Annotated in this window: 53 protein-coding genes and 1 tRNA gene (1 of these 54 running past the window's edge); 23 read left to right on the plus strand and 31 right to left on the minus strand. The window is 52.5% G+C overall.

Annotated features, from left to right (window positions below; all coding sequences use genetic code 11):
• Window positions 1-160: 160 nt before the first annotated feature.
• From RDM26_RS01200 to RDM26_RS01230, 7 genes are all read right to left on the minus strand, one after another.
• A complete protein-coding gene (locus RDM26_RS01200; protein ID WP_307737245.1) occupies window positions 161-610 on the minus strand; it encodes a ribose-5-phosphate isomerase in 450 nt (149 codons plus the stop codon).
• Window positions 611-622: 12 nt separating this feature from the next.
• Window positions 623-1363 (minus strand): glycerophosphodiester phosphodiesterase family protein, encoded by a 741-nt coding sequence (locus RDM26_RS01205; RefSeq protein ID WP_307737246.1) that lies wholly within the window; start codon window positions 1361-1363, stop codon window positions 623-625.
• Window positions 1354-2175, minus strand: coding sequence for a peptidoglycan DD-metalloendopeptidase family protein (locus RDM26_RS01210; RefSeq protein ID WP_307737247.1), 822 nt, complete (start codon window positions 2173-2175; stop codon window positions 1354-1356). The genes RDM26_RS01205 and RDM26_RS01210 overlap by 10 nt, the downstream gene beginning before the upstream one ends.
• A gap of 219 nt (window positions 2176-2394) precedes the next feature.
• Window positions 2395-2715, minus strand: coding sequence for a hypothetical protein (locus tag RDM26_RS01215; protein ID WP_307737248.1), 321 nt, complete (start codon window positions 2713-2715; stop codon window positions 2395-2397).
• A gap of 25 nt (window positions 2716-2740) precedes the next feature.
• Window positions 2741-2863, minus strand: a complete 123-nt coding sequence (locus RDM26_RS01220) for a hypothetical protein (RefSeq protein ID WP_307737249.1) — start codon at window positions 2861-2863, stop codon at window positions 2741-2743.
• Between the two features lie 37 nt (window positions 2864-2900).
• Window positions 2901-3944 (minus strand): CNNM domain-containing protein, encoded by a 1044-nt coding sequence (locus RDM26_RS01225; protein ID WP_307737250.1) that lies wholly within the window; start codon window positions 3942-3944, stop codon window positions 2901-2903.
• Window positions 3937-5295, minus strand: a complete 1359-nt coding sequence (locus RDM26_RS01230) for a CNNM domain-containing protein (RefSeq protein WP_307737311.1) — start codon at window positions 5293-5295, stop codon at window positions 3937-3939. Before RDM26_RS01230 ends, RDM26_RS01225 begins: the two co-directional genes overlap by 8 nt.
• 233 nt (window positions 5296-5528) lie before the next feature.
• Here RDM26_RS01230 and RDM26_RS01235 point away from each other — a divergent pair, with 233 nt between their 5' ends.
• On the plus strand, window positions 5529-9254 hold the full coding sequence (locus RDM26_RS01235) for a multifunctional oxoglutarate decarboxylase/oxoglutarate dehydrogenase thiamine pyrophosphate-binding subunit/dihydrolipoyllysine-residue succinyltransferase subunit (RefSeq protein WP_307737251.1): 3726 nt from the start codon (window positions 5529-5531) through the stop codon (window positions 9252-9254).
• Window positions 9255-9342: 88 nt separating this feature from the next.
• Here the strand turns inward: RDM26_RS01235 and RDM26_RS08400 are convergent, their stop codons facing one another.
• The 3 genes from RDM26_RS08400 to RDM26_RS01245 all read right to left on the minus strand — a co-directional run bounded on the left by RDM26_RS08400 (window position 9343) and on the right by RDM26_RS01245 (window position 10524).
• Entirely contained in the window at window positions 9343-9417 is a 75-nt protein-coding gene (locus tag RDM26_RS08400) for a 50S ribosomal protein bL37 (protein ID WP_373277209.1), read from the minus strand.
• Between the two features lie 127 nt (window positions 9418-9544).
• Window positions 9545-9826 (minus strand): hypothetical protein, encoded by a 282-nt coding sequence (locus RDM26_RS01240; protein WP_307737252.1) that lies wholly within the window; start codon window positions 9824-9826, stop codon window positions 9545-9547.
• Window positions 9826-10524, minus strand: a complete 699-nt coding sequence (locus RDM26_RS01245) for a sigma-70 family RNA polymerase sigma factor (RefSeq protein ID WP_307737253.1) — start codon at window positions 10522-10524, stop codon at window positions 9826-9828. The genes RDM26_RS01240 and RDM26_RS01245 overlap by 1 nt, the downstream gene beginning before the upstream one ends.
• Before the next feature lie 94 nt (window positions 10525-10618).
• Between RDM26_RS01245 and RDM26_RS01250 the strand changes: the two genes are divergently transcribed.
• From RDM26_RS01250 to rsgA, 3 genes are read left to right on the plus strand one after another with little or no spacing between them, the layout of a single operon-like run.
• Window positions 10619-11005: a hypothetical protein gene (locus tag RDM26_RS01250; protein WP_307737254.1), complete on the plus strand. Its 387-nt coding sequence runs from the start codon at window positions 10619-10621 to the stop codon at window positions 11003-11005.
• A gap of 3 nt (window positions 11006-11008) precedes the next feature.
• The gene (gene aroA / locus RDM26_RS01255; RefSeq protein WP_307737255.1) at window positions 11009-12337 is read left to right on the plus strand and encodes a 3-phosphoshikimate 1-carboxyvinyltransferase; all 1329 of its coding nucleotides are present in this window, start codon (window positions 11009-11011) and stop codon (window positions 12335-12337) included.
• The gene (gene rsgA / locus RDM26_RS01260; RefSeq protein WP_307737256.1) at window positions 12324-13325 is read left to right on the plus strand and encodes a ribosome small subunit-dependent GTPase A; all 1002 of its coding nucleotides are present in this window, start codon (window positions 12324-12326) and stop codon (window positions 13323-13325) included. Before aroA ends, rsgA begins: the two co-directional genes overlap by 14 nt.
• On the opposite strand, the gene RDM26_RS01265 is transcribed toward rsgA, so the two are convergent.
• Both RDM26_RS01265 and RDM26_RS01270 read right to left on the minus strand, forming a co-directional pair.
• On the minus strand, window positions 13287-14078 hold the full coding sequence (locus tag RDM26_RS01265; protein ID WP_307737257.1) for an inositol monophosphatase family protein: 792 nt from the start codon (window positions 14076-14078) through the stop codon (window positions 13287-13289). The genes rsgA and RDM26_RS01265 overlap by 39 nt on opposite strands.
• Before the next feature lies 1 nt (window position 14079).
• Entirely contained in the window at window positions 14080-14838 is a 759-nt protein-coding gene (locus tag RDM26_RS01270; RefSeq protein ID WP_307737258.1) for a type I 3-dehydroquinate dehydratase, read from the minus strand.
• Window positions 14839-14927: 89 nt separating this feature from the next.
• Between RDM26_RS01270 and RDM26_RS01275 the strand changes: the two genes are divergently transcribed.
• Together RDM26_RS01275 and RDM26_RS01280 are read left to right on the plus strand one after the other, a co-directional pair.
• Entirely contained in the window at window positions 14928-16178 is a 1251-nt protein-coding gene (locus RDM26_RS01275) for an exonuclease SbcCD subunit D C-terminal domain-containing protein (protein ID WP_307737259.1), read from the plus strand.
• On the plus strand, window positions 16179-19253 hold the full coding sequence (locus tag RDM26_RS01280; RefSeq protein ID WP_307737260.1) for an AAA family ATPase: 3075 nt from the start codon (window positions 16179-16181) through the stop codon (window positions 19251-19253).
• A 34-nt stretch (window positions 19254-19287) separates the two neighbouring features.
• Here the strand turns inward: RDM26_RS01280 and RDM26_RS01285 are convergent, their stop codons facing one another.
• The 5 genes from RDM26_RS01285 to fdxA all read right to left on the minus strand — a co-directional run bounded on the left by RDM26_RS01285 (window position 19288) and on the right by fdxA (window position 23797).
• Window positions 19288-19983, minus strand: coding sequence for an iron dependent repressor, metal binding and dimerization domain protein (locus RDM26_RS01285; protein ID WP_307737261.1), 696 nt, complete (start codon window positions 19981-19983; stop codon window positions 19288-19290).
• Between the two features lie 16 nt (window positions 19984-19999).
• On the minus strand, window positions 20000-20668 hold the full coding sequence (locus RDM26_RS01290; RefSeq protein WP_307737262.1) for a vitamin K epoxide reductase family protein: 669 nt from the start codon (window positions 20666-20668) through the stop codon (window positions 20000-20002).
• Between the two features lie 107 nt (window positions 20669-20775).
• On the minus strand, window positions 20776-22116 hold the full coding sequence (locus tag RDM26_RS01295) for a citrate synthase (RefSeq protein WP_307737263.1): 1341 nt from the start codon (window positions 22114-22116) through the stop codon (window positions 20776-20778).
• A 103-nt stretch (window positions 22117-22219) separates the two neighbouring features.
• Entirely contained in the window at window positions 22220-23386 is a 1167-nt protein-coding gene (gene dapC / locus RDM26_RS01300) for a succinyldiaminopimelate transaminase (RefSeq protein ID WP_307737264.1), read from the minus strand.
• 84 nt (window positions 23387-23470) lie between these two features.
• Window positions 23471-23797 carry a ferredoxin gene (gene fdxA, locus RDM26_RS01305; protein ID WP_024058741.1) on the minus strand — a complete coding sequence of 109 codons (327 nt, stop codon included), beginning with the start codon at window positions 23795-23797 and terminating at the stop codon, window positions 23471-23473.
• Window positions 23798-23844: 47 nt separating this feature from the next.
• Here fdxA and RDM26_RS01310 point away from each other — a divergent pair, with 47 nt between their 5' ends.
• On the plus strand, window positions 23845-24069 hold the full coding sequence (locus RDM26_RS01310; protein WP_307737265.1) for a hypothetical protein: 225 nt from the start codon (window positions 23845-23847) through the stop codon (window positions 24067-24069).
• Between the two features lie 25 nt (window positions 24070-24094).
• Here the strand turns inward: RDM26_RS01310 and typA are convergent, their stop codons facing one another.
• Together typA and RDM26_RS01320 are read right to left on the minus strand one after the other, a co-directional pair.
• Window positions 24095-26020, minus strand: coding sequence for a translational GTPase TypA (typA, locus tag RDM26_RS01315; protein ID WP_307737266.1), 1926 nt, complete (start codon window positions 26018-26020; stop codon window positions 24095-24097).
• A 111-nt stretch (window positions 26021-26131) separates the two neighbouring features.
• Window positions 26132-26905: a general stress protein gene (locus RDM26_RS01320; protein WP_307737267.1), complete on the minus strand. Its 774-nt coding sequence runs from the start codon at window positions 26903-26905 to the stop codon at window positions 26132-26134.
• A gap of 183 nt (window positions 26906-27088) precedes the next feature.
• On the opposite strand from RDM26_RS01320, the gene RDM26_RS01325 reads away from it, so the two are divergent.
• From RDM26_RS01325 to RDM26_RS01350, 6 genes are all read left to right on the plus strand, one after another.
• Entirely contained in the window at window positions 27089-28402 is a 1314-nt protein-coding gene (locus RDM26_RS01325) for a magnesium transporter MgtE N-terminal domain-containing protein (protein ID WP_307737268.1), read from the plus strand.
• Window positions 28386-28895, plus strand: a complete 510-nt coding sequence (locus RDM26_RS01330) for a DUF1003 domain-containing protein (protein ID WP_307737269.1) — start codon at window positions 28386-28388, stop codon at window positions 28893-28895. Before RDM26_RS01325 ends, RDM26_RS01330 begins: the two co-directional genes overlap by 17 nt.
• 151 nt (window positions 28896-29046) lie before the next feature.
• On the plus strand, window positions 29047-30168 hold the full coding sequence (locus RDM26_RS01335) for a P-loop NTPase (protein ID WP_307737270.1): 1122 nt from the start codon (window positions 29047-29049) through the stop codon (window positions 30166-30168).
• Window positions 30169-30228: 60 nt separating this feature from the next.
• The gene (locus tag RDM26_RS01340) at window positions 30229-30870 is read left to right on the plus strand and encodes a class I SAM-dependent methyltransferase (RefSeq protein WP_307737271.1); all 642 of its coding nucleotides are present in this window, start codon (window positions 30229-30231) and stop codon (window positions 30868-30870) included.
• Window positions 30871-31068: 198 nt separating this feature from the next.
• The gene (locus RDM26_RS01345; RefSeq protein WP_307737312.1) at window positions 31069-31764 is read left to right on the plus strand and encodes a TIGR00730 family Rossman fold protein; all 696 of its coding nucleotides are present in this window, start codon (window positions 31069-31071) and stop codon (window positions 31762-31764) included.
• 164 nt (window positions 31765-31928) lie between these two features.
• Window positions 31929-32123 (plus strand): DUF3117 domain-containing protein, encoded by a 195-nt coding sequence (locus RDM26_RS01350; protein ID WP_022865121.1) that lies wholly within the window; start codon window positions 31929-31931, stop codon window positions 32121-32123.
• An 85-nt stretch (window positions 32124-32208) separates the two neighbouring features.
• Here the strand turns inward: RDM26_RS01350 and RDM26_RS01355 are convergent, their stop codons facing one another.
• The 3 genes from RDM26_RS01355 to RDM26_RS01365 are packed head-to-tail and all read right to left on the minus strand — an operon-like array spanning window position 32209 to window position 35365.
• Window positions 32209-33435 carry a BMP family ABC transporter substrate-binding protein gene (locus RDM26_RS01355; protein WP_307737272.1) on the minus strand — a complete coding sequence of 409 codons (1227 nt, stop codon included), beginning with the start codon at window positions 33433-33435 and terminating at the stop codon, window positions 32209-32211.
• Complete coding sequence (locus tag RDM26_RS01360) at window positions 33432-34529, minus strand: sugar phosphate nucleotidyltransferase (protein WP_307737273.1); 1098 nt, start codon at window positions 34527-34529, stop codon at window positions 33432-33434. Before RDM26_RS01360 ends, RDM26_RS01355 begins: the two co-directional genes overlap by 4 nt.
• A gap of 44 nt (window positions 34530-34573) precedes the next feature.
• On the minus strand, window positions 34574-35365 hold the full coding sequence (locus tag RDM26_RS01365; protein ID WP_307737274.1) for a DeoR family transcriptional regulator: 792 nt from the start codon (window positions 35363-35365) through the stop codon (window positions 34574-34576).
• 131 nt (window positions 35366-35496) lie between these two features.
• On the opposite strand from RDM26_RS01365, the gene RDM26_RS01370 reads away from it, so the two are divergent.
• Complete coding sequence (locus tag RDM26_RS01370) at window positions 35497-36765, plus strand: YhjD/YihY/BrkB family envelope integrity protein (RefSeq protein ID WP_307737275.1); 1269 nt, start codon at window positions 35497-35499, stop codon at window positions 36763-36765.
• Window positions 36766-36848: 83 nt separating this feature from the next.
• On the opposite strand, the gene RDM26_RS01375 is transcribed toward RDM26_RS01370, so the two are convergent.
• Window positions 36849-38078 carry a hypothetical protein gene (locus RDM26_RS01375; protein ID WP_307737276.1) on the minus strand — a complete coding sequence of 410 codons (1230 nt, stop codon included), beginning with the start codon at window positions 38076-38078 and terminating at the stop codon, window positions 36849-36851.
• Between the two features lie 354 nt (window positions 38079-38432).
• Here RDM26_RS01375 and RDM26_RS01380 point away from each other — a divergent pair, with 354 nt between their 5' ends.
• From RDM26_RS01380 to lipA, 4 genes are read left to right on the plus strand one after another with little or no spacing between them, the layout of a single operon-like run.
• Window positions 38433-39725, plus strand: coding sequence for a PLP-dependent transferase (locus tag RDM26_RS01380; RefSeq protein ID WP_307737277.1), 1293 nt, complete (start codon window positions 38433-38435; stop codon window positions 39723-39725).
• 60 nt (window positions 39726-39785) lie between these two features.
• Window positions 39786-40985, plus strand: coding sequence for a homoserine O-acetyltransferase (locus RDM26_RS01385; RefSeq protein WP_307737278.1), 1200 nt, complete (start codon window positions 39786-39788; stop codon window positions 40983-40985).
• A 59-nt stretch (window positions 40986-41044) separates the two neighbouring features.
• Window positions 41045-41719, plus strand: coding sequence for a lipoyl(octanoyl) transferase LipB (gene lipB / locus RDM26_RS01390; protein ID WP_307737279.1), 675 nt, complete (start codon window positions 41045-41047; stop codon window positions 41717-41719).
• Window positions 41703-42719 (plus strand): lipoyl synthase, encoded by a 1017-nt coding sequence (lipA, locus tag RDM26_RS01395; protein ID WP_307737280.1) that lies wholly within the window; start codon window positions 41703-41705, stop codon window positions 42717-42719. The genes lipB and lipA overlap by 17 nt, the downstream gene beginning before the upstream one ends.
• Before the next feature lie 531 nt (window positions 42720-43250).
• Here lipA and RDM26_RS01400 read toward each other — a convergent pair.
• Window positions 43251-44807, minus strand: a complete 1557-nt coding sequence (locus RDM26_RS01400; RefSeq protein WP_307737281.1) for an AMP-binding protein — start codon at window positions 44805-44807, stop codon at window positions 43251-43253.
• Window positions 44808-44944: 137 nt separating this feature from the next.
• On the opposite strand from RDM26_RS01400, the gene RDM26_RS01405 reads away from it, so the two are divergent.
• A complete protein-coding gene (locus RDM26_RS01405; RefSeq protein WP_307737282.1) occupies window positions 44945-45706 on the plus strand; it encodes a nitroreductase family protein in 762 nt (253 codons plus the stop codon).
• A gap of 673 nt (window positions 45707-46379) precedes the next feature.
• Here the strand turns inward: RDM26_RS01405 and RDM26_RS01410 are convergent.
• Window positions 46380-46979 (minus strand): methylated-DNA--[protein]-cysteine S-methyltransferase, encoded by a 600-nt coding sequence (locus tag RDM26_RS01410; RefSeq protein ID WP_307737283.1) that lies wholly within the window; start codon window positions 46977-46979, stop codon window positions 46380-46382.
• A 45-nt stretch (window positions 46980-47024) separates the two neighbouring features.
• Window positions 47025-48329, minus strand: a complete 1305-nt coding sequence (locus tag RDM26_RS01415; RefSeq protein ID WP_307737284.1) for a DUF4143 domain-containing protein — start codon at window positions 48327-48329, stop codon at window positions 47025-47027.
• 333 nt (window positions 48330-48662) lie between these two features.
• Here RDM26_RS01415 and RDM26_RS01420 point away from each other — a divergent pair, with 333 nt between their 5' ends.
• Together RDM26_RS01420 and RDM26_RS01425 are read left to right on the plus strand one after the other, a co-directional pair.
• A complete protein-coding gene (locus RDM26_RS01420; protein ID WP_307737285.1) occupies window positions 48663-48893 on the plus strand; it encodes a PTS transporter subunit EIIB in 231 nt (76 codons plus the stop codon).
• A gap of 13 nt (window positions 48894-48906) precedes the next feature.
• Window positions 48907-49647, plus strand: a complete 741-nt coding sequence (locus RDM26_RS01425; RefSeq protein WP_307737286.1) for an HAD-IA family hydrolase — start codon at window positions 48907-48909, stop codon at window positions 49645-49647.
• A 27-nt stretch (window positions 49648-49674) separates the two neighbouring features.
• Here the strand turns inward: RDM26_RS01425 and malQ are convergent, their stop codons facing one another.
• The 3 genes from malQ to RDM26_RS01440 all read right to left on the minus strand — a co-directional run bounded on the left by malQ (window position 49675) and on the right by RDM26_RS01440 (window position 54378).
• Window positions 49675-51852 carry a 4-alpha-glucanotransferase gene (gene malQ / locus RDM26_RS01430; RefSeq protein WP_307737287.1) on the minus strand — a complete coding sequence of 726 codons (2178 nt, stop codon included), beginning with the start codon at window positions 51850-51852 and terminating at the stop codon, window positions 49675-49677.
• A gap of 47 nt (window positions 51853-51899) precedes the next feature.
• On the minus strand, window positions 51900-53582 hold the full coding sequence (gene ettA / locus RDM26_RS01435; protein WP_307737288.1) for an energy-dependent translational throttle protein EttA: 1683 nt from the start codon (window positions 53580-53582) through the stop codon (window positions 51900-51902).
• A gap of 91 nt (window positions 53583-53673) precedes the next feature.
• Window positions 53674-54378 carry a single-stranded DNA-binding protein gene (locus RDM26_RS01440; protein WP_307737289.1) on the minus strand — a complete coding sequence of 235 codons (705 nt, stop codon included), beginning with the start codon at window positions 54376-54378 and terminating at the stop codon, window positions 53674-53676.
• Between the two features lie 155 nt (window positions 54379-54533).
• Here RDM26_RS01440 and RDM26_RS01445 point away from each other — a divergent pair.
• A tRNA-Arg gene (locus tag RDM26_RS01445) sits at window positions 54534-54609 on the plus strand.
• Window positions 54610-54715: 106 nt separating this feature from the next.
• Here RDM26_RS01445 and orn read toward each other — a convergent pair.
• Window positions 54716-55342, minus strand: a complete 627-nt coding sequence (orn, locus tag RDM26_RS01450) for an oligoribonuclease (protein ID WP_307737290.1) — start codon at window positions 55340-55342, stop codon at window positions 54716-54718.
• Window positions 55343-55447: 105 nt separating this feature from the next.
• Here orn and ilvA point away from each other — a divergent pair, with 105 nt between their 5' ends.
• Window positions 55448-56695 carry a threonine ammonia-lyase IlvA gene (gene ilvA / locus RDM26_RS01455; protein WP_307737291.1) on the plus strand — a complete coding sequence of 416 codons (1248 nt, stop codon included), beginning with the start codon at window positions 55448-55450 and terminating at the stop codon, window positions 56693-56695.
• 136 nt (window positions 56696-56831) lie between these two features.
• Here the strand turns inward: ilvA and RDM26_RS01460 are convergent, their stop codons facing one another.
• Window positions 56832-57494 carry the 3' end of a UPF0182 family protein gene (locus RDM26_RS01460; protein ID WP_307737292.1) on the minus strand. It continues 2448 nt past the right edge of the window, so 663 of the gene's 3111 nt are visible here — the last part of the coding sequence; its start codon lies off the right edge, out of view — the gene reads right to left on this strand; its stop codon occupies window positions 56832-56834.

Raw genomic sequence — 57494 nt, forward strand, 5'->3', positions numbered from 1 at the left:
TTTAATTTATATATAGAAAGATAGGGGTTGGGGGGGGGGGGGGGGGGGGGGGGGGGGGGACCGCCCGCCCCCCCCCCTCCCGCCCGCCCCCTATTATTCGTACTCACAGTTTTTCCCGCCGTCCATTGACGGCAGGAAATCTACCTGGTTGGCACGGCGTCTAGTTTTCTTGCTCGTATTTGGCCATTAAATCGATACGTCGCTGGTGCCGCTGCTCCCCCGTGAAAGGCTCCGCAATAAACGCATCGATTATTGCTAAGGCCTCTGGTATCTCATGCATGCGCGCACCTACCGCCACGATTTGGGCATTATTGTGCATCCGGGCAAGTTTGGCAGTCTCCAAGCTCCAAGCCAAGGCTGCTCGAATCCCTTTAACGCAGTTAGCGGCCATCTGTTCACCGTTACCGGAGCCCCCTAAAACTACCCCTAAAGATCCTTTATCTGCCAGGACTGCTTCGGCACAAGGAATACAGGTATTGGGATAGTCGTCCTCAGCATCGTATTTCTTAGATCCGTGATCAATTACGTCTAAGCCTTTTTCCTGAAGGTGACTGACTAGAGCTTCTTTTAATTCAAATGCGGCGTGATCGCATGCAACATGTATTTTCATGCCTTAAGCGTATCAGGGTAGGTAAGCTGAGCGGGCAGTAATTGTAGCTTTGGCAAGCGCGGGATAATCAGTCATGATCGCGTCTACACCCAGGTCTGCTAGCTGTAACATCTCAGTTTCCTGATTAATTGTCCAAGGTTCTACTTTAATTCCTTGGCTATGACACCAGGAGACAAAAACGCGGTCTACCACGGTGATGCCTTTCCATTTGAGGGGCACCTGAGCGAAAGCACCGGTGGAATCAAAGTGCCGCTTACTGGCGCTGTGGGAAGCGACAAGCGCCTGCACAACTTCAACTGGAGATAAACAGGTTTGCACCCCCGGGTGACGTTTTCGTAGCTTCGTCAGAGTGCGGGAGGAAAAAGAAGAAAACACTATTCGCTCCCAGGCATCTGTATCGCTAACTGCCCGTAAAGCTCCCTCCAGGGCTCCCGGCTCTTTGATATCAACGTTATAGGTTAAGGTAGGGAAATCTTCAAGGGCGGCTTTTAGCGAAATCGGGCGCTGTCCTGCCGGTCCGCGAAGCGCAAAGAATTCTTGGGAAGTAAGCTCTCCGACTGTACGGGAATCACCCCAAGGACTTGTTAACTGGGTATCGTGTTGCAACACCACAGTGCCATCTTTAAGAGCACGTACATCGGTTTCGTAGCGACTTACCTTTTGAGAAAGTGCGTAGCCGATGGATTCGCGAGTGTTCTCTAGGGTTTCTCCGCCTCCCCCTCTATGGGCAATAATTTGGGGCGTTATTCGCATTTTTGTCCCAGGTAGCGGAAATGATGGGATTCAAGCCAGGGAACTGGATCAACATAGTTGCTTTCATTGCCGGGCATGATCTCAAAATGCAGGTGATTGCCGGTAGAGTTCCCGGTAGAGCCCACTGCCCCCAACTGATCTCCAGCCTTAACCTCTTGTCCCACTGTCACCGCAAAAGAGCCCGGAAGCATGTGTTTGTATTGGGAGTAAACAGTTTCCCCCTCGATAATATGTTTAACCCGCACTGTATTGCCTCCCCCACCCATGGAGCCGACAAAATCTACTTCCCCATCGGTTAGGGAATGGATCGGCGTACCCGCGGGAGCTGCAAAATCCGTTCCCGAATGTAGTTTCAATATGCCAGATATCGGGTGTATACGCTCCCCGAAGGGAGAAGATTGGTGAAAGACTCCCCGCTGCAAGGGAAATAGAATCGCGCCCTCATTAGACATAGTTTGAGCAGCCCGGTTACCCGATCCCACATTTGAGAATTGACATTGCGGATCCGCACTTAAGATCCGAGCCCGAGTTCCGGCTGCCGGTACTGGAACCAGCCCTTCTTCGGAATCTACCGCTTCCAGAGAGTGGACACTGCCCGCCCAGCTTTCGCCGTCAGTGTGCACAGATAAGACTTGAGCCATCATAGAGCCAGGTTTATTAGCCTGCACGAATCCGGTTAACGGCGCAATGATAGTAACTGCTGCTAAAGCTAGAATCACGAGGGTACGGGGAACCGCAGCGTAGCGCCGAAAACGTCGTATTCTCCTCCGTTCGGCGCCTCGAGAGCGCCGCCGGGTAACCGACTCGGCCATCTGCTGTTCCTCCGGAAAATAACTAACTCTGAAATAATAACGAATTTATAACGATTTATCCAGAGCAACTCCTTTCAGCTGTAACATTGAGGAAAGATGATCGCAGTCGCGACCTGTCGCATTACCAGCGTGCCTAACATTACCCTCTGGAAGTAGAGCTATTCTTGCAATAAGTCCCCTCGCGTACCGCTTAGGCCTATCCCTCTAGTCATCTTTAAACTACTGGGCACTTTCAGATTCGTTAGGAAGCGCCCCGGTAGTTAGCACTACTCCAGCATCTGAGCTATTCTCGCTGGGGTTCCAGGCGATCCAATTCAGCTTAGTGGTATCGGTTGCCAGAGAAACTATGTCAGGCACTTCCTCTAGGGTTTTCACGCTTTTCCCGGTCAAATCCATCGTCAATATTTCAACGGTAGTCTGCACATAAAACTGATTATTCAGGTAATTGGCAAGTCCGAAATGGCTACCATCGCTGTGTAACAGCCGCTCCCATTGAGCACTATCTAATACCTGGCTAACCTTCCCATCGCCAGTCGCCACCAGCTGGCAGCTCCACTCTCGTAACCTAGGGAGTGGGAGTCTCGGAGGCGGTAGCTTGGGTGCTGTGAATAGAAGCAGCGGCAGTAGGTTTCGGCTTTGGTCTAGCGCTGAGCGCATAGGCAACCCCGGATATTAGCGCAATAGCCACTACTAATCCGGCATTTGCGGCCCCACCCGGAACAGAGTTAGTTTTCGCTTCGCTGCATAGTGTCGCGGACTTCTCCCACTAATTCTTCCAAAATGTCTTCTAAGAAAATAGCCCCAATGGTTTGCCCGTTTTCATTGACTTTAGCCAGGTGAACCCCGGTTTTTTGCATAACTCTTAATGCGTCCTCTACTTCTTCATCAGGGGAAACCTCCGGGAGAACCCGAACTCGCCAAGATTCCAGAGGCGCCTGACGAGCAGCGCTAGAATCAGCGAAAATAACATCTTTAAGATGCAAATACCCTTGCAAGTCACCAGATTCATCACTAATCGGGAAACGAGAAAACCCGGTTTTTGCCACTTCAGCTTCAAAATCGGCAGCAGTTAGCGGCCAATCCAAAGTAACCAGTTGCGCGCGCGGAACCATCGCTGAACGTACATCCTCTTTAGAAAACTCCAGGGTTCCCGACAATAATCCCAAATCATCGTGCAGGGTTCCGGCGGCGGTGGATTTTGCGACAATCGCCGCCACTTCTTCAATGGTGAACGACTGAGAAACTTCCGAACGAGGAGTTATCCCCAGTATTTTCACTAACCAGTTAGCGCTCTCATCGAGGGCACGCACAATAGGACGTACTGCCCGGGCAATCCGTACCAAATGTGGAGAAATGACCAGACAGACCCGCACCGATGTGGCTACCGTGAGATTCTTGGGAATCATTTCTCCCAGAACAATATGTAAAAATACCACGATTATCAGTGCTAACACGAAGGCGATGGGGTGGGTAAGAGAGGGCGATACTCCGAAGAAATCTAGCGGACGCGCGATTAAATGCGCTAATGCTGGCTCGGCTACGGCACCTAACCCGGTAGAAGCTAAGGTAATCCCCAATTGGCTTACGGCTAAAACCAGGGAAACATGCTCTACCGCCCATAGCGCAGCTTTCGTCCCCCGTTTACCTTGCGCGGCCAAAGGCTCAATTTGTGAGCGCCGGGTGGAGGTGACGGCAAACTCTCCGGCCACGAAAAACGCGTTTGCAGCCAGTAACGCCACCGCGATTATCAGTGCCAACCAATCAGACATTTCCTTCGCCCCCTTTACGGGGATCCTGCCCGGTAAGTTTCGTGGTAGGTCGAGTTCCCGAAGCGGAATTGGAGCTATTGATCAGCACTTTCTCAATCCGACGCCCCTCCATTTTTGCCACCGTCAAGATATGACCACGCACCTTATAGCTCTCCCCCACCTGGGGAATCTTACCGGCAACGACCAAGATCAAACCGGCAATAGTTTCATAAGGACCATCATCTGGCAGCAACACCTCAATCCGGTCAGCTATTTCATCGGGACGTAACGTGCCATCTACCAACCACTTATTATCACCCTCGAGGCGGATACCGCGCCGGCGTAAGTCGTGTTCGTCAGCCACTTCTCCCACGATTTCTTCCACTACATCCTCTAAAGTAACGATTCCGCAAGTACCCCCATATTCGTCCACCACAATCGCCATTTGCAGATCAGCTTCCCGCAATTGCACTAACAGCGGTGCTAGCCTGACGGTTTCGGGAACACGTAGTGCCTTTACCAGGAGAGACTGGGCAGTAATTGGCACGTTTTTTCTTTTAACAAAAGGCACCGCCACCGTGCGCCGTAGATGCACCAAACCGAGAACATCATCGGCGTCCTCGCCTATAACTGGGAATCGAGAGTGCCCGGTGCGCCGTGATAGCTCCACCACGTCCTCGGCGCTTTGCCAAGCCTCTAAAGACTCCATCCGTCTCCGGTCAGTCATCACGTCGCGAGCACACAACCTACCTAGGCCTACGGAGCGGGTAAAAATCGTGGCAGTGGATAAATCTAAGGTACCGGCTTCGGCGCTGTGGCGAACCATCGCCGTTAGTTCCGAAGCTGAACGCGCGGAGGATAACTGTTCTAAAGGTTCTACCCCCAAAGCGCGAACCACTTGGTTAGACAGCCCGTTAAGAAGCATAATTATCGGCTTAAATAGGACGGTAAAACCGCGTTGGAGGGGAGTTACCACCCGTGCAACTTCGAAAGATTTAGCTAACGCCAGGTTCTTGGGGAACAGCTCCCCGAACACCATAGAAAAGGCGTTGACCAATATCAGAGCTACCGCCACCGCAATGGCCGTGGCCAGAGAGGCCGCCAGTTTTATGTCCTGTAATAACTGCGTAAACAAAGAGGTAAGCGCCGTCTGCGTGGTATACCCCAATAGGATGGTAGTAAGAGTGATTCCCACTTGCGCCCCTGAAAGTTGGGTAGACAAATGCTGCAAAGCTTTTAGAACTCCGGCGGCTCCCTTTTCTTTACGTTTCACCCTCTCCTCGACTTGGGTGGGGTCGAGAGCCAGCATGGAGAATTCGGCCGCCACAAACAGGGCGGTACCGACAGTCAGTAAGACCCCCAAAAGCACCATTAACAGGTAATAAACGCTATCAGGCAACTACACCACCATCATCAGACCCGGGGAGGACATATCAAAAACACCTCTTCAAGTAGGCAATTCGTAAGCTATTTTAATAGCAATGCACCAACATTAGTAAAGTCTACATAAACTCTCTCAATATCGAGAGAAATGCTAGGACTTTCGAACTAAATAGGCTTAGTATCTTATTGGACACTCCGTCACCATCCAGAAAAGGAAGCGCCATGCCCAATTCGGAAGATCAAATGGATCATTCGGTAAGCCCGATCAACCAGGAGATCATCGATGATCTTTATGACAAATATTGCGCCGACCCCCTGTCGGTTCCCGAAGACTGGAGAGAATACTTCTCCGCTTTGGAAGCACGCAATGAGCAGATAAAAGAGCCAGAACCCCAAGAACAGCAGCCTCACAAGGTGAAGGGAACCGGCTCAGCGGTAAGTGCCCGGGACGTAACTCGTTCCGATTTGCCTCCCGCTCCCCCGGTGGCCGCCTCAGAACCGACCTCTCCCTACGTCGCCCGGAAAACCGCTCTGGATCTAGGACCGGCAGGTGACAGTGACGAGGAAGATACGGTAGAGCGCCTCCGCGGGGTAGCTAAAGCGGTAGTTAAGAATATGGATGAATCGCTCCAGATTCCCACCGCTACTTCTGCCCGCGAGATTCCCGCCAAACTGTTAATCGAAAATCGCAAAGTAATAAATACCCATTTGGCGGCCACTACCGGCGGTAAGGTATCTTTCACCCACCTAATCGGATACGCGATTATTGAAGCGCTAGTCGAAATGCCATCCATGAACGTCCGCTTTGAAAAGGACGAGGATGGCCATGGTTGCATCCGCAAGTTTACGCATGTCGGTTTCGGACTAGCGATCGATCTTCCCAAGGAAGATGGTTCCCGCTCGCTAATGGTTCCAGTAGTTCACAAGGCCGATACTTTAAATTTCCGGCAATTCATTGACGCGTACGAGGATCTAGTTAAAAGGGCGCGTGCCGGTTCCCTAAAACCTGCGGATTTTGCGGGAGGAACCGTTACCTTAACCAACCCCGGAACCTTGGGTACCAAACAATCAGTTCCCCGGTTAATGACTGGTCAAGGAGCCATCATTGGAGTGGGCGCTACCTCGTTCCCTGCAGAATGGGCCGGAGCCTCGCCTTCGCAACTGGCCAACGCCGGCATCGGTCAAATCATGACCATGACTTCCACCTACGATCACCGCGTGATTCAAGGTGCCGGCTCCGGAGAGTTCCTGCGGATTATTGAACAGAAACTTACCGGCCATGACGGCTTCTTTGAGCGCGTGTTCTCCACTTTAGGGGTAGCTCATGCGCCTTATCAGTGGGAACGAGATTTCAACTACGATCAGGTAACAGAAAAAGGTAAACCTGCCCGGATAGCGGAATTGATCCATGCTTACCGCTCCCGCGGACACCTCGCCGCCAATACCGATCCGCTGCAGCAAATCCTGCGCCGCCACCCGGATCTGTCTATCGGATCTTATGGACTTAGCGTTTGGGATTTGGATCGTGTCTTCCCTACTGGTGGTTTCGCTGGCCGCGACACTATGAACTTGCGGGATCTGTTAGAGCAACTACGCGCCACCTACACGCAGGCTATCGGGATCGAATATATGCATATTCAAGACCCGGTTCAGCGCCGCTGGGTACAAAGCCGCATTGAAAAACCCTCGAAGAAGCTTTCGAAAGATGAGCAGATGCATGTGCTCAGTATGCTCAATCATGCCGAAGCTTTCGAGACATTCCTGCAAACCAAATACGTGGGGCAAAAACGCTTCTCGCTAGAAGGCGCAGAATCCCTGATTCCGCTGCTAGACAAGATGCTATCTAGTGCTTCACGGACTGGTGTAAAAGAAATCACTATCGGGATGGCTCACCGTGGCCGGTTGAATGTGCTGTCTAATGTGGCCGGTAAATCTTATGGCCAGATTTTCTCCGAATTTGAAGGCTATCTGGATCCGAACTCGACCCAGGGGTCTGGGGATGTGAAGTACCACCTGGGAACCGAGGGGATTTATTCTGCTGGCGAGGGCGAAGGCGTGCTGGTGTCCCTGACCGCGAATCCCTCCCACCTGGAGGCGGCCAATGGGGTTACCGAAGGCATCACTCGCGCTAAACAAGATCGTTTAGGGGGCGGAAAAGATGCAGAAAGCCAGGTAATGCCGATTCTTATCCACGGTGATGCCGCCTTTATCGGCGAGGGCGTAGTCCAAGAAACCCTAAACATGTCCCAGTTGCGCGGTTACCGTACTGGCGGCACCGTGCACATTATTGTAAATAACCAGATTGGATTTACTACCGGGCCGACTTCGGGGCGTTCTACCCGTTACTGCACCGATTTAGCTAAAGGTTTGCAGGTTCCGATCTTCCACGTTAATGGGGATTTCCCACAGGACGTGGTGAAGGCAGCCCAACTAGCCTTCGACTTTAGGCAAGAGTTCCATAAAGACGTAATCATCGATATGGTCTGTTACCGTCGGCGCGGACACAACGAGGGCGATGACCCCTCCATGACCCAACCGGTGCTTTATTCCTTAATCGATAGCCTGCCCACCACGCGTGAGGTTTATACCCGCAACTTGATTGGGCGCGGAGATTTAAGCGAAGAAAAAGCCCAAGAGGCTTTGCAGGAATACCACGATGATCTGAACAAGATTTTCCAAGAAACTCGGGAAAAGAAAGAATTCGACGCCGAAGGGCATGATGACACTACCAACCCTGGCGGGGATACCCGCTGGGTGATGCCGACCTCGCAACAGCCCGGTCAAGGGATGATGATCGGCTGGACTTCGGCAATCACTCGCGAAGAGGTTGAGCGGATCGGCCAATCCCAGGTACGGGTGCCGGAGAACTTCACCCCCCACCCCAAGATTATGAAGGTATTGCAAAAGCGGGAAGTCATGTCGCGCGAAGGCAAGATCGACTGGGGAATGGGCGAAATGTTGGCCTATGGTTCGCTAGTAATGGAAGGCACCAATGTTCGTCTCGGCGGGCAAGATTCACGTCGCGGTACTTTCTCCCATCGTCACGCGGTAATTCACGACTATGAAAATGGGCGTGAATGGACACCGTTGAATTTCTTAACTGAGGAGCAAGCAACTTTCCAGGCATTCAACTCTCCACTATCCGAATACGCACCGCTAGCTTTCGAGTACGGCTATTCAGTGGAATCTCCGGAAACCTTGGTGCTGTGGGAAGCTCAGTTTGGGGACTTTGCTAACTGTGGTCAGGCAGTTACCGACGAGTTCGTTTCTTCCTCTTTCCAAAAGTGGAATGAACGTTCGGGAGTAGTAATGCTATTGCCGCATGGTTATGAGGGTCAAGGCCCGGATCATTCTTCGGCACGCATTGAGCGTTACCTGCAACTGTGCGCCCAAGAAAATATGTGGGTATGTCAGCCCTCAAATCCGGCGAATAACTTCCATATGCTACGCGCGCAAGCCTATAAGCGCCCGCGTAAGCCCTTGATTGCCTTCGAGCCGAAACAATTGCTGCGTTTAGCAGCGGCAGCTTCCCCGGTAGAAGATTTCATTTCCGGGGAGTTCAAACCGGTTATTGGCGAAGTAGACGAGCAGGTAAGTCAGCCTTCCCGCGTACTGCTGTGTAGCGGGCGCGTCTACTATGACTTGGTGAAAGAGCGGGCAAAGCGCGAACGTTTCGATACCGCGATCGTTCGCCTAGAGCAGCTGTATCCGCTCCCGGTAGCCGAGCTGCAGGAAGTTCTAAACACCTGGGGAGATTTGCCGCTCACCTGGGTACAGGATGAACCAGAAAACCAAGGCTCCTGGCCTTTTATGTCCTTACACCTTCCCGGAGCTATCGGCAAGAGTCTGCGAGTAGCTTCCCGACCGGAAGCGGCCTCTCCGGCAGCCGGTAATTCCAAGTTACACAAAGCGGAGAACGCCGAGCTAATGGAGAAGGCTTTCGCCTAGTTCGCTGCTAAAAGTTTTGGGGGGTGGTGACTTTTCGTCACCACCCCCCAAAACTTTTACCGCGATGATTTAGCGGTAGCTAAAGCTCTTAGCAGTTGGGCCGTTTGCCGTGATTGGCGGCACTGGTACGGCGGCTTTTGCGTTTACGTCCACGTTTAGACATCTTTTACACCTTCCCAATTAATAAACAACGTCCCTAGTTTTACATATAATCCCAAGTTTTCGAAAACTGACGATGCTTGCGAAAAAAATATTGAAACAAATCCCCAGAAAATCCAACAACTCCAAGGTTAATCTTCTAGGTAGCGTTGTTCTTCATAGGCAATCTGCATCCCATCCGTTTGCATATATACCGCCAGACTCTCCACAATCCGAGTCCGTAAGGTCGAAGGAGCCACGGTTCCGTGACACAGGCAGCGCCGTAAAGACAAAGAGATGCCGGCCGCTTCGTCCTCTAGGATTCTCCGGCAACAAGGACATTCAGCAATATGGCGTGCCTCATCCTCACTAAGTTCCCGGGACTCCTCCGTGGCATGTCTAAAGAGATCACGCCCACATGGCTGCTCGTTCATTACTTCACCCCGATTCCGTACTCGCGGGCATATTCTGATAGTTCCTCTCTAAGTTGGCTGCGCCCTCGATGAAGCCTAGACATTACAGTACCTAGGGGGATTCCCAGAATCTGCGATATTTCCTTATAGCTGAACTGTTCCACATCCGCCAGGTAGACTACCGCCCGATGCTCATCCGAAAGTTTTTCAAAGGCCGCTTGGATAGTTTCATTCGGTAGGCGCTCCAAAGCGGTAGTCTCGGCAGAGGGCATTCCCTCTCCATGATGCAGTGATTGCGCTACCTGTGCTTGATCAGTTATTTCTCCAGATCCGTGCTCTTGGGGACGCCGGGATTTTAAACGGTACTGATTTATAAAAGTATTAGTCATAATCCGGTACATCCAGGCTTTTAGATTGGTGCCTGGTTGGTACTGGTTAAACTTACGAAAAGCCTGCATATAGGTATCTTGAACCAGGTCTTCCGCATCTGCAGGTTTTCGAGTAAGTCGCAGCGCTCCGGCATAAAGCTGATCTAACAACGGTAGGGCTTCTTTGCTGAAACGGTCCGAAAGGAGCACATTATTATCACCGGCAGCTAAGGGATGCGACACAGATCTATTCCCGTCCTCGCCGGCAGGTTTATTCCCGCGGTCAAGCGCTACCGTTTTAGGTAACGCCGCCGTGCCTGCCCGCTCTGACTCTAGGATTTCAGTTTCCATTAACTCCATTCTAGCTTGGTTTCAGCAACATTAGTTTGGGTAATTAAGCTCCCAGAAGCTAGAAATAGCCAGCAGCTTAGGTAAGAATAGAAGCATGGCTAAAAGGTATGCACTTTCTCGCGCGCTCATAGCAGCGCCTTTGATGATTGAGGGGATCGACGCGATTCGTAACAGTGATAAGCATGCACGCTTAGCCCAACATCACCTAGAGGTAATGGAAAAGAACGGTTTGCCTCCTCTAACCAAAAACGATGTGAAAACTATTGCGAAAGTTTGCGGCGCGGCCGTTGCTGTTTTGGCTTTGCGGATGGCAACCACTCGTCGTTCTCCCCTAGCAACTAGTGCCTTGGTGCTAGCCAACGGAGCCGCTACGATTGTCAATGGCTGGCAGCCGGGCAAAGTTGATGCCTTACGAATTGCGCAAGGTTTAGCGCTCCATGCCGGTCTAACCTCTGAAGTGTTTCCCACTAGACAGGACTAAGTTTTGAGTGTCTGGAATGCGCCCGTTAAAAGTGCCCCGCTAAATGCGGTAATCTCCCTTCCGCCCTCTAAATCTTTAACTGCCCGCGCCTTAGTGTTAGCGTTGCTAGCGGAAGAACCAACTTTAATAACCAATCCGCTACACTGCCGGGATACCGACTTGATGATTGCCGGTATCCAAGAGTTTGGTGCCCAGGTAGAAAAGCAAGCGGGAGGACTCCTAATTACTCCCCCGGCACAGTTATCTCCCCAAACCGGGGTTATCGAGTGCGGTCTGGCCGGAACGGTAATGCGGTTCCTGACACCGGTAGCGCTGCTTAGTGGCCAGCCGGTACGTTTTCAAGGCGATGATGCTGCCAGCGCCCGCCCTATGAAGGGCTTGCTAGATGCCTTAACTAAGCTGGGCGCCAAATTTAGCGATATGCCCAAGCCGGGGCATTTACCTTTCACTATTAGCGGTCAGCTTATTGCCAGTGAGCAACTGCAGCAGCTGCAAATTGATGCTTCTGCTTCTTCCCAGTATGTTTCTGCCCTGCTGCTAATCTCACCAGCACTCCCCTTTGAGCTTCAAATTGAGGTCGACTCGGTTTTACCTTCTATCCGTCACGTGGAAATGACAGTAGCGGAAGTAAATGCCTGTGGCGGGCAGATTGAAAACCTGGGTGGAGAAAGCGGAGATTGGAATACTCGCCAGATTCGTCATCTCTGGCGCTGTCGGCCTACGCGCTTACAGGGCGGCGAGCGCCATATCGAACCCGATTTAACTAATGCCGGACCGTTCCTAGCTGCCGCCATGATTTGTGGCGGGCAAGTTAGTATTCCCCATTGGCCCGCTAAAACTTTTCAACCTGGGGATGTTTGGCGGCAACTGCTAACTCCTATGGGAGCGCGAATTTACCGCGCGCCCGAAGGCAACCTGGTTTGTCAAGGCAGTGGGGTAATCGGTGGCACCCAATGTGATTTAGAAGCGGTAGGAGAATTAACTCCTACTTTGGCGAGCTTGTGTACCTTAGCGGTGGAGCCTTCAAAACTTACCGGGATCGGGCATTTGCGCGGACACGAAACTGACCGCTTAAACGCCCTCGAAACGGAAATTAAACGCTTGGGGGGTAAAGCCAAAGCCAGTGAAACTACCCTCCGGATTTCTCCGGCACCTTTACATGGTGATTTAGTACAAACCTATGGTGATCACCGAATGGCCATGTTTGCTGCTCTGATCGGCCTTAAGGTTCCTGGGGTACAAATTGAAGATATTGAGTGCGTAAGCAAAACTTTCCCAGATTTTGTTGAGACTTGGGAAGCCATGTTGGCCGGTGCTGATGGCGCGGCGTGATATTGGTACCGACGATCCCAGGGTTAGAGTTCGTCCTGCCCGCTCGAAACCGCGTCGCTCAAAAAAGCAAGTGGATTATTCTGCTAGTCCCACCGCTTTTGTGTTCGCAGTAGATCGCGGTCGTATCCACGTGCAAATGGGAGACACCAAATTGGTGGGGGTAAAAGCCCGCGCACTAGGTAGGCACGGTATCGTAGTCGGGGATCAGGTACGGGTCACCGGAGATTTAAGTGGAAAAAGTGGCTCTCTGGCGCGGATCGTGGAGGTTTTACCGCGAAAAACAGAACTAACCCGCTCCGCAGAAGATAGTCCCGGGGCGAAAGAAAAACCCATGGTAGCCAACGCTAACCAAATGGCGATCTGTACCGCCTGCGCTGATCCTTTGCCCCGTCCGGGAATGATTGATCGGCTATTAGTTGCCGCTTACTGCGCCGGAATCAAACCGTTACTGCTGGTTACTAAATCTGATCTGACCTCCCCAGAGCCACTGTTAGAACTTTTCCGTCCCTTGCAGGTTCCTAGCGTGGTAACCAGTATAGAAAGCGGCGAAGGAATCGATGAGGTATCCGAGCTGCTGGCTGGGCGGGTCAGCGTACTGGTAGGCCACTCGGGTGTAGGTAAATCTTCGCTGATGAATGAGCTGATCCCCCAGGCTGAACGCTCCACCGGACACGTTAACCAGGTGACCGGACGCGGTCGCCACACCTCTACTTCGGTAATGGCGCTCCCCTTCCACAATGGCTGGTTGATTGATACTCCCGGGATTCGCTCTTTCGGTTTAGCGCATATTAGCGAGGACGATCTGTTGGCCGCTTTCCCGGATCTGGCAGAGGTAGCCACCGGCTGTCCGAAACTGTGTACTCATTGGCAGTCTTCACCGGGGTGCCAGTTGAGCGCGCTGGAAAAAACCGATCCCGCGCAAGCACGGCGGGTAGCATCCTTCCGCCGCCTACTTGCCTCCCAACATAGCCAAAATTCGCTGATGTAACTGGGAGTTAGTCGCCAAGGCGTTGCGACCAACGCACCCTTTTTTGCCTTCCAGTGAGGTAAAACACCCGCCAGCTTCCTCAACGATAGGCACTAAAGCTGCCATATCGTAGATTTCTAGCTCCGGTTCTGCCGCGGCGTCAACTACGCCTTCGGCCACTAACATATAGGAATAAAAATCTCCATAGGCACGGGTGCGCCACACTTTTCGAGTCAGCTCCAAGAAGGCGTGCAATTTGCCGCGTTCTTCCCATCCGGAAAGGGAGGAATAACTAAAAGAAGCATCTTTTAAATCCGTTATTTTCGATACTCGATTAGTCTGTGGTTCCCCACGGTTAAAGGAACGCCACGAGCCTACGCCGCGACCTGCCCACCAGCGGCGAGCCAGAGCCGGGGCGCTAACTACCGATGCCACCATTTCGCCGGCAAGTTCCAAACCAATCAGCGTTGCCCAGACTGGCACTCCTCGCACAAAATTTTTGGTGCCATCTATGGGATCGATAATCCAGCGAGCCTGGTTAGCTGCGGCAAGGTTGCCCCCGTATTCTTCCCCGTAAATCAAGTCATCAGGGCGGGCTGCCGCTAAGGCCTGGCGAATCATTTGCTCGGCACCGCGATCAATATCAGACACGGGGGTCAGATCAGCTTTTTCATACACTTGATAGTCGCGCTGGGTAAAATGCGCTAACGTATACCGGTCTACCTGGTCTACGATTTCTAGTAGTAGCCCTACGTCCTCACCAATGTTCCTCATTTTATGATTCTTTCTTTCCGAGTGCGGATAGTACTTCTGCTTGTAAGGCGGCACTTACTTGTCCCGGGGCGCTGGGATTTGCGCCCGGAAGCGCCGCGAAAGTGGCACAGTTGCCAAACACTCCACCAACTAGGCGGCTAGTGGTACCGATCTCCCCCATACCCGCGACTAGAAATAGCCGCTGGCCAGCAGTGTCCCGATAATAGTTTTCCATGGCGGTAAAAACCTCTAACAGATGCCGGGCGCTGGTGATCGTGAGCGCCAGTTTTGCTACCTGAGCCCCGCGTTCGTGGGCGGTAGCTAACCAGTTATAGATCCTTTCGTTATCCATTTTTTCGGCTTCCGCCACCGCAAAATAATGCCGAGAAAGCACGCTCACTACCCCCCGGTCATGGGTATAGCTTAAAGCCTCTCTTGCCAAAGGAAAATCGTCCTCGATATCGAGGGCGTTAGCTCCCGCTTTCACCAGCATTTTCATAGTTTCAAACTGGTGGGTGGGTACCATTCGTGCGCCTCCCCCCTGTGCCACGCTACGGCAAGTCGCTAGCCACGGGAGTTTGATAATCGGAGCCACGGCCTCCACAATTTCCCGCAAGTAGCCAGGATTGCGGTAGTCCCGGAGCAGATCCAATCGCCACTCGACCAGATCGGCTGCCTGGGGAATTCGAGAAATCTGCCCCCGCAGTTCGGGTTGATTTGTACCGGTCAGCGGGACAATTAGTGCCGGTCGACCCGGAGAAAACAGCGAGTCTGATTCCATCGGTTTGCCTCCTGGAAGTCTTACTATCTATAAACATATCGCACCTGAAAGCCCCGGTGCCTAGCCAGTAAATAAGTAATATCGATGGTATGAAGCTAATCCACACCTCTGACTGGCACGTGGGACGCACGCTCTATGGGGAAGATTTATCTGCGGCTCATCGCCAGTTTTTTTCTTTCCTCACTCAACTGGTACGTGAGGAGAACGTCCAGGCAGTAATGGTAGCCGGAGATGTTTTTGATCGCGCTATTCCCTCGCTGGAATCTTTAGAGATTGTTTCCCAGGCGTTAGCGGAACTAACTAGGCTAACCGCAGTGATTTTGACTCCCGGCAACCATGATTCTGCGGAAAGACTGGGATTTTTAGCTCCGTACGTACACGGGAACCTATATTTGCGCACCGCTTTAGCAGATATTACCCGCCCAGTGGAAATCGCGGACTCCGGTGAAACCCTGCGGGTTTGGGGACTGCCCTATCTTAACCCAGATATGGTGCGTACCAGTCTTTATGACGGAGCGCCACCTGCGGAAGATCCCGAATCAACAGTAGATAATCCGGATGAAGATTCCCTTCCGCGCCTGCCACGTTCGCACGAGGCGGTAGTGGCGGCCGCCATGCGCCGGGTGGGGAAAGCACAACGCCGTCTTCCTCGCGTTGACCGCACTATGGTTATGGCACACGCTTTCGCAGTCGGCGGCGCGGCCAGTGATAGTGAACGGGACATCACCGTCGGGACTGTGCAATCGGTTCCCCTGCAAGTATTTGAACGCTACGGGCAAACCGATCCCGAATCAGCTTCCGATTTAGCGGCACCCGATTATCTCGCGTTGGGACATTTACATGTGCCACAAAAACTGCATACCGACCGATCTGCGGGACGCTATAGCGGGTCCCCGATTACTTTTTCTTTTTCGGAATGCCACACCCCAAAATCGGTGGTGCTGTTAGATACTGCTGCCCCGGATCTGAATCCCCAGCTAGTATCCACCCCGGTATTTCGACCGGTAGGCCGCATCAAAGATTCTTTTGAAAACCTGTTGACCAACCCCCGCTATGAAGACTTCACTCGCTATTGGTTGGAAATTACGGTTACTGACCCGGAGCGGCCAGCCCATCTGGTCACCAAATTAAAGCGGCGTTTTCCCAAAGCCCTAGCTATCTTACATGAAACTTCCCGGGCGAATTTGGAGGAACAACACCGCTCCCTCAGAGTTAATCGCTACCGTCCCGCCGCGCTGGCTAAAGATTTCTTTACGCAAGCACGAGCCGGAAAAGAGCTTACCGAAAGCGAAAGCCAACTGGTAGAAGAGATTTATGAGCAGGTGCGAGAGGAGAGTTAAATGCGGATTTTAAAACTCAGCTTCGAGGCCGTAGGCTCTTTTGGCGGTAAAGAAACGATTGATTTCACCAAACTGGGTACCGGCTCAGGTCTGTTTTTGATTCACGGCCCCACTGGTTCTGGAAAATCTACGATTCTGGATGCGATTGTTTTCGCCCTCTATAACGATGTGGCTTTGGAATCTAACTCCTCAAAAAGCCGTCTACGCTCCGATTATGCGGGTGATGACCAAATCAGTTGGGTACAGCTAGATTTTGAGGCTCGCGGACAGCTTTACCGGATTTGGCGCACCCCCAAATATGAGCGACCTAAACAACGCGGATCAGGGACAACCTCGCAACCAGCACAGGCAAGCCTGTGGCGCCTGAGCAGTGAGGATGCCGATCCGGGCGATGCGATCGCTTCACAACCGCGAACCGTAAATGAGGAGTTAGCTACCCGAATCCTGCCGCTAACTAAATCCCAGTTTTTGCAGACCGTGATTTTGCCACAGGGGGCTTTTTCTCGTTTCTTACGAGCGTCCTCAGATGAGCGCCAAGAAATTTTGCAACAAATTTTTGGCACCCAAATCTTTGAGCGGATGCAAAAAGAATTCATCGAGCGCGCCCGGCAGGCGGAAACTAGTGCTCAAGTAGGCTCGACAACTATTGTCAGCAAGCTAGAGATTTTCGCTGATAACTGGAATAAATTGGCGCAATCAGTGGGCAGTTCCCGCAGCGAATTAGATACCTTAGTCGATACCCTTTCGGCTTTGCCGCAAGTTTTAGACGAAGATTTAATCAAATCTTGGGAACCTTACTACCCGTTGCCAGCCGAGCACTCTTACCAATGGCTAAGCACCCAGAGCCAACAGGTAAAAACCGCAGGAGACCGGTACCGAGCAGCTTTAGAAAAAAAGGAAGCAGCAAAAATCCTCAGGGAGGACTTCCAAGAACTTACTCGCCTATTAGCGGAAGAAAAAGAGCTTCAGGAACGCCAGCAAGGCGTAGAAACTAATCGAAAACAAATCGCACTTCACGAGCGCGCAAAACTAGTGGATGCCGAAATCAAGGAACAACTCCGCTATCAAGAACACTTAGCCACCGCAAAGGCACGACTGGTAACAGCTCTACAGACTTCTCCCGCGCCTTTTAATACTTGCCCGATACCGACCTCAGAAACTTCCCTAGACAACCTAAGGGTAAAGGTAGCCAAGCAACAGGAAGACAATTCTAAAGAGCTGGGGTTACTGGCGCCCCTGATTGAACGGCAGAAAAAACTCCAGACCCTAGAAGATGCCGCCACCAATGCTCGCAAAGGCTATGTAGATCATTCCCGAGCTGCCGCCCAAGCTGCTAAAGAGTTCACGCTGTTAGCACCGCAGTTGCAGACGCTACGGATTCGGCAGCTGCGCCTAGAAAAAGAACAACTAGGTTTCGAGGACGCCCGGCAAAAACAGCTCCAGTTACGTCAGTACGAGGGGGAACGCCAGCATTTCTTGCAAGATTATAAACGCTTTCAAAGCGAGGTCAATAAACTTCCGGCATTAGATCAAGAGGTGGCGACCAGGCGGGCGGCCGCTGTCGAATATGAGCGCGATTTTTTCGTGGATTCGGCGATTCTTTTGGCTTCTCGCCTGGAAGCGGACACTCCCTGCCCGGTTTGTGGTTCTTCCTCACATCCTGATCCTGCCCTGGGGGACGCGAATAAGGAGCGGTCCCTCAGCGGGTTAACCACTCTAAAAGACCAGCTCACCGGGGCAGAGGCTACTTTACAAGAAAAAAAAGACCAGCTAAGAAAGGAACGTGACCGTTTGCGGGATGAAATCCAGCGGCTCCGGCAAAGCTGGCCCGGAAACGCACAAACAATTGACTCCCAAGTCGCCTACCTGCAGGCGCAAGCAAAAGAGCTAAAAGCTGTGCACCGGCAGTTAGCAGAGATGGAAAAACAGGCTCAGCAGTATCGGGATTTGGTACGAGCCTCGGTTAACGGTGCGAACCTAGAAAAAAATAAGTACGTTAACGCGCTGAACCAGATTCATGAAATAACCGCCGAAGTTACTGCTTCCGGGCAATCAAGCAACCTTTTGGCTCGACAACGCACCCTAAGTGAAGACCAAAATAAACTGGCGTTACTGGTAAAGAACCTGACCAGCACCAAAGAAGCCCTAGGCAACCTGTCGCAAGCGCGCCAACATTTAGAGAAAGCTTTACTTGGGGCGCGCTTCCCAGATGTTCAGGCGGCGCAAGCTGCCCTATTGGAAGCAGAGAAATACCAAGAAATAAAAACTGTCGTACAGACCTGGGATCAGGAATTTCAGACCAACCAGGTAAAGCTGAAGGCTGACCGGATGCAAAAACTGAGAGCCCCAGACTTTGTGCTGCCAGATTTAGGAGCCCTAACGGAAAAAGCCACTGCCCAGGCAGAAATTTTCCAACAGAAGCAGACAGAATTAGCGAAAGTTCAAGAGCAATTGCATGCGGTAGAGGCCGCGGTAAGTGACTTGCAAACCGATGCTGCCCATTATTTGGAATCGATCCAGGATTCTGCCACCCTAATCGCCTTCGCAAATCTAGCCAGAGGTGAAGAAGGTTCCGCGCTGCGCGCCCCCCTAGCTACCTGGGTACTCCTAGATCGTTTTGAAGAAGTTTTAAGTGCCGCTAATCCGCATTTAGGAAAAATTTCTGGAGGACGCTACCAGCTTTCCCGTAGCGACTCTGAATCTTCCCGGCGTCGTAACCAGGCATTATCCCTCGCTGTCACCGATAACTCTTCCGATAAAGTCCGTGAAATATCGGCGCTCTCGGGCGGAGAGCTGTTTTATTGTTCCCTCTCGTTAGCGCTGGGACTTGCCGAAGTGGTAACTGCGGAAGCTGGAGGAATAGAGATCTCGTCAATGTTTATTGACGAGGGTTTTGGTACTTTGGATACCAGTAAACGCGAATTAGTAATGGAGGCGCTAAGAAATACTTCCGCTTCTGGGCGAACCGTGGGGTTAATTAGTCACGTGGACACGTTACGCGGTGAAATCGCGGATCAGATTCAGGTTATCTCCGCAAAAGAAAAAGGATCTACCTTAAAAATTATCGGCAACTAGCCGGCGCGGGAAGAACTGCGATAGCGCCGGAAGATTAGGAAGTAACCCAAATTGCTGCTACTGCCGGTTTACCCAAGGTAATCTCTTTTCCTGCTACCTTTAGGCGCATTATTCCAGCTTCCGGAATATTCTCTAAAGGTAGCAGCTGGCAACCGGGAACTACCCCTACCGATTCTAAGAAGCGCAACAATTCGGCCTGGCTATCTTTAATGCGGGCAACTGTTACCGGGTTATTTAAGGGAGCTTGCCCTAGCGGCACCATCGAAACTTTAGGTAAGAGCCCATCACTGGAGGGAATGGGATCTCCATGGGGATCCACCTGAGGACTGCCCAGCGCCCGCTCCATGGCCGCGATTAATTTATCGGAGGCGACGTGTTCTAGTTCTTCTGCTTCCGCGTGGACTTGATCCCAGGGATACCCCAGTTTCTGGTGCAGATAAGTTTCGAGGATACGATGTTTTCGCACCATCTTTAAAGCTAATTTTTCCCCCTTTTCTGTAAGGGTAATCCCCCGGTAGGGAACGTGAGTGATCAGCCCCAACTTGTCTAAACGGCGCACATTTTCAGAGGCAGTAGAGGGGGCTACCCCCATTTTTTGAGCCAGCCCTGATACTGACAGGGCGCTTCCTCCCCATTCGGTAGCTCCTAAAAGACGCTTTAAATAGTCCTGCACTACCCGCGAGGTTACTGCCTCGTCCCCGGTCTGCTCGGAATTTGATTTCCTGTCCATCGTTTTAAACCTTAGGTTACAGACGGAAAATCTGCAGACCAAATACCGCGAATAACACCGCAACAATTACCACTATGCAAAGCAGAGCACCTAACCACCAATACCCTACTAATATGCGGCGCGCACCCTTTAGCGGGCGAGTAGGACTAGCCACTGTTCTCACCCAGAGCGCGAAGGACAGCCAGGCGAGAAAAATAGTTGCCATCCAGGTTAAGAAGCAGTAGGGACACAGGGAACGCAGCTGAAATATCGAGGTCGCCAGGAAGAACAGCACCGCTCCCAAGCCGGCACTGGTTCCTAAAACCAAAATCATCAGTCCCCATTTAGGCAATCGTCCTCCACACAGCAGGTAGATTCCCGCTACGGTGAGCACTGCAAACAGTACCATCCCGAAAATGGAATTGGGGATCCCGAAGAGAAGATGCCCGGCCGCAGAATCCATGGCTCCCCGACAATCCAGCACATTATTTATCGAACAACCTAGTCCTCGTTCTGGCTGGGAGCGGTGAATTATTTCGGTTCGCCATAATTGCCAAGAAGCTACCAGTCCTAACAGTGAAAATACCAGAACTTCCAGGCTGGACAGGCGAGGAATTCGCCCGGCGCGCATAGCCGGGGACGGAGAAAGAGGATCGGAGTTAAATGCCAGTTCATTTGCAGATAGCGATGCAGTGTGCTCGGCCATTAATCCTCCTACGCTAAATCTGGTCAATAATCTAGCATATCGATGAACTGTAAAACGGGTGAGGCCGCTCGCGCGACCTCACCCGCATCCTGACTAAATAGGGGTTACTATTTTGCTTCCCGCATCCGCAGTGGCACATAGTCCCGCTGTGGCTCGCCTTGGTATACCTGGCGCGGACGCCCGATACGGGTCATAGGATCATGCAGCATTTCTATATATTGGGAAATCCAACCCGGCAGACGCCCAAGCGCAAATAGCGGGGTAAACATCTTGGTGGGGAAGCCCATAGCGGAATAAATTAGACCAGTATAAAAGTCAACGTTCGGATAGAGTTTACGTTCAATGAAGTAATCATCTGAGAGGGCAACTTCTTCCAGTTCCATCGCTAAATCAAACAGATCATTGTTTTTACCCATCCGATCCAGAACGTTATGTGCCTGTTCCCGCACGATTGCTGCCCGGGGATCATAATTTTTATAGACACGGTGGCCAAAGCCCATCAGCTTTACGCCCTTTTCTTTGTTCTTTACTTTCTCCACGAATTCGGGAATAGAAAGATGGTTGTCGCGAATATTGATTAACATCCGCAACACGGCCTCGTTCGCACCACCATGGAGCGGTCCAGAAAGAGCCCCCACTCCGGCAGCAACCGAGGCATACATATTGGCATTAGAAGAACCGACCAACCGCACGGTGGAAGTGGAACAGTTCTGTTCGTGATCGGCATGCAAAATAAAGAGTACTTCTAGCGCTCTGATAATCGCCGGATCAATATCGTAGGACTGATACGGTAAACCAAAGGTCAAGCGAATGAAGTCCTCTACATAGGAACGCTCATTATCGGGATACAGTAATGGCAGACCCGCCGCCCGCTTAGCGATATACGAGATCATAGTCGGCACTTTTGCCAGCAACTGCACGGCTTGAATATCCTGCAGCTCCGGATCATGTACATCCGCGAAGGTTTCTTCGTAATAGGTAGCCATCCCGGCAATGCCACCTTGCAAAATCGCCATCGGGTGCCCATCAGAGGGGAAGGCAGTAAAGAATGCCCGAAAATCTTCATGCAGCAAGCGTTGACGTTTTACTCGACGTACGAACTCGTCTAGTTGCGAAGGCGTGGGTAGTTCCCCCCTGATCAGCAAATAGGCAACTTCCAGGAAACTGGAGTGATGTGCCAGCTGGTCAATCGGGTAGCCCCGGTAACGTAAAACTCCTTTACCACCGTCAATGAAAGTAACTTTCGAGGTACAGGAAGCAGTAGTGGAAAAGCCCGGGTCAAGCGCCACTAGCCCGGTTTGATTACGCAGCTTGGAAACATCGATGCCTTGATCACCACAGGTTGCTTGTACGGGTGGGAACTCGATGGTTTTACCTCCCACCTCCAACACTCCCGGTAGCCGACCGGAGTCATTGGATTCTGGGGTGTTATTTTGATTTCCTGCCATTTTAATAACCTTCCCTAAAAGGGAGACTTATCGCCTTCCCACTATCATTCTATAGGACTTAATACCCTTAAGAATACAACCTTTTTTAAAGACTTTACCATTTTTAGGCAAATTTCACTAAACGTTTGGCAGTCTCCTGAATGTCGTTATCGCTAACGCAAAGCGCCACTCGCACATGAGATCCTGGCCGCGCGTTGTAAAAACTCTCCGGGGCTACTATCAGCCCCAGATGCGCCATACGATCTAGCAAACGCCAATCTGCCCCGCTACCGGGAGCCCGCAACTCAGCATTTTCATCGGCCTTGTCCGCGGGATCAAAAACCCACAGGTAAAGCCCGGCCTCGCACTCCTCAGCAACTTTAAGACCCGCTTGTTCGAGCGCCGCCGCCAACACTTTGCGCCGGCGCCCGTAGCGTTCCACTTGTTCCTTAACCTGTGAGCGTTCCGATAATACCTGCGTTAATGCGGTCTGTACCGGAGAGGGCATTATCTGTCCGCAGTGTTTTCGCACCGCTAGCAGCGCTGAAATCAAAGCCCGATCCCCCGCCACAAAAGCCGCCCGGTAACCGGCCAGATTTGATTCCTTTGACACCGAATAAACCAATAGCAGATTCTCGCTGCTGGCTCCACAGATGTCTTCTTGCAGCAGCGAGGGCGCCGGCCCTTCTCCCCGGTAGGTCAATTCGCTATAGCACTCATCGCTAGCTACCACGGCGCCTACTTCGCGTGCCCAAGAAACAACTTCCCGCAGCCAGTTCTTTTTCGCCACCCAACCGGTAGGATTCGCGGGAGTATTTATCCACACTAACGAGGCGTCGCGTGGCCAAGTGGAAATATCACGGGAAACCGCGATCCCTTGGGCACCGGCAAGTCGGGCACAAATATCGTAAGTAGGGTAAGCAATTTCGGGGAATAAGACCTTGTCTCCCCGACCTATTCCCAATTGCCAGCCAAGAGAAGCAATAAGTTCTTTAGACCCGACCGTCGGCAGACATGAGTCCTCATTTATGCAATTGATTCCCCGCCCGCGCGCCCAGCCAACAATGGCACGCCGCAGCTGGATACTGCCGGCAACTGCAGGATAACCCGGACTATCCGCACCGGCCTGCAGCGCTGCTTTCGCGCTAGCTGGACAATCATCAATCGGGGTTCCGATAGATAAATCTATGGCTCCCCCCGGGAAAGCGGCGGCAGTTCCCCGGTAGGGGGTTAATAAATCCCAGGGAAAAACTGGCAGGTTTAGCGAACGCGGCAAATCACTGTTCTTCATGCATTCACCCTATGACAGCTGCCTGGGCTCCACCCGCCATGTCCACAGGTAAAAACAAAAACCGCAAGGTGGCGCAGGAAACTATTATTCCTCGCGGGCAGGTAGCTTCTCGATCATAGGATCGTCATAGCCAGTGGCACCCACACTGGAGGCTCCTCCCGGAGACCCCAAGCCCTTAAGTTCGAAAAAGTCTACGTTAGCGCGATAGTAATCTGCCCATTCTTCCGGCAAGTCATCTTCGTAGAAAATGGCTTCAACCGGACATACCGGTTCGCAAGCACCACAGTCTACACATTCTTCAGGGTGAATATAAAGCGAGCGTTTACCCTCGTAAATACAATCTACGGGACACTCATCGACGCAGGCTTTATCCTTAACATCTACGCAGGGTTCAGCGATTACGTAAGTCATATATTCTCCTTAGGTTCCGATATTGCTAGTATCTCACTATGAAGTTTGTGGGCAATCAGAAACCGCCACCGCGCCTACCTTGGCTATCTTGGAAAGTAGGCGAACGGGTAGTTTTGCGCCGGAGAGAAGCAGACGGACTCTATGATGCCCTCGGGGAAGTTTTGAACGTAAGCCCTGATAGCGTCACTATTCTAACCCGAAAAGGGCCGGTGACAGTGCCGGCAGAAAAAATGGTTACCGGGAAAAGGGTTCCTCCCCCACCAAAAATCTAGCCGCCCCGAATGACTTAAAAATCACCTATTCACCGCGTTCTTGACGGCGTCTGCGGGAGGCAATTTTGAAACGATCCTGCGCACTTAATACCACTTTGCGAATCCGGATCTCTTCGGGGGTAACTTCCACGCATTCGTCCTCGGCCGCAAATTCCAAAGATTCCTCCAAGGTAAGTACCCGCGGAGGTACCAATCCTTCGAAAGCATCGGCAGTAGAAGAACGCATATTGGTTTGCTTCTTTTCGCGAGTGATATTGACATCCATATCCTCCCCGCGCGGGTTTTCTGCCACTACTTGTCCCTCATAGACTTCGCTGCCAGGTTGAATAATAAAGCTTCCTCGTTCTTGCAGCTGAATCAGGGCATAGGGGGTGGATTTTCCGGCACGATCTGACACCAAAGAACCGCTTTGGCGACGGGTAATTGTGCCTTGCCAAGGGGCATAACCGTCAGCAATAGAAGAAGCAATCCCCGAGCCGCGAGTCTCGGTTAGGAACTTAGAACGGAAAGAAATAAGACCGCGAGCCGGTACCCGGAAAATCAGGCGCACCCAACCGGTACCATGATTCGACATGGTCTGCAGTTTTCCTTTACGCGCCGCCATTAGTTCGGTGACTTTACCTAGGTAATCTTCGGGAACATCGATAGTCATTTGCTCCATCGGCTCATAGGTTTTCCCGTCAATCTCTTTGGTTACCACCTGAGGTTTACCGGCAGTTAGCTCGAATCCTTCCCGGCGCATCTGCTCAATCAAAATTGCTAACGCCAGTTCTCCCCGCCCTTGTACTTCCCAGGCGTCCGGGCGTTCGGTGGGCAGTACTTTCAAGGACACGTTCCCGATGAGTTCGCGATCTAGGCGATCTTTAACTTGCCGCGCCGTGAGTTTGTGCCCTTTAACCCGGCCTGCCAGCGGAGAAGTGTTGGTACCGATAGTCATCGAGATAGCCGGGTCATCTACTTTTATCAGCGGTAGAGGCTGAGGATTATCTAGATCCACCAAGGATTCCCCAATGGTGATTTCTGGAATGCCCGCGACCGCCACAATGTCTCCGGCATGGGCTTCCTCAACACTTTTACGTTCCAAACCAAAAGTGGCTAGCAGCTCAGTTAGCTTCACATCGGTTATTGAGCCGTCATGGCGTGCCCAACCTACGTGTTCTCCTTGCCGCAAAGTACCGTTGTGAATCCGCAGCAAAGCTAGGCGTCCTAGGAAGGGCGAAGAATCCAAGTTAGTCACATGCGCAGCCAAGGGAGCATCAGGGTCGTATTCCGGTCCAGGAATCCGGTTAATAATGGCGTCGAACAGATCGTGAAGGTCGCTTCCTGGCAGTTCCCCGCGAGCCGGTTTTTCCCAGGAGCAACATCCTGCTTTTGCTGAACAATAAAGCACCGGAACATCCAGCAAGGAATCCAAATCTACTTCTTCGCCCTCGTCAACCAGGTCTTGTGCTAAGGCCAATAGCAGGTCAACGGTCTCAGTTTCAACTTCTTGTATCCGAGAATCTGGGCGGTCAACCTTATTAATTACCACGATCACCGGTAGGCGAGCAGCCAACGCTTTGCGCAGTACAAATCGGGTTTGCGGCAGGGGCCCTTCGGCCGCATCTACCAGCAGCACTACCCCATCAACCATCGAGAGGGCGCGCTCTACTTCTCCCCCGAAATCAGCGTGCCCAGGGGTGTCGATCACGTTAATGGTGATCCCTTCACTGACTCCCACATTTTGCGCAGCTTTACCCGCATAATGGACGGCGGTGTTTTTCGCCAGGATAGTGATCCCTTTTTCCCGTTCCAAATCGCCAGAATCCATCACCCGTTCGCCAGTTTTTTCTACGCTCGCATGGTCACCGAAGGCGCCCGATTCCCAGAGCATTTTGTCTACTAAGGTAGTTTTTCCGTGGTCTACGTGGGCAACGATTGCCACATTTCGTAAATTCTGGCGAACCTTCATCCGCGCCTCCTTATTCGTTTCCGAACGCTAACTCGGGCATGAAAAAACCGGCGGGATTAGGGTCGCAACGCCGGAACTTCTTTAAATATACCCCTGAGGCCGCTACCAGTACTAATGAGCGTCGTTTAGCTCACTGTTTTCGGGATCCGCCTGCCCGGTTTGCCCCTCTATGGGCTTCCCGACTAGATCCTTCGCATCCGTTTTAGGAGTTTGCGCAGCAGCTACCTTCGGCCTGCTTGAGCCAGTGGCGGGATCCTGTTCGTTTACCTGTGTCTGCTGAGCCCGTAGTTGCTTGCGAGCCTGGGGACTCAGGCGCACCCCGAAACGCGGACGCTCATCAAGGCGAGATCCGAACTGGGTAGGGCCATCATCGACGTGGCTAGGGGCATCTGGTTCCACTACTGCCGCTTGGAAGCGGGAATCATCCAGGAGGTGACGCCGGGCAATATAGTAATCGGCAGCGGTCATTAGTACGTGCTCTTGTCCGATAAGAGAGGAGGCATAGGCGATCGGATACCCGGCATCTGAAGAGCGAAACGCCCAGGCAACTAGACGCTCAATTGCGGTCAGAAGCGCGAAAGCTGCAATCACTAGGGGCGCAAAAATCGCCCAGGAAGGTTTCCAAAGCACAAATAATAGTGCAAAGAAAATTCCCATCATCAGGCCGCGAGAAAACCCAGCGAGGAGCGCCTTCGGCCAGGTAACAATCCCAACTACTTGATTGGAACGAGTTAGCCCGCGTTCTTGTACCAGAAGTTGCTGCACTGGGAAATCTTTGGTTTTTAAGTAATTAATGGCTTCTTCTACGTCTTCTTTCGACGAAAAGATCGCTAAATCCTGCCCCTGGGAAGCTGCGGTTACCGTACGATTTAGAGGAAAAGCCATAGCCTAAGTGTCTATTGAGGATCGACACAATGCAAAACTAATGCCCGTAATGCCCGTAAATTTTGCCGCCGGCGAATCTAGCTACCCCGCTTGACCTGCTAACAAACGAGTAGTTTCCGCTAAAGAGATTACTCAATTTGGCTAAAGTCTTGCCCGCTGGAATCTTCAAGTAGAGTTAGAGATATGGAGCACGCCAAGCATTCAATCAAACCCATCGGTTCCCGCGTTTTCATTGGCAAACTGGCAGGAACTCGCGTATTTGACCCGGTAGGAGATGAAATCGGTAGGGTAACCGATGTAATTATTGTTTTGCGTTTTACCGGCCTACCCACGGTGGTGGGTTTGGTGGTCGAAGTGGCCGGGCACCGGAGGGTGTTCGTTCCGGTAACCCGGATAGTGGCGATCCAACCTGGGCAAGTTATCACCACGGGATTGGTTAATATTCGTCAGTTCCAACAGCGGGTAGCAGAGACCATGGTAATGGGTGAACTAATGGATCGGGTCTTGGCTATGCGAGATGGTTCTGGAGACGTGAAAATCCAGGACATGTGTATGGAACAGGACGATCGCCGTGACTGGTATATCACCAAACTCTATGTGCAACGAGTAACTTCTGCACTGGCTCTTAGTCGCGGAGAAACCATGCTAATTGACCCCTCAGAAGTATCTCACCTGCGTAAATCAGTACTCCCCCAGGAGGCAACCACCCTATTAGCTCAGTTGGAGGACGCCAAAGCCGCCGATGTGGCAGATGTCCTGGCTGATCTCCCTGAAGAGCGACGCTTAGAGGTGGCCGCACAGTTGGGAGATGACCGATTAGCTGACGTGCTAGAAGAGCTAGGTCAAGAAGATCGAGTCTCTATCCTCACCTCTCTAGATGTGGCGCGAGCCGCCGATATTTTGGATGTGATGCAACCTGACGATGCCACCGACTTGGTCAATGAACTGCCCGAAAAACAGGCGCAGATTTTATTGGCAGAAATGGAACCCGAAGAGGCGGCGGATGTGCGGCGCCTAATGGCTTATGGGGAACGTACCGCCGGGGGCTTGATGACCACCACTCCCGTGATTTTGCCCCCTGATGCGGATGTAGCCACATTATTAGCCCACGTGCGGCGCAAAGATATTCCCCCGGCGCTGGCCGCAATAGTATGCGTGTGCCGTCCCCCCACCGAGACTCCGACCGGCCGTTTCTTGGGGGCAGTCCATATCCAAAAAGCCCTACGCGAGCCACCACAAACCTTGGTGGGCCAGATCCTAGATGACGATCTTAAGGGAGTGGATCCATCTGCCGGTATCGGCACCGTGACCAGGCTGCTTGCTACCTATAACCTAACCGCGGTTCCAGTAGTTGATAAGAATCGCCATCTTTTAGGGGCAGTCAGTGTCGATGACGTCCTCGATCACCTCCTACCTGAAGATTGGCGCGATGCGGACGAAGACGAAACCGATTTAGCTATGGAAAGAGAAAGGATCGAAGATGGCGGACAGGCTTGACACTCCCCGCGAAAGGAAACGTCGTTTTCGGATCCCGCGTATCAATTTACAGTCCGAGGGCGTCGGACAAGTTTCCGAGTCTTTCGCTCGCTTCCAAGGAACCCCGCAGTTCCTGGTCTACCTGACGGTTTTCGTAGTTTTGTGGCTAGCTTGGAACTCCTGGGCTCCAGAGGCCTGGCGTTTTGACAGTGCATCCCTGGGATTTACTGCCCTGACTCTCATGCTTTCCCTGCAGGCTTCTTATGCTTCTCCCCTGATCTTGTTGGCTCAAAACCGGCAAGATGACCGCGATCGAGTCTCTGCGGAACAAGACCGCCGCCGCGCGGAAAAGAATCATGCCGAAATCGAATACCTCACCCGGGAGATCGCTTCTCTACGCCTATCAATGTCGGAAGTGGCAACCCGAGATTTTGTGCGCGGCGAACTTCGCGACCTTTTAGATGAGCTCAAAGAAGAGGAATCCCAGAGGCAACGGCGCGAAACCCAGGAATAATCACTTTTTTAACCGGTAAAGCCGAACACCAAGAACCTCTCCTGAGCCGTTCAGACATACCCAAAGAGTCCTTTGAGGCGAGCCTGCAGCGGTATCGCCATTAGCTTAGCTAAAAGTGAGGTATTGGCTTGCGCCATATAGGATGGAGGGCATGAGTCAGTTAAACGAAGACGCGATTAGGCAGGCACTCAGTCGGGTAATCGATCCCGAACTAGGACGGTCAATTACCGACCTAGATATGGTGCGCGAAATTTCGATTGGCGAGGACGGCGCGGTCAAAGTCAGTGTTGACTTGACTATCGCAGGTTGTCCCCTGCAGTCGGTAATTGAAAAAGATGTCCAAGAGGAAGTTTCTAAAGTTCCCGGCGTAAGTGCGGTGACAGTAGAAATGGGGGTCATGGATGAGGGACAGCGAGCCGCGCTGAAAGAAAAGCTTTCGGGGCCACAAAATGTGATTCCCTTTACCCAACCCGATAATCTGACCCGAGTCTACGCGATTACTTCTGGTAAAGGCGGAGTCGGTAAATCTTCGATGACTGCCAACTTGGCTTTAGCTCTGGCCACCCAAGGCCTCAAAGTTGGGGTGCTAGATGCTGATATTTATGGTTTTTCAATTCCTAGAATGCTAGGGGTCGCGGAAGAACCTACGGTGATTGACGGCATGATTGTTCCCCCGGTTGCCGGCGGAGTAAAAGTGATTTCTATCGGAATGTTCGTTCCGGACGGTCAGCCGGTAGTTTGGCGCGGCCCGATGCTGCACCGCGCCCTCCAACAGTTTTTAGCGGATGTTTACTGGGGCGACCTGGATGTACTACTACTGGATCTGCCGCCGGGAACCGGCGATGTCGCTATTTCGATTTCCCAGTTGCTGCCGGGTTCAGAAATCCTGGTGGTAACTACCCCACAGGTGGCGGCGGCAGAAGTTGCCGAGCGCGCCGGAGTTATCGGAGCGCAAACCGAACAGCGAGTCATCGGGGTAATCGAAAACATGTCATATCTTCCGCAAGAAGATGGCAGCAAACTGCATTTATTCGGTACCGGCGGCGGAGACATGGTGGCCGGACGCCTCAGCGCTCAACTGGGATACGAAGTGCCCGTTTTGGCGAACGTCCCCCTAGATATCGCTTTGCGGGAAGGATCTGACCAAGGAACTCCGGTAGTAGCTATGCATCCTGATTCCCCGGCCTCCCAAGCTATTAACCAGGTCGCCAAGGCCCTGGCTAAGCGTACCCGTTCACTTGCCGGACGAAACCTGGGTGTTAAACCCCTGTAAGTCACGGAGCTGGTTACGTAAACTGGTTGCAAGCGTAAATCCGCTAGCGAGGAAGTCGTAATGAATAACAACAAAGCTTTAAGTTGGGACTGGACTGAGTCTCAGGTGGTTGAGGACGAAATCACCGCGGCGGCTCGAACTGCCGCGGTGGAAATGGGGGCTACCCCGGTTTCTCCTGCCACCGGAGCTGCTTTGCGGATGCTATCGGCTGCCTGTGGCGCAAAAGCTGTTTTCGAAATTGGTACCGGGGCGGGAGTCTCGGGTTTATATCTGCTGGCTGGAATGTCTGAGAACGGAGTACTTACCACCATTGATTCCGAATCAGAGTTCCAGCAAGCAGCCCGCACCGCTTTCCGACTCGCCACCCAGAAATCAAATCGTACCCGTCTCATCAATGGTCACGCCCTGGAAGTATTACCCCGCATGGCAGGAGCCGCCTACGACTTGGTGGTGATTGATGCAGACGTCCGGGAAATTTCTGGCTATGTTGAACAAGCAACTCGGATTCTACGTCCCGGCGGTATGGTGGCAATCGTGCACGCCCTCTGGATGGATCAGGTAGGAGACCCGGCGCGCCGCGAAATGGAAACTACCCAAATGCGGCAAGCCGTTAGTGCGTTACTGAACGATGAACGTTTCATTGCCAATGTGCTCACCTGTGGTGATGGTCTAGCTGTGGGGGTTTATTGCCCACCTGAGTAGGCTGGCGGGCTTTCTCCCCTTTGAGGGAACGTTTTAGGTAAGCGCTGCCCGGCCACTACTAGCAGTTTTTTCTTTTATTGCAGTGGCGGGCTACCGAATGTTTCGGTGGTGTTAACTAAGGGTTCAACTGCTTACTGGTATGCTTCGCGAGTGAGAAGTTTTAAAAAAGATGGCGTGTACCGCCGCGGTCCCATCCAAATGAGTAACGCCCTTATGCCTACCGAGACATCGGAGCAGCGGCTACTTAGTCCCCAAAAGGATACTGACTGGCTCCACAATGACACTTGGCGAGTACTGAGAATTCAGAGCGAATTTATCGAGGGATTCGGAGCCTTGGCGGAACTAGGGCCAGCTATTTCAGTTTTCGGTTCCGCCCGCACGTCGCCTGACGCCCCAGAATATGCTTTGGGGGAAGAAACTGGCCGACTCCTAGCTCAGTCGGGCTGGGCAGTGATTACCGGCGGCGGACCGGGACAAATGGAGGCCACTTGCAAAGGCTGCACCGAGGCCGGAGGCATTGCGGTGGGACTAGGAATCGAGCTACCGCACGAGCAAGTTTTCAACGATTGGGTTTCACTGGGGATTTATTTCCGCTACTTTTTCGCTCGCAAAACCATGTTCGTGAAATACGCGCAAGGGTTTATGGTTTTACCGGGGGGATTCGGTACTTTAGATGAGCTATTCGAAGCCGTTACCTTAGCGGAAACTGGAAAAATCCAATCGTTCCCCATCGTGCTGGTAGGACGCAGCTATTGGAGTGGTCTACTTGCTTGGATAAAAGAGCAGGCAATCGGGTTGGGAATGATTACGGAGGAGGAATTCGCGTCCATACAGCTGGTAGATACCCCCGCCGAAGCTCTAGAGATTATCGGTAAAGCTCCCGAAGACCTGTAATTCTGCTCCCTAGCGTCCACTTTTACTACTAGCTTCCCTGGCCTGCCCTAACCGGGATCACCAAGGCGTAGCCGAGGTGCAAGGCGGGTAAAAGTCTTCATCTGCTATAATTAGCTAGGTAATCGCTGTTTCAGCCGTTTTTATTTAGCTCTCTGGGGGTTAGCATGGCCGCAATGAAACCACGAACCGGAGATGGTCCGTTAGAAGTAGCCGAGGACGGAGTTCGCACCGAAGCCGGCCGGGAAGTCGTGTTACGTCTACCTGCTTTAGGGGGCGGACGCCTCGTGATCGAGATGAGTAAACAGGAAGTTATCGATCTAGCGGTAGCTATTCACGAGCTCTACCCTGACGAAGTCTAGCTCGCCCTCCCACCCAGTAAACCGCAGGTTCGTGGCTGGCACCCTGCCCCGGTTACTTAGGTTACTTACCGCTGCCTCAAAACCCCTAGAGTTTCAGGGTTCCTTGGCGGAATTCTTCCTCGATAATCTGCGAGTTGTTCTTTACCTCATTAGGGACAGTAGAGCCGTACTCATAAAACGGAGTTAGTCCTACCCATCCGTTCCGGTAGGTTCCGACGATCTGCGTAGAGTTTGCCGCAAATCTGTCTTTACGTGCCTCTTCAATCAGAGAAATCATTGCCTCAGACAGATTGGGAACAATTGAAGTCAAAACCGGAGGCTGCCTTCCCGGCAGTCTAGAATAAGTTTCATGTCCATCAGTTAGATACCAAATTGCAGTTATATTTTCTACCGAATCGATTATCTGTCCACTGGCAGTAGACGCGCTGACACTAGGCGTAGGAGAACTCTCCGAGGGGGTAGAGCTAGGGCTTTCTCCCTCGGTAGGTTTTGCGGTTTGCCTACTAGCTTCTTCCGCCGCCTGCTCAGCTTGTTCTTTATCTGCATTCGCTTTAATAATGGCTTCTAAACCAGCGGGATTTTGCGCACCCTCCGCGAAAAATATTACATCCGCACCCTGTTTTATTAACGCCTCCGTCTGGGATTTTATTCTCGCTTTATTCGCTTTTCCTCCCAGATAGAAGCGGTTTCCCCCGGGGATAACTTTAACTTTTAGAGATTTCCCATTTTCCTGTTCCTGTTCTGAGTTGTAGCGAGCAACTCCTTGGGAAAATGCGGAAATCAGGGTGCTATTAATCTGGTTTTTCTCTCCGGCAACTACTGCCACTTTTCCACTTGCGGAAGTACCTGCCGCGATAAACCCAGCTACATAGGCAGGTTGGCTCAAATCGTAGGTAATGATGGCCAAGTTTTCGCGAGTCGCCTGGGCGGTAGTCCCGGGAGGAAGCAGCAGCGCAAAATGGCGCGCCCGATGATATTTTGCCTGTTCCGTTAGAGGCTGGACAAAGGCTTCTCCTACCCCGATAATCAACGAGCAGTTGGCAGAAATATCGCGAGCAATAGCCTTTTCAATCTCCTTTGGCGAATCGAGACTAGTGCGGCGTGAAGCTACCCCTAAACGTTTTTTACCATCCTCTAGCGCAGTTATGGCCTTATCAATAATGGAACCAGTTCCCCCCTCACCTAAAGTAAGCAGGCAGGTACGAAAATCTGCCGCATTAATGTAACCAGCTGGTGCCACATTGGTTCCGGCGCAAGCAGATAGGCTCAAAGATACTGCCAACGCTGCCCCTAGCTGGCGCCATAGTTTCACTGCAGTTCCCCCTGTCCTGCCACCACGTCCCCTAGCTCTTGCGCATATTGGGCAGTAGTAACCAGGGTTACATCTGCGCGGCGAATTACTACCGCGTTAGGTATTCCCAACACCACCAGCTTTTCTTTACCATCATGATCAATAAAAGCTCCCGGGCTGGCCTGCAACTGAGTTTCGCCGCTACCGCGAACAACGGAGTTTTCGGGGGTATCACCAGCAATAGTTAGGCGCAAAGAAGCGAAATCACCCACATCGGACCAACCGAAGTTGTCGGCAGCGACTACCGCTACCCCACCCTCGCTGGCTACTGGTTCTGCGATGGCAGTGTCTATGGGATAGGAAGGCAGTGATTCCCAAAGCTCAGTAAATTCGGCAGTCCCCGGGTTCACTCGCACCATTTCTTGGATCGTTTCATAATAATGGGGATGCAAACTATTAAGGTGTGACAGGAATACCTCGGTGTTAAATACGAACATTCCGGCGTTCCAAAAATAACCTCTCGCCGCTAGATAACTCGCGGCTTGAGATCGTGAAGGTTTTTCTTTAAACCTTTTTACGTCAAAGACTTGCGGCTGGCTATTGTCCGGGCTTAATACCCTATCGGAAGCGAGGATATAACCATAAGCAGTGGCAGGATAGCTAGGAGCTATCCCTATAGTTACGATTTTCCCTTCCCTTGCCGCCTTAACCGCAGCCGATACGGCGTTGCGGAAGACGGCAACATTTTTTATCGCGTGGTCAGCGGCAAAAGACCCGGCAATCACCGCTCCATATTTTTCTTGTAGCGTGGCCGCCGCCCAAGCGATCGCACCGAGAGAGTTTTTTCGACTGGGCTCTTCCAGGATCCGGTATTGTTCTTTCGCACTCGCTGTAAGCCGTGCATTCAGATTTTGGGAGGCAACGGTCTCGGCATGGTTGGTGCCGGTTACTACCGTTAGCGACGATGCCAGGGGCGAAAGTCGGTCAACGGTGGCTTGCAAGAGAGTGCGCCCTTCCCCCAGTAAATCGAGTAAAAACTTAGGTTTACCAACTCGTGAAACCGGCCAAAGACGACTTCCAGGACCTCCGGCAGGAATAATTACATGTAGGCTCATAATTTAAAACTATCGCGCATAGTCCGAGTGAAGATTAGGCTCGACTAGGGCTGGCAAATATCCACCATTACTTGCGCCTCGGTGAGGCTCTCCGCTATTCCGCTAGGTGGGGCACTAACCGATATTACTCGTGAAAGCTGTTTTAAGGGACAAACTACTCCTAGCGCCGACCTTCGCCATGCTGGGGTTGGCACCATAATGGTGGCGAACTCGCTGTTTTCGATTAGCACTTTTTCCAGCATTGCTTTATCTAGATTATTGCAGCTAAGACCAGTTTGAGCATCAATACCTTCGGCTTCAATAAATACGGAATGAAAATGAAAATTGTAGGCGGTAATCACGCTAGGAGAACCTAAGGTTTCATGATCTACCGGTTGTCCCCCGAAAAAAACAATCTCAGAGTGAGCTTTACCGTTGTCTCGCTGCACCTGTTGGGCTGCATCAAGAATCCGCATCGCGGGCAGATAATTGGTAGCCACTGTCAAAGACGAGAAGATTTCACTTTCGCTAATTATTTTAGCGAGGCAACGACCGCTTCCACCTGCACCAATAAAAAGCTTAGAGCCCGGGCGAATAGTTTCAGCCGCCGCTTCAGCCAGTATCTTTTCTTCGTCGCTAGAAGCAGCAGCGCTGGCTGAAGCAGGCAAGCTTTCGCTTTCCAAACGAACCGCCCCTCCATGAACGCGCTCTAATTTCCCTTGATTTGCGAGCAGACTAATATCTCTGCGCACGGTCATTTCCGATACGCCCAGCTCGGTTACCAGATCGGTAACCCGCACTGATCCGTTACTATTTACTTGCCGTAAGATTTCGTCGTGCCGCTGATGCGCTAGCATGGCTCTCTCCGCTGATAGAGGAAACTTTCCTCTAGATTATCCTATTTTGTTGCTATTTGTCTTTTTCTTCGCGCGCTTTTGTTCGTTTGAATGAATGCGACTAACCTCAGCAAAACCGCTAGATTGAGAGTATGAGAAGTATTAGTAACTCCCCCGGGCTTTCCGTTCGCGACCGCCACCCAGAGCAATTTTCACCTAGTTTTACCGAGGTGAAAGCTGAATCCGGTTTTATAGATAAAGCCAAACTATTTGTTTCCTGGTTACAACGTCTGCGGATTATGCGTTCTCTTACGCGTTACGGTAATGGTCGCGGCGCGCTACTGGCTGGAGGTATCGCGTATTCTGCGATCTTTTCTCTCGCTGCTGCCCTAACTATTGGAATCACCGTGCTGCTAGGAGTACTGGGGCGCAGTCCCCAGCTACAAGATGCGGTATTTTCCTCCCTCGCATCTTCCCTTCCTGGAGTACTGGAATGGAAAGGATCCTCTGGGATTGTTGATCCCTCCGATCTGGTAATTTCCACCTCTTTTTCCATAACCGGAATCGTGGCGGTCGTGGTATTAGTTTTTTCCGCGACTTCGGTGATGCGCGCCATGAAGTCTTCCATTCGCGCCATGTTTGGAATTGATCAGGTGCCTTCTGGGGTGGCAAGCGAAAAGCTACGCGACTTACTAGGCTTTGTGGCTATTGCCTTGGGAGTGGGGACAACCGGGATTTTAACCTTGGCGCATACGGTTATCGGCACTCAAGTATTTTCGGCAATCGGACTAGAATCTACACTCGCCTCCATGATGATCAGGATCGGTTCTTTTCTAATTAGTGCCGCTATCGATGGGTTGATCCTTTGGATCTTGATTCGTTTCGTGGCACTAGTTAGAGCACCAAAAACTGATCTTTGGTGGGGGCTAGCAGGCTTTGGGATAGTAGCTTCTTTGATAAGGTCTCTGGGAACCTCAGCAGTAGGCTCAGTTGATAACCCGCTGCTAGCTTCTTTTGCCGCCATTGCCACCCTGTTGCTGTGGATTAACTTGCTTTCCCGAGTGATGCTGATTTCTTGCGCTTTTATCGCCAATCCTCCTAAAGCTCTCAGAGTTAGCGAAGCTGAGGACGTACACGCTACTGAACGCCCCAACTACGTATCCTTATCGGAGCCGCTAACTTTGGATTGGGCACATCATCGGCTCAGCGGAGCCGTGGATCTTGACGTTCCCGCCGACACTTCTTTACCGGATCATTTAGCACTGGGGCAAGCACCGCTGTGGCGGTCTCGTCTGGTAACCCAAAGCGGAAAACCCTGGCGGGGGAAAGTAAGCGCCCTGATTGATCAGATGATCGCGCGGCATGAAAAACGGATCGCTTTCCTGCGCTCTCTAAAAGATGGGCGCCGGGATCCCCATTAGTATCTCGCCCCTAACGTGCTAGGTATGTTTAGGCTTTTAGAACCCAAATAAGATAGGCAGCTAGCTAACTAGCGCGTAGGAAGTTAGAGATCGCCCACTGTCCGGTTCTCCATATGGTGTATCACCGAAGAACGCAATCCACCATCAACACCAAGCATCACGCCGCCCAGCAGGGAAAGCTTTGAGAAACGTTTCTTACCTGCTAGACCGATTAGGCCAGCGCCAATTAAGCCCACCCCTACTGCCATTTGAGCAACATTTGCCACTTTCATCAAAGTGGGGTGCTCTATTTCCAGCTTCCGTAGGATACCGAAAGGAGTTTTCGCGTCCTCGTCAGAATGCAATATCCGCATATCTACGCTGTGCCCCATGGCACGAGCCCAGCCAGGTTCATGGAAGATTTCAATCCCGGGCACATCCTCTAACTCAAGTCGTCCATAGAGGAAAGCGGCGGCCTCAGCTGGTAGCCCCATAACTTCAATCGCCCGCACCATTCCATCTTGACCGGCAATTTTGAAAGTCTGCGCTAATTGGTGAGCGTCACACCCGGCGGTTTCAGCAATCCGGTTGGGCGAGGAGGAGTGTCCAAGGTATTCACGGATCTGTTCTTCCAGTGCCGGATCGGGATTCTCTACTGCTCCGGGAACCACCTGGGTTTGTAGTAACCAGGAGTGAATTGCCAGTTTCTCTGGGTCGGCAACTTCATCGGAAGTAACTGCCACCACCCGCTGATCATGGGCAGAAACGTACAGTCCCACCGCGGGAATCCGGGAGATCAAAGAACCTTCTACAATATCCGCGCGAATCGTTTCATAGCACAGAGCAATCCGGCCTTCCGGAAGGGTCACACACCCCAGGGTTTTCCCTTCCGCAGCCGCGCAAAACGGAACTGAAGAAACCGGCATCGAAGAAATCTCGACTACTCGCACTGGTTGCTCCCTATCACCTGACCGGGAGGGAAGAGGCATATCGGAAGGTAGTTTATTGGCATGATATTCCCCGATGGAAACGTCGGCAGCAAACTTTTCTGCCAGTAGTTCTACCACTTCCGGGAGCGCTGCCCCCACCCGCAGCGGTTCATCTGCCTCATCTAAAGATGCCAGGCCGTCAGCCTGGTTACGGAGCACATTTACTCCCAGCAAATGCGGGGTATCGGGAAACCAATCTGCCTCGGCAACGATATTTTGTTCCCTAAAGAACTGGCACACCGCCCTGGGGTCGAGCTTGGCAGCCACCATCGCGCCCTCTTGAACATTCCAGGTAACTACCGGGTCAGCATTGGTATCTACACTGGGCAAGCTGTCATTGCTCATGATTTCTCCTTTACGGTTACTCTTTCCTCCAGATTAACCTTTGAGGACAGCTTTTTCAGCCGTTACAGGACGCAGAATTGCAAATTTTTCTCTTATCGAAATAGTGACTTAGTTCTCAACTTCTAAGATTGGCTTGCTATTGGCGGTCAGCCCCAGGTTATCTTGGGGGCATGACACGTCGAATGTTCAGCTGACCCGCACGGTCAGCTCTTCTCAGTCCGCTCCTAGGCGGCGACGCGTTTGCCCGTGCAAAGAAAGTCCCTTTGGACTGCCTTGCCGGGCTTTTTGTTTATCCAAAGTGGACTATTGGCAAACGTTTCAAAAACCCAAATCTACTGAAAAGGATAAATAAAAATGACTAAGCAAAACTGGGGTTTCAATACTCGCCAGATTCACGCCGGATACCGTCCCGATAAAGAAACCGGATCTCCGGTGCCTCCGCTGTACCAAACCAACGGATACGTGTTTAAGGACGCGAAACAGGGTGCGGATCGCTTCGCCTTAAAAGAACCCGGCCCCATCTACACTCGTCTAAATAACCCCACTAATGAGGTTTTCGAGCAGCGAGTTAACTCCCTAGAAGGCGGAGTGGGAGGCCTGTCTACCTCCTCGGGAGCCGCCGCGATTGCGCTGACTATTTTGACGATAGCCCAGGCAGGAGACAATATTGTGGCTTCTCCCTCGCTATATGGAGGAACCCTGGCGTTCTTGGCGAATAACCTGCCCCGCTACGGCATCACCACCACTTTTGTTACCGACCCTACCGACGGTGCACAGTGGGAAACAGCAACCAATGAACGCACTATTGCGTTCTTCGCCGAAACTATTCCTAACCCCAAAAATGATTTCTTGGATATTGAGAGCGTAGCCGAGGTTGCAAAACGGGTAGGAGTACCTTTCATTGTGGATAACACGGTAGCCACCCCCTATCTGACCCGTCCCCTAGAGTGGGGCGCCGATATTGTGGTGCATTCGGCCTCGAAATACCTGTGCGGACATGGGAACTCTATCCAAGGGGTAATCGTTGATGGCGGCTCTTTCGATTGGGGAGCTGATCCAGAGCGTTTCCCCCAGTTTAACCAGCCGGATCCGTCCTATCATGGCTTGGTTTATAAAGACCTCGGTGAGGCCGCGTTTATTACTAAAGCCCGGGTGCAGGGGCTGCGCGACTTTGGATTTGCGGCCAGTCCCTTTAACTCTTTCCTAGTAAATATCGGGATTGAAACCTTGTCACTGCGGGTACAGCGCCATGTGGAGAACGCTCAAAAAGTAGCAGAGTTCTTAGAGGCACACCCGCTGGTAGCATCGGTTAACTATTCGGGGCTTACCTCTTCCCCCACCCATGATTTACAACAAAAATACGCGCCTAAAGGTGCGGGGGCAGTGCTAGCTTTTGACCTTAAAGGGAACCGCGCCGCTGGGGAGGCCTTCGTGGATGCTTTGCAGCTACTAACTAACGTGGCGAACCTGGGGGATCTACGTTCCCAGGTTATCCACCCCGCTTCCACCACCCATTCGCAGGCTAATGAACAAGAGTTGGCGGCGGCTGGTATCAGCCAATCCACGATCCGAGTCTCAGTCGGTCTAGAGGACGTAGCAGACATTATCACTGATCTGGAAGCCGGATTCGCGGCGATTAAGAAATAAGTGGCGCTTGTGCTTTAGGAATAAAAGACAGGAATCCGGTATTAGCTGAGAGGAACCTCAATGTCTACAGCGTTAAAAGAAAAAACCACCGGCAGGACAAAAACCGAAATTTTTAATCCCCGCGGGCAATATCCGGGTACTAACTGGGCAAATAATCCCGCCTGGCTGCCTGGTGACGATCCTGGTAACCGCCGCTTCGTTTCCCTTGGGGAATTACCTTTAGAAAGCGGAGGCAGCCTGACTGGGGGTTACCTGGCATATGAAACTTGGGGAAAGCTAAACGCCGATGCCTCTAATGCGATTTTGATTGAACACGCTCTGACCGGTGATTCTCATGTGATCGGATTGCAAAGCCCGGCACACCCCACTGCCGGCTGGTGGGAGCGGGTAGTAGGGCCAGGCAAACCGATTGATACTGACCGTTACTTTGTGGTGGCTCCTAACTGCCTGGGCGGATGTCAAGGGTCTACCGGCCCTGCCTGGCCGGCGCCTGACGGATTACCTTGGGGCTCTCGTTTCCCCGAAATCACTACCCGCGACCAGGTGCGGGCAGAAAACAAGCTACGCAAACAGCTAGGAATACTGTCGTGGGCACTGGTGGTAGGCCCGTCTGCGGGAGGATTTCGTGCCCTCGAGTGGGCGTGCCTCTATCCGCAGCGAGTGCGGGCATTGGCGCTGATCGCAACGGCCGCAGCGACCAGCGCCGACCAGACCGGTTGGGCACATATGCAAGTAAATGCCCAAGAGTTAGACCCCAGTTTTGCCGGCGGAGACTATTACCTATCAGCCGATAAAGAAGCAGGTAACCCGGGTATGGCGTTGGCGAGGCAAATCGCGCACGCCACCTATCGCACTTCCGGCGAGTTAAACACTCGTTTTGGGCATAGCCCCCAAAAAGGCGAAAATCCCCTGGCAGGAGGACGCTACGCCGTGGAATCCTACCTGGATTATCACGGGAAAAAATTGACGCGGCGTTTTGATCCCGGTTCCTATCGGGCGCTAACTCGCGCGATGATCACTCACGATATCGGTCGCGGGCGCGGCGGTACCCGCCGCGTCGTCGGCTCCATTTCCGCCCTCACCCTAGTGATTGGAGTAGATTCTGACCGCCTATTCCCGGTAACAGAATGCGCGGAACTAGCGCGCCAAATCCCCGGAGCGAGGTACCGGCAAGTAACCTCGTCGTCTGGTCATGACGGTTTCTTGGTGGAAACTCGCCAGGTAGAAGAAATCCTGGCCGACTTCGTTGCTGGCTTATAGTTCCCGCTTACCCCCTCCACGGAGCGATTAAACCAGTTAAAGCGGGTAGGCTGTAAGGCGTGCAAATTATTGATTTAACCGGGCAGCTGCAGGACTATCGCGCCCTCGATAAACTGCATAAACAGATACATGCCGAGGTGGCGGCGGGGATGCGGGAAAACACGGCACTCTTAGTGCAGTACTCCCCCACTTTCACCGTGGGACGCAACACCAAGCCGGAAGATGTACCCAATAAAGATGTACCGGTGATCGAAGTGAATCGGGGCGGCTCGGTTACTTGGCATGGCCCGGGGCAGCTGGTTTGCTACCCGATTGTGAAACTACCCGAGCCTTTGGATGTTATTCGTTTTATTCGCGCGGTGGAACAGGTAGTAATCGACACCTTGGAACCCTACGGGATTCGCGCGCAGCGAATCAAGGGACGAGCAGGAGCTTGGGTATTGAAACCGGGAGAAATAGATAAGAAGATTGCCGCCATCGGGATTCATACTGCGCGGGCTGCTTCTATGCACGGTTTCGCCCTCAACGTGAATCCCACGTTTAGCGATTTCGCCCGGATAATTCCCTGCGGCCTCGCCGATGCCTGGGTAACTTCTATGAACGAACAAGGATGCAGCGAAACCGTGGCCTCTATGCGCGAACCAGTAATCGCCGGGTTGCGCCGTAACTTAGACACCCCTTACTTTAGAGGTGAGAAACAAGGGCAGGAGGGCGAAAATGTCTACACTTCCTGAGGTGGGCGAACGCAAATTATTACGGGTAGAGGCACGGAACTCGCTAAGCCCGATCGAAAACAAACCAGAGTGGATAAAAACCAAGGTAGTTTCGGGAAGAAACTATATGGATATGCGACACCTGGTGCGCCGCTCGGGACTAAACACCGTATGTGCCGAAGCCAATTGCCCCAATATCTATGAATGTTGGCAAGACCGAGAAGCCACCTTCCTAATAGGCGGAGCGATCTGTACCCGGCGCTGCGACTTTTGCGATATCGCCACCGGCCGCCCCAGCGAATACGACCGGGAGGAACCGAGCCGGGTTGCGGACTCGGTTGCTGAACTTGGGCTGCGGTACGCGACGGTCACTGGGGTTTCCCGCGATGACCTCCCCGATGGAGCCTCCTGGCTGTATGCGGAAACCGCCCGTCAAATTCACGCTAAATCCCCCAATACCGGGGTAGAACTGCTGGTAGATGACTTTCGCGGACACTGGGGCGCCCTAGAAGAAGTATTCTCGTCCCGCCCGGAAGTATTCGGACACAACCTAGAAACCGTGCCCCGGATTTTCCGGCAGATCCGCCCCGCCTTCCGCTACGAGCGTTCCCTGCAAGTTTTAGAGGCTGCCTCCGATGCCGGTTTAATTACCAAGTCAAACCTGATATTAGGAATGGGAGAAACTCGCGAAGAAATCGAGGCCACCCTGCGCGCCTTGAAAGATGCCAAAGTCGACATTATGACCATCACCCAATACCTGCGTCCCTCTGCCCTACATCACCCGATAGACCGTTGGGTAAAGCCCGCCGAGTTCGTAGAACTCTCCGACTATGCCTATAAACTGGGCTTTTCGGCAGTAATGGCCGGCCCCTTAGTGCGTTCTTCCTACCGGGCAGGTAGGCTGTGGGCACGCGCCATGCAGGCGAAAGGCCGCGAGCTCCCCGCTAATCTGGCACAACTTGGCGAGGAAGGTACCGCGCGCCAAGAAGCCTCCGCGCTGTTAGCGTCTCGTACTAACTAGTTTTGTTGGATACGCGTGGGGGCAGTTTTTACCTCACGCCCCGAAATCCGGAAAACGCATCCGCGTTTTCACGGATTTAGTGCCCGAGGCCTACCCTTCGGCAAAAACTGCCCCCACGCTCCTGTTACAGCTCGTTTAGTCGGGAGCTATCCTGCTGGGCGGATACTTCTCACTTCTCCCGGCGATAACTCCTTCACACGATTAGGTTGCTGCTTGGTTAGCGGGGAGCTTCCCGGCCTGAAAGATAAAAGTAAAATATGTGATAGCTCTATTGACTAACCGTTCCTTTGGGGTTGAGCGCTTGCGGTGTGAGGAGTGCTTTTCAGTTGCGCGCACCTGTGTGGTCGCGGGGAGTAAGTTTTATCCGAGTGGGCGCGGTGGGCATGAGAATTCGGAAAATGCCTACGGTCTTTTTCCGAATTCTTGGGCAGGAGGAAAACCTTCCTCCCCGTGACCGCCCCTACTGGGCAGCTACCGTCACGCTCCGCTTAGATTTCGCTAACCGGAGTATTCCGTCCAGAAAGACAAAGTTTATTCTCCGCGAGCTGCTAGTGAGTGGCGGAGGGTTTGGCGGGATAGTTTTCCGGCGCTGTTTAGGGGCAACGCGCTTACCTGGATAATTTGTTTGGGGATTTTGTAGGCGGCTAGTTTGCCGGTTAGGAAGGGTTTAATATCCTCGAGGGTGGCGGTTCCGGTGATTACTGCACAGACTCGCTGCCCCCAGTATTCGTCCTCCAAACCGATTACCGCGACCTGCCCGATACCGGGGAAAGTCGAGAGCGCGTCCTCTACCTGCGCGGGGAAAACATGTTCCCCGCCGCTAATGATTACGTCGCTTTGCCGTCCGCTAAGACGCAGCAAACCGTCCTCGCTGATAAAGCCAATATCCCCGGTCTCTATCTGTCCCTCAATAGCGCTGATGGCTTTGCCCGGATAGTTGGTTCTGCAGACATGCGGGCCACCGATAGTGATTTGCCCTTGGTGACCAGCGGGCAGCAGCTTTCCGTCCTGGTCGCGCACCGTCAGCTTAGAATAGGTGAAGGGGCGCCCAGCGGCCTCCGGGTGCTGCAAAGATTCGTTTATTCCCAGATAGCAGCCGGCGCCTCCAGTTTCGGTCATCCCCCAGACTTGGATAGGACGCAGCTGAAGTCTCTCCATCCTTCGGGCTAGGGCTGCAGGTAGGGGCGCACCTCCAATCAGAGGACGCCGCCAACGCGGGAAGGGATTTTCTTTCAGTGGCTCGCCGTTTTCTTTTTCTAGGGCATCCAGCATCCCGGTGAACATGGTGGGAACTGCGAATCCGATGGTGACTTGCTCGTCGCAAATAATCCGGGCAGCGGTAAGCGGAGAAAATCCCGCGATCACTACTATTTTTCCGCCGTGGCAAAAAATATCGTTAGTGGTGCCGTTAAAGCCACCGATATGGGATAACGGTGCCAGCGCCAAACCGGTATCCGAGTTGCGGTAGTCAAAAGCGTCACGATAGTTAGCCCACGCCCAATACATGGTTTCGCGGGAGTGCTCCACCCCCAGCGGCCTACCGGAAGTCCCGGAAGTATAGATAATCGCCGCCAGAGAACCCTCGGCTACCGGAGCAATCTCGCCGGCTAGTTCCCCGGGAGAAAAAGGTTGCTCCCGATGGGCAGCTAGGAGTTGTTCATGCAGCTGATCCAGGTTTATGACCTGCGAATTATTTAGGGCGCACTCCGGGGAGGACACGGATTCGGCGACAGCGGGGGCGGTAACTTCTAGTGGCTGCTCCCCCTCCTGGTCGCTAAAGAGCAGGCACGGAGCGCAGTCGGCCACCATCGCTCGTAAATCAGCAGGCGCGGCGGCTTTAGCCAGGGGAACGAACACCGCGCCCATCTGGTCACAGGCTATCCACAGCAACAGGTGGTATTCACTGTTCGCGCTGCAAATCGCTACCCGATCCCCGCTCGCTACCCCACGTTCTTGCAGGTAAAGCACTAAATGTTGCGACAGTGACCAGGTGTCGGCCACAGAAAAATACCCCCGGGGACCGGCCAGGCTTTGGGCATGGGGATGGTCAATCGCGGCTCTTTGAAAGTTTCGTATCGGTCTAATCATGACTTCCCCCGTTTAACGTCCTCGGCTATCTTACCCACCCGGTCACCTCTGCGAGTTAACCAGCAGGTAGGTTAAACTTAGCGGCAAGGAAACCGGCAGCCCCGGTTGCGAAGGTGGGCGAGGATTTAGGAGAACTCATGTCTGAAACTATTCAAAACCAGTTGGCACACCGCTCGGTGCGGCGTTTTGATGCTCAACCAATCTCGCTACAGGTATTAGCGCAGCTAAAAGAGGCTACCCGGCGTACCGCCACCTCTTGCGGGGTGCAAATGGCTTCGATTATTCAAGTGAACGATCCGGAAAAGAAACGGCAGATTTCTCTGGTTTCTAATCAGGACTATATTGCCGATGCTCCCCAGCTGTGGATTTTCCTCACTGACCTGTACCGTTCCTATCGAATCGTGGAGGAAAAAGGTGAGGACACAGCGAATGTGCACGGTATGGACGGGTTCTTTCAGGGGTTTACCGATGCGGTGCTAATGGCGCAAAACTTGGTGAATGCCGCCGAATCCCTGGGGTTGGGTACCTGTTTCTTGGGGTCAATCTTGAATGATCCGGCGCGAATGATTGAGATTTTGCAGCTCCCGAAACTGACTTTCCCCGCCCTGGGGGTAATGTTTGGTTACCCGGGGCAACAACCGCAATTAAAGCCCAGAATGCCGTTGGAGCTGCGCATGTTCGAGGACTCCTATAACTGTTTTGAAGGGTCCTACCTGGAAGCATTCGCGGATTATGACCAGGAAATGACTACATACTATGACACTCGGGCACACGGCCAGCGCTCGGATACTTTCACCGATAGCCTCACCCGGATTATGCTCCGGGACGCTCCCCTGCGCCGCGGAATGCTAAATGCGGTGCGCGCCCAGGGCTTCGACCTTGCCCTCCAGCCCCGCTAAAGCTTAAATCAGCGATAACGCCTTACAATTGCAGAACTTTAATAGCAATATCGCGTACCGTTTAAGTCCCCACGTGGAAAAGGAAGGAAGCTCGTGTCCGAACCAGATAGATTTCAAGTAGAGCTTAGAGGATTTACCTTTGAGGTTGAAACATCCTCTCTTGGGTACTCTGTTTTTTGGCTAGATTGCCCTGACGAAACCTACCCCTCTGGCTATAGCGTATTTCGGGGCGGAAGCGAACATGTTTCAAGGAAACCAAATGCTCGTGAGGAGATTATTCGCGACGTTGAAGATTGGCTTGAAACCGAGGTTAAAGATAGGTGTTAACCGCATCTGACATTAACTGTGCGAGACCAGCCTTTTCCCGGAAGATCGAATAGGCCGTGCACATCGACATCTACCCAAGCGCGAAACTTGTTGAGCGCTACCCCACGGCAGGTGTAGCGCGCTGTGGCACGTTGCCCAAGCCCACCCCCTGCTCTATATTTTCCCCTTCCGCGCTTTCCGACATCAACCCACCTTCCATTGATTCTTTTTTGAAGTTGAACAGAAATAGTGGCGATTGTGGCTATACAGTTCCCTTTAGTCCACCAACCATGAGCTTGAACCGCGCTAGGCCCTCCGGACGATGATATATGCGGGTTGTCTACTCGTTGAGTAAAAACACAGGCACCTACTGCCGATTGAGGGGGCGCGGATTCTTTGGTACCGACTGTTTCTTTGCTAGCGATTTTTTCTTGGGCACAAACAGATTCGTCATATCGACTTTTTCTAGGGTTAGCAGCTGAATTTTTCGCTCCATGCCCGCGCCATAACCAGTGAGATTACCGTCCACACCGATTACCCGGTGGCAAGGAACAATTAGCAGAATCGGATTTGCTCCTACTGCTCCCCCAACTGCCTGCGCCGACATACGGGGAATACCTCTCTCGCGCGCGATCGCGGCAGCGATTTCCCCATAGGTAACGGTTTCCCCGAACGGGATGGTGAGCATGATTTCGCAAACCCGTTTTTGAAAGTCCGAACCCGAGAGCTTTAGCTTTGGGGTAAACGAGGGCGCGCGTCCTCGAAAATAGGTATCTAACCAGCGGGCGGTTTCTTGGAATATCGGCAAAGATTTTTCCTGAGGGTGGCTGCCCGCAATAGCTGCCCCGGCGGCCTGCTGTGACGCTAGACCTAACCCGATCAGCGCGCTGCCCTCGCTGGACATTACCAGCTCGCCCAGCGGGGAATCATAGAAATGAATATATGTACCCATATCCGTTTGTCGCATATATCTTCCTCTCTTTCCGACCCTAGCCCCCGCAAACCGCGCCCGCTACTCCCAGTTTTGGGGATTTCCAATCGCATAAAGGGGCACGTTTTGCATCCAGTCTTGGTTGCGAAAACCAGAGAGGCTAAAACGCCGCAGCCGGGTGGCCTGCGGATAGCGTTCACTAAAGGCGCGCAGACTGCGAGAACGCAGGTTTTCTTCGGCTTTAACTTCCAGCGCATAAACCTGCCCGGTTCTTTGCACTAGGAAATCAATTTCACCACGAGAATTATCTGCCGACCAGTAGTAAGCTGTGGATTCACCTTCGGTAATCAACTGTTGGCAGACGTATTGCTCGGTAAGAGCCCCCTTGAACTCGGTAAAAATCGCATTACCATCAATAATGCTGGCGGCATCCAAATCCGACATTGCCCCCAGCAGCCCCACATCTACCAGGAATAACTTGAACGCTAACGGATCGTGATATCCAGCTAAAGGAATCCCTGGCTTCTTTATGCGTGATACTTTGTGAGTTAGCCCGGCTTGGGTTAGCCAAGTAACCACTGACCGGTAATTCTTCGCCCTCGCCCCTTCCTTAATCTGCCCGAAAATAAACTTTTTATTTTCTTTGCCCAGATGCGCCGGAATGGAATGCCACAGTTCCAGGGCATTTTGGATATCTAAACCGGTAAGATGCTTGGACATATCCCGTTCATATCCTTGCAAGATAGTGCGCTGCACTTCGCGAACTTCTGGGAAACTTTCGGTATGAACGTAGGTGGCAACCGCCTCAGGCATCCCCCCGATAAAGTAATACTGACGTAAGAGTGATATCAGCCTGGGCGCGAAGCTGTTAAGCATCTCTTTATCGCCCTCATCGATTAATTCGCGCAGCTTGTCGTTGCCGGTGGCGTCCAAAAATTCTCGAAAACTTAAAGGATAGAGATTCAGAGTATTAACTTTCCCTACCGGGTACCCGCTGCCAGAGTGAAAAGTAATCCCCAGAAGCGATCCGGCAACTGCTAGCGCTTGTCGAGGTTCGTTTTCACAAAAGTATTTGAGGGCGGTGAGCGCTAGCGGACACTCTTGAATTTCGTCTAGAACTATTAGAGTTTCCCCAGGGGAAATGGTTTCGCCAGTTTCGATTTCAAAGGCGCGGAGTAATCGTTTCGTATCAAACCCCGCCTCGAACTGGGCGCTCATTCGAGGATTGTGGTCAAGATTAATGTAGGCAACGTTCTTGAAATTGCGTTTGCCAAATTCGCGCAGTATCCAAGTTTTCCCCACTTGACGGGCACCGTTCAAAATCAAGGGCTTGCGCCGAGAGGATTCTTTCCAGGCGAGTAAATGATCCATGAGGAAACGTTCCATTATACCCCTCCTTGTAGCTTATATCCTGATTTTAGCACAAATATGTGAAAGTATGTCCTTAATTTGACACAAATACGCGAAAGTATGTCCTTATTTTCGCATGGGCGTATCATCTTTTAGTCGGTCTAACGGAGAACCATAGTTGAAAACTGCGGTAAGACCGTCGCCAAGACGACAGGTTTCAAGCCGTCCGCCTGAGGTTCCACCTCATCAAAAGGCGGTGGAACCCTGGCCTCCATGAGGGCTTTAATTCATGGTCAAAAGCGAGTTGGGCATTAATGGTAATCTCTCTATTGAACCATTAATCCTTTAGATTGAGGCGGGGAGGATCGCGTGGAGCAGGCGGAGCAGCTGCTAGCAGGGCTGGGGGGAGCCGAAAACATTACCAAGGTTGAACCCTGCACCACCTGCCTGCGAGTAGCAGTAAAAGACCCGTTAAAGGTAGACGAGGAAGTATTAACTACTTGCGGAGCCTTTGGGATCGTAAAAATCGATCATACTGTTCAGGTAGTCGTGGGACCGGTAGCCGATGAGCTAGCCGCCGACATGGAAAAACTGCGTTAAAACCACCGGTAATATGGATCCTCTCGGAAAAACTAGCGTCCCTGACTCCCCTAAAGTGTTGTCCACATCCTCCCCTGCTGAGGACGCGATAATCCCCACCCCTGGCAAAAGTAATTCTTTTAAAGGCCTGTTGCTTGATCTGGACGGCACCCTCATCGACTCTGAACATACTCATCTGGCTGCCTATAGGCGAATGTTTAAAGCCAAAGGCTGGCAGATTAGCGACAGCGAAATGGATATTTTCAAAGGGCGTCCCGGCCCAGAAGTTTTTCAAAGTGAACCCGGCCCCTGGAGCGGCCTCGACCCCGAAAAACTAGGACTAGAAGCCCGCTCCTATGTGGATATTCGCCGCGATCCCCCACGGATCTTTACCGGTGCCCTTGAAATAATGCAGCTAGAATTACCAAAATGTTTGGTTACTTCCGCCTGGAAACAGTGGGCACATTTAGCCGCGCGGCTCCTAAAAGCCCCCGCTAACTTAAAAGTGATTAGCCAAGAAGATATTTGTGCCGGCAAACCCGACCCCGAACCCTACCTGCAGGGGGCTAAAACCCTAGAGCTCCCCGTCTCCTCCTGCATTGTCATCGAAGACACCAGCAGCGGAGTGATCTCGGCACGCGCGGCTGGAGCCGGCCGGATCTTCGGGGTGGCTACCAGCCACAGCCGCGCAGCACTCAAAAAAGCAGGAGCCGACCTAGTAGCCGATCACCTCGAGGAACTACTGCCCTACCTTGACGCAAAAACTGCGTCCTAGCTTCCTTTTAGATGGTCCAGAAATTCCCTATACGGGGTGTACTGCTTTCTCTAGCATCTCCAAAAGCTGATTAGCGAACTGGTCAGCGGTAACGTCCTCTAAAAATCTAGTGTTACCAGCTTGATCACGCAGAGGAACACACCAATTGGGGTATTCAAACTCAGTCCCCGGTTGGTTCTCGGTTAGCTGCTCTTGCACCGCATCCGCCAAAGTCAACACCACCAGCTGCGCGGGAGTAGCCGCGACATAACGGTACAGGGCGCTAATAATCTCGCCCATATCGCGTTCATTTTCGGCTAGACCCGCATATTCGATCAGCGCACGGCGTACCGCCCCAAAAACCCGCTCCTGGTTAGCTTCCGCATCTTCGCGAGAAGAATCCAAAAGATCCAAAGCTTCCCGTATCCGCAGATCTTCACCGGTAAGATAGCCAGCTACCGGAGGCATATCGTGGGTATTGACCGCCGCCAGTTGTTCGCGTCGGTAATCTTGCGGGGGCATTAAATGGTCGGGGGCATCAAACTCAAAGAACAGCACTCCAGTGCCCAGAATGCCCCGATAACGCAGGTATTCGCGCACCCACGGCTCTACCGTACCCAAATCTTCGCCGACTACCACCAGATTATTCCGGTAAGCCTCCAGCAGGAGAACCCCCACCATCGCTTGATGGTTATAGCGCACGTAAGTGCCATCTTTAGGGAGCATCCCTTCGGGAATCCACCATAGACGCAGCAGCCCCATAATATGGTCGATACGCAGCGCACCTCCCATTTTGGCAGCCGCCGCTACCGTGCGTCGCAGGGGCTCATAGGCTTGCTGTTCCAGGCGATCGGGGCGCCAAGGAGGCTGTGACCAGTTCTGACCTAGCTGGTTATACATGTCCGCGGGGGCTCCCACTGAAATCCCCTGCGCATAAACTTTCGAGTCACTCCAGTGGTCGGCTCCCAATTGGTGTACCCCTACCGCCAAGTCGTGCATTACCCCGATCTTCATGCCCGCATCCACTGCCACCTGTTGAGCCTGTCGGAGCTGACGATAACAAACCCACTGCAACCATTTAAAGAAATCGCGTCGCTGCAGCAGCTCTTCTCCGCTTTTTTCAAACTGGGTACTATCGGGAGTCTGCCACTTTTCGGGTAGCTCTAAACCGTATTTTTCGGTTAGGGCACACCAGGTGGCAAACTGTTCCAAAGCCGGTCCTTGTTCCTCTAAGAATTCTTGATAGTCGGCTTCTCGTACCTTTGAGCGCGGAACCTCATAAATAATCTCGAGGGCGCGCAGTTTCTGTTTCCAGACAGGATCGCGTTTGATTAAATCGCCACTAAAGAAATCAGCACCGGAACCAGAAACTCCCGGATGGGTTTCTGGCATCGCTTCGCTAAGCGAAGATTGCGCCTTGGCTTGCAGCTGCGCAATTGTTTTACGCTTCTTTTCAGAAAGTTTGTGGTACTCTGCAATCGCATCGGGACGAATATAGATCGGATTCCAAAAACGACGCGAACACGGCAGGTATGGAGAGTTCTCTAAGGGGAATGATACTTGCGAGGCATGTACCGGGTTAATCAGTAAGAAATCCGCTCCCTTGGAAGCCACCCATTTACAGATAGTCGCCAAATCTGACGCATCCCCAATCCCCCAAGAATCACCAGAAGGGTTAGCGTAGAACTGGCTCATGACTCCCCAGGCACGTCCCCCACGCAGATTAGGCATCCCGAGCCGCGCGGGCGTGACTGCTACCGGACAGGTGTAAGGACGTTCATCCCCTTCCACTTGCGCGGTTAACCGATGCCAGCCCAGAGGTTGCCCGGGGGGAATATTGAAAGTAGCTTCCCCAGTTAACACCCCGTTGATTTCCCGGGGCGCAACTAGCACATCCAGCTGGGGCAAATCCCAAGATCCGCCCTCCTCAAAATGCATAGTTACGGTTACCGCTTTACCATGAGGAACGTGTACTCGCACCCAATAGTTGTCATCGTTGCGGGTAACTATACATTCGGGAAGCACCCGCCGCCAGGGACGCTCCTCAATCATTTTTAGCGAGGCCGCCACTTGTGCAGGCGTTTCCGCGTCAATATCCATCGCCTTGAGGACTGCGCGTAAAGTGTCATCGGAAACTACGCGGTGGACTCCGGAGTAATCCCAGTAATCAATCGCGACTCCACAGGCGCACGCCAGTTCTTGCAGCGGATCTCGGCTCTCGCTCATTTGCTGTCCCTGTTCTCCTAGGTGATTTATCGGCAGCTTTACTTCCGCTAGGCACGGCGCAAACGGCGGTGAGTTACCCGATGCGGTCGCGCTGCTTCCGCCCCTAGCCGATCAACTTTATTCTTTTCGTAAGACTCAAAGTTACCTTCGAACCAGTACCAGTTCGCAGGATTATCCTCAGTCCCCTCCCAGGCTAAAATATGCGTCGCTACTCGATCGAGGAACCAGCGATCGTGGGTAATTACTACCGCACACCCCGGGAACTCCAGCAGCGCATTTTCCAGGCTGGCCAAGGTTTCCACATCCAGGTCGTTGGTAGGCTCGTCCAGCAGCAGCAGGTTTCCGCCCTGCTTTAGGGTAAGCGCTAAGTTCAAACGGTTGCGCTCCCCACCAGAAAGCACCCCGGCCGGTTTTTGCTGATCCGGACCTTTAAAACCAAACGAGGCCACATAGGCGCGGGAAGGAATGGTCACTCCCCCCACGTCCAGGAAGTCCAGACCATCCGAAACTACTTCCCATAGGGTCTTATCGGGATCGATCCCGGCGCGGTTCTGATCCACGTAACTGACTTTTACGGTCTCTCCGATATCAAGAGTTCCCGAATCGAGTTCTTCTAGCCCTACAATCGTCTTGAACAAAGTGGTTTTCCCCACCCCGTTGGGGCCAATAATCCCCACGATTCCATTCGGGGGCAGACTAAAAGATAGATCCTTGATTAGTTCGCGATCCCCAAAACCTTTACACAGGTTTTCGGCGCGCAAAACCACGGTTCCCAGGCGGGGACCTGGCGGAATCTGGATTTCTTCAAAGTCCAGTTTCTTGGTGCGCTTGGCCTCTGCCTGCATTTCCTCATAGCGCTGCAAACGTGCCTTAGATTTAGCTTGCCGTCCCTTCGCTGAAGAACGCACCCACTGCAGTTCCTCTTTTAGCCGCTTCGCTAGTTTCGCATCCTTGCGCCCCTGGATTTCCAGGCGTTCCCGTTTCTTTTCCAGATAGGTCGAATAGTTACCTTCGTAAGGATACAGACGCCCGCGATCAACTTCCGCGATCCATTCCGCCACGTGATCTAGGAAGTAACGGTCGTGGGTAATGGCGATGACTGCTCCCTTATAAGAGTGCAGGTGCTTTTCTAACCACAGGATGGATTCGGCATCCAAATGGTTAGTGGGCTCATCCAGTAACAGCAGGTCAGGAGCTTTTAATAGCAACTGGCAGAGGGCGACCCGGCGGCGCTCCCCGCCCGAAAGCACCGAAACCGGAGTTTCCGGGGGAGGGCAGCGCAAGGCATCCATCGCCTGTTCTAGTTGAGAATCCACATCCCAACCATCGGCAGCGTCGATCTCGGTCTGCAGGGTACCCATTTCTTCCATTAGGGCATCAAAATCTGCATCCGGGTCAGCCATCTGCGCGGAAATCTCATTGAAACGATCGAGTTTGGCTTTTAGCGGACCTACTCCTTGCTCCACGTTTTCCTTAACCGTGAGGTCATCATCCAATTCGGGTTCTTGCATCAAGATCCCTACGGTATAGCCGGGAGAAAGTCGTGCCTCCCCATTGGAAGGCTCATCCAGACCCGCCATAATTTTGAGGATCGAAGATTTGCCGGCACCGTTAGGGCCGACCATGCCGATTTTGGCTCCCGGAAGGAAAGCCATAGTCACATCGTCCAAAATGACCTTGTCACCTAAAGATTTGCGGGTGTGGATCATTTGGTAAATGAATTCTGCCACTGCTGCCACTTTCTGCCAGACGGTATTGTTCTAATACCCAGAATAGTGGAGTTAAAAACGCAAAGCGAACCCCCGCACGACTAGGTGGCGACTAGGCGGCCTCTCCGCTGAAAACAGTCTCTAAAATATATTCCCCTTCCGGGTCGAGGGCGTTTTCGCCGACGCTTTCTTCCGAGGGTGCGGGCGATTTGTTCCCGGAGGTAGTTCCTGTCCCCGCAGTGAGGATCTCCCCAGTGTTAGGATCAGCAATCACCTGATCACCTGCAGCTGGTGCCGGTTTTGTTCCTGCAGGGTCTACCTCTGTTGCTTGTGTTCCCGCGGGCTCTGCAGTCCCAGTGCTCTCAAACTCGCCCTCGGGATCTGCCAGGGAGCCCTCCCCTTCCTTACTGGGGGTAGCAAAATTCCCCCGTTTTGGGAGTGCTCCTATCATCCGCACAAAGTTAGACTCTCCCATAGTCAGGTCATGTCCCAGGGAAGATGCGGTTAGCTCTAACCCGTAGTGGGTAACTTGCTCTTTATCCTGCCATTTAGAGCGGATCAAACGCCCGCAAACAATAATCGGATCCCCCACCCGAATAGAACGAGACACATAGTGCGCGCCCCACCCCCAAACTTTTATCCGAACCGCGAGCGACTCCCCTTTTTGCCAATTTCCTTGATTGTCACGCGAATACGGGGTGTGCATCACCCGGAAAGTGCTCAGTGCCTTTTCGGGTTTAGTCGGGTCGGGACGATGAAAAGTAGGCGCGGTTGCTACCCAGCCGGTAAAAGTAACCTCTATATTTGCTTTGCTCATGATTCCTCCTAGTGTTGGTTACCTCACCATGTTGCAAAGCGGTACCGGTTTTTTCTAATAAGAAATCTTGGCCACCAGGAAAAAGAAGATTACCTTGCCCTGGGGACAAGGAATTAGCACCCGGGAGATTTCTCGATAAACTAAAGGAACAACCAGCCCCCGTAGCTCAAAGGATAGAGCAAGGGCCTTCTAATCCCGAGGTTGCAGGTTCGATTCCTGTCGGGGGCGCCAAACCCTGGGTAAGCATGGTTTACCCTGCAATATTTTTGTCGGTTAAATCCCCGGTTTCTAAAACTTTAGGCCGTAGATGATCCGAGATTTTTCGTCCCAAAATCCCCTAGGCGCCCAAGCCTTGCGACAAAACCTCTTTCGCGGCCTCCTCACATTCCTCGCTAGAAGGCCCTTCCCCGGCCGGCCAGAGTACTTTGCGGTAGTAACGCAGTTCCTGGATGGATTCGCGAATATCGGCAAGGGCGCGGTGTCCCCCATGTTTTTCGGGCGCATGGTAAAAAGCGCGCGGATACCAGCGTTTCGCCAGTTCTTTTACCGAAGAAACATCCACTAGCCGGTAATGCAAATGTGAGATTACCTGTGGCATTTCTTTTTCCAGGAACTGTTTATCGGTGCCTACCGAATTCCCAGCTAATAATGCCTGCCCCTTTCCGGGCACGAAACGCTTAATATAGTCCAAAACCTGTTTTTCGGCCTCTGCTAGGTCTAGCGCCGCCGGAGTTTCCAGCTCTGCTAACAAACCGGACTTAATGTGCATCTCGCGCACAAAATCCCCCATATTGTCTAAGGCGCCTTCCCGTGGCTTAATCAGCAGATCGATCCCCTCGTCTACGATATTAGTTTGCCCATCGGTGATAATCACCGCCACTTCTACCAGGCAATCTTTCTCTAAATCGAGTCCGGTCATTTCGCAATCGATCCACACTAAAGGATCTTTCAGGTTATTAGTCATACCTTTAGCCTAATCCATCCAGATTTTGATGCCAGATTGCGAAAGCTAAAGACACGTGCGAAGTAAAACTCGATAGGTTATTAACTATCGATTACGGGAGGGACGATGAGCACAGTTACCGCGAAAGATATAGAGGTAGCTGCCGGGGTATTAGCCAAGGTAGCTACGAAAACTCCACTGCAAAAAAGCGATCGACTGAGCGCAGAGGTTGGCCGACCGGTTTATCTTAAGCGCGAAGATTTGCAAATTTGTCGCTCCTTTAAAGTGCGCGGTGCCTATGTGCGCATGGCAGCTATGGATGAGGACGAACGCAAAGCTGGGGTGGTGTGCGCTTCGGCGGGCAACCATGCCCAGGGAGTTGCCTATGCCTGTGCACATTTGGGAATACAAGGCACGATTTTTTTGCCGGCCTCCACTCCGCGGCAAAAACGCAAACGGATTGCCACTATCGGAGGTAAATGGGTGGATCCGGTGATCGTGGCCGGGGACTTCGATGAAGCTAACCGGGTGGCAGCTAAGGCGGCTAAAGAGGGGGGCAAAGTATATGTACACCCGTATGACGACCCCTACACAATTGCCGGTCAAGGAAGTATTGCAGTGGATTTAGACTCCCAGCTGCCGGACGATACCGATATGGTTTTAATTCCGGTGGGAGGTGGCGGTTTAATCGCCGGAATGGCGACTTGGCTCAAAGCCCACCGTCCTGGAATTCGGATTGTGGGGGTGGAATCTGCAGGCGCGGCCTCGATGAAAGCGGCGCTCGAGGCCGGAAATCCGGTTTCCCTAGATCGGGTAGATTCTTTTGTTGATGGCACCGCCGTGGGCAGAGCTGGAGATTTGACCTATCAGATTGTGCGGGAACTGGTGGATGATATTGTGGTGGTTCCCGAGGGCGCGGTTTGTACCGAGATGCTCGACCTCTACCATTCCGAGGGCGTTATTGCGGAACCAGCCGGGGCGCTCGCGTCAGCCGCGGCACGCAATTTTTTACCCCAGATCCCTAATGGCTCGGTGGTTTGCCTGGTTTCTGGCGGCAATAATGACCTGTCCCGTTACGCGGAGGTAACCGAGCGTTCCGGGCGTTACGAAGGTTTACGCCACTATTTCCTGGTTACTTTTAATCAGGAGCCGGGGGCTTTGCGCTCATTCCTAAATGATGTGCTCAGCGAGGGTGAGGATATTATTTATTTCCAGTACACCAAGAAGAATAATCGGGATACCGGTCCGGCGCTGGTAGGGATTGAACTGCCAGATCCCAGTGATATTAAGGGGCTGCGCAAACGCATGGCGGCCTCTCCCCTGCAGGTACAAGAAATAGATCCTTCCTCTCAGATCTTCAAGATTTTGGTGTAGGAGGAAGCCAGCTTGGAGTAGCTGCCGCTAGCTAAGAGCGACTGCTAGCTACTACAACCCAATACTTAGGGGGCTAGGCTGCCAGTTTTACCTGGCAACCTGGCCCCCTTAACTATGGCGCTGGTGCTGCTAGCGGCTACTTCGCAGTCTTGGCGCCCTCATCTTGAGCAGCGACTGCCCGAGAAACCGCGTCATTTAGAGACTTTTGGGCTTCACCGTACTTCGTCCAGTCCCCAGATTTCATCGCGCTATCTGCTTCCGCCATCGCTTTCTTGGCATCTTGCAACGCCGTGTTCAGCTTCTCTTGCGCACTGGGAGCTTTAGTAGCTGCTTCTCCTGCTTTACCTTTTGCTGCCGGAGCTTTCTTATTACCGTCATTGGAGGCAGTAACCGCCCCGGAATCTCCCCCGAATACCTGATCTAGGGCTTCTTTCAAGGTAGGCGCAAACCCGACTTTGTCACCGAAGCCAACCAATACGCTTCTCAGCTGCGGATATTGGGTGGTACCGGTGGATTGAACATAGACCGGCTGCACATAGAGCAGGCCGCCACCTACTGGCAAAGTCAGTAGGTTGCCGCGGATAACTCTAGAGCCTTGCTGATCCTGCAGGTTCAGTTCCCGGTTAACTTCGGGATCGGAGTTGAAGGTGTTTTGTACCTGTCCAGGGCCGGGAACAGTAGTATCGGAAGGCAAAGCCAAAAGCCGCATCTTGCCGTAGCCTTCGCGCACCTTACCTTTCTCATTACCGGTTTCAGAATCGACAGCCAAGAATCCTGCCATGGCGGCGCGCCGACCTTC

The organism is uncultured Varibaculum sp. (assembly GCF_902489465.1).
GTDB lineage: Bacteria > Actinomycetota > Actinomycetes > Actinomycetales > Actinomycetaceae > Varibaculum.

Excerpts from the sequence above, each read along its gene's own strand:
- RDM26_RS01325 (WP_307737268.1), top strand. The coding sequence starts at position 27,089 with ATGGAGCACGCCAAGCATTCAATCAAACCCATCGGTTCCCGCGTTTTC.
- dapC (WP_307737264.1), bottom strand. The coding sequence starts at position 23,386 with ATGAAGAACAGTGATTTGCCGCGTTCGCTAAACCTGCCAGTTTTTCCC.
- RDM26_RS01340 (WP_307737271.1), top strand. The coding sequence starts at position 30,229 with ATGAATAACAACAAAGCTTTAAGTTGGGACTGGACTGAGTCTCAGGTG.
- ilvA (WP_307737291.1), top strand. The coding sequence starts at position 55,448 with ATGAGCACAGTTACCGCGAAAGATATAGAGGTAGCTGCCGGGGTATTA.
- typA (WP_307737266.1), bottom strand. The coding sequence starts at position 26,020 with ATGAAGGTTCGCCAGAATTTACGAAATGTGGCAATCGTTGCCCACGTA.
- RDM26_RS01200 (WP_307737245.1), bottom strand. The coding sequence starts at position 610 with ATGAAAATACATGTTGCATGCGATCACGCCGCATTTGAATTAAAAGAA.
- RDM26_RS01235 (WP_307737251.1), top strand. The coding sequence starts at position 5,529 with ATGCCCAATTCGGAAGATCAAATGGATCATTCGGTAAGCCCGATCAAC.
- RDM26_RS01270 (WP_307737258.1), bottom strand. The coding sequence starts at position 14,838 with ATGGAATCAGACTCGCTGTTTTCTCCGGGTCGACCGGCACTAATTGTC.
- RDM26_RS01345 (WP_307737312.1), top strand. The coding sequence starts at position 31,069 with ATGAGTAACGCCCTTATGCCTACCGAGACATCGGAGCAGCGGCTACTT.
- malQ (WP_307737287.1), bottom strand. The coding sequence starts at position 51,852 with ATGAGCGAGAGCCGAGATCCGCTGCAAGAACTGGCGTGCGCCTGTGGA.
- RDM26_RS01385 (WP_307737278.1), top strand. The coding sequence starts at position 39,786 with ATGTCTACAGCGTTAAAAGAAAAAACCACCGGCAGGACAAAAACCGAA.
- RDM26_RS01290 (WP_307737262.1), bottom strand. The coding sequence starts at position 20,668 with ATGGCCGAGCACACTGCATCGCTATCTGCAAATGAACTGGCATTTAAC.
- RDM26_RS01370 (WP_307737275.1), top strand. The coding sequence starts at position 35,497 with ATGAGAAGTATTAGTAACTCCCCCGGGCTTTCCGTTCGCGACCGCCAC.
- RDM26_RS01295 (WP_307737263.1), bottom strand. The coding sequence starts at position 22,116 with ATGGCAGGAAATCAAAATAACACCCCAGAATCCAATGACTCCGGTCGG.
- RDM26_RS01405 (WP_307737282.1), top strand. The coding sequence starts at position 44,945 with ATGTCTGAAACTATTCAAAACCAGTTGGCACACCGCTCGGTGCGGCGT.
- RDM26_RS01350 (WP_022865121.1), top strand. The coding sequence starts at position 31,929 with ATGGCCGCAATGAAACCACGAACCGGAGATGGTCCGTTAGAAGTAGCC.
- orn (WP_307737290.1), bottom strand. The coding sequence starts at position 55,342 with ATGACTAATAACCTGAAAGATCCTTTAGTGTGGATCGATTGCGAAATG.
- RDM26_RS01320 (WP_307737267.1), bottom strand. The coding sequence starts at position 26,905 with ATGGCTTTTCCTCTAAATCGTACGGTAACCGCAGCTTCCCAGGGGCAG.
- RDM26_RS01250 (WP_307737254.1), top strand. The coding sequence starts at position 10,619 with ATGGCTAAAAGGTATGCACTTTCTCGCGCGCTCATAGCAGCGCCTTTG.
- RDM26_RS01415 (WP_307737284.1), bottom strand. The coding sequence starts at position 48,329 with ATGGAACGTTTCCTCATGGATCATTTACTCGCCTGGAAAGAATCCTCT.
- RDM26_RS01205 (WP_307737246.1), bottom strand. The coding sequence starts at position 1,363 with ATGCGAATAACGCCCCAAATTATTGCCCATAGAGGGGGAGGCGGAGAA.
- RDM26_RS01440 (WP_307737289.1), bottom strand. The coding sequence starts at position 54,378 with ATGAGCAAAGCAAATATAGAGGTTACTTTTACCGGCTGGGTAGCAACC.
- RDM26_RS01230 (WP_307737311.1), bottom strand. The coding sequence starts at position 5,295 with ATGGTGCTTTTGGGGGTCTTACTGACTGTCGGTACCGCCCTGTTTGTG.
- RDM26_RS01210 (WP_307737247.1), bottom strand. The coding sequence starts at position 2,175 with ATGGCCGAGTCGGTTACCCGGCGGCGCTCTCGAGGCGCCGAACGGAGG.
- RDM26_RS01335 (WP_307737270.1), top strand. The coding sequence starts at position 29,047 with ATGAGTCAGTTAAACGAAGACGCGATTAGGCAGGCACTCAGTCGGGTA.
- lipA (WP_307737280.1), top strand. The coding sequence starts at position 41,703 with ATGTCTACACTTCCTGAGGTGGGCGAACGCAAATTATTACGGGTAGAG.
- fdxA (WP_024058741.1), bottom strand. The coding sequence starts at position 23,797 with ATGACTTACGTAATCGCTGAACCCTGCGTAGATGTTAAGGATAAAGCC.
- RDM26_RS01225 (WP_307737250.1), bottom strand. The coding sequence starts at position 3,944 with ATGTCTGATTGGTTGGCACTGATAATCGCGGTGGCGTTACTGGCTGCA.
- RDM26_RS01245 (WP_307737253.1), bottom strand. The coding sequence starts at position 10,524 with ATGGAAACTGAAATCCTAGAGTCAGAGCGGGCAGGCACGGCGGCGTTA.
- RDM26_RS01275 (WP_307737259.1), top strand. The coding sequence starts at position 14,928 with ATGAAGCTAATCCACACCTCTGACTGGCACGTGGGACGCACGCTCTAT.
- RDM26_RS01400 (WP_307737281.1), bottom strand. The coding sequence starts at position 44,807 with ATGATTAGACCGATACGAAACTTTCAAAGAGCCGCGATTGACCATCCC.
- RDM26_RS01365 (WP_307737274.1), bottom strand. The coding sequence starts at position 35,365 with ATGCTAGCGCATCAGCGGCACGACGAAATCTTACGGCAAGTAAATAGT.
- RDM26_RS01240 (WP_307737252.1), bottom strand. The coding sequence starts at position 9,826 with ATGAACGAGCAGCCATGTGGGCGTGATCTCTTTAGACATGCCACGGAG.
- RDM26_RS01330 (WP_307737269.1), top strand. The coding sequence starts at position 28,386 with ATGGCGGACAGGCTTGACACTCCCCGCGAAAGGAAACGTCGTTTTCGG.
- RDM26_RS01410 (WP_307737283.1), bottom strand. The coding sequence starts at position 46,979 with ATGCGACAAACGGATATGGGTACATATATTCATTTCTATGATTCCCCG.
- RDM26_RS01280 (WP_307737260.1), top strand. The coding sequence starts at position 16,179 with ATGCGGATTTTAAAACTCAGCTTCGAGGCCGTAGGCTCTTTTGGCGGT.
- RDM26_RS01265 (WP_307737257.1), bottom strand. The coding sequence starts at position 14,078 with ATGAGGAACATTGGTGAGGACGTAGGGCTACTACTAGAAATCGTAGAC.
- RDM26_RS01285 (WP_307737261.1), bottom strand. The coding sequence starts at position 19,983 with ATGGACAGGAAATCAAATTCCGAGCAGACCGGGGACGAGGCAGTAACC.
- RDM26_RS01375 (WP_307737276.1), bottom strand. The coding sequence starts at position 38,078 with ATGAGCAATGACAGCTTGCCCAGTGTAGATACCAATGCTGACCCGGTA.
- RDM26_RS01425 (WP_307737286.1), top strand. The coding sequence starts at position 48,907 with ATGGATCCTCTCGGAAAAACTAGCGTCCCTGACTCCCCTAAAGTGTTG.
- RDM26_RS01360 (WP_307737273.1), bottom strand. The coding sequence starts at position 34,529 with ATGAGCCTACATGTAATTATTCCTGCCGGAGGTCCTGGAAGTCGTCTT.
- RDM26_RS01380 (WP_307737277.1), top strand. The coding sequence starts at position 38,433 with ATGACTAAGCAAAACTGGGGTTTCAATACTCGCCAGATTCACGCCGGA.
- rsgA (WP_307737256.1), top strand. The coding sequence starts at position 12,324 with ATGGCGCGGCGTGATATTGGTACCGACGATCCCAGGGTTAGAGTTCGT.